Consider the following 55919-nt stretch of genomic DNA (forward strand, 5'->3'; position numbering starts at 1 on the left):
CTGCGCCCAGCCGAGCGCCGACATGACGAAGATGACGAAGGCGAGGAAGACGTGGGTCGGCGCCGTCACCGGGATCAGCGAGGTCAGCGCCAGATAGAGCGGCAATTGCGGGAAGGCGAGAACCAGCTCGACGAAACGCTGCATCCAGATATCGAAGCGGCCGCCGAAATAGCCCGAGACCATGCCGACCGTGGTGCCGACGACGGTGACGATGAACACCACCGTCAGCGCGATCATCAGCGAAACGCGGGAGCCGTAGAAGATGCGCGACAGGACATCGCGGCCGAACTTGTCGGTGCCGAGGAAATTGACCGGCGTGCCGTCTGTGGCGCCGAAGAAATGGCGGTCGGTCGGGATCAGGCCGAGCAGGCGGTAGCCAAAACCCTTGACGAAGAAACCGAGATTTTTCGGGTTGGCATAATCCGGACCGACGATCGGCTGGAAGGTGATCGGGTCAAGCTCGGTGCCTTCGCCGATCTGATAGGCGCGCGGCCAGACGAGGTTGCCCTCCTGGTCGGTGATCGAGATCGTCTGCGGCGGGGCGAAGGCGACGCCGGTGAGTTTTGGATCGACGGGAGAAAAGAACTCGGCAAAGATCGTCATCAGCATCAAGAGGCAGACGAGGACGAGGCCCGCCATGCCGGTCCAGGAGCGTTTCAGGCGGCGCCAGACCAGCGCCGAATAGGTCTCGTTGCCGTGGCTGGCCGGCGGCGCCGGGACGACGATGGTTGTTTGGACATCGGCTTTCATGCGTGCGCTCCTCCGCCCAGACGGACGCGCGGATCGAGCAGCGCCAAAAGCATGTCGGCGATGATGTTGCCGACGATCAGGGTTGCGGACAGAACCAGCATGAAGGTCGCGGTGACGTAGACGTCACCGACCCACATGGAGCCGACAATGGCCGGGCCGACGGTCGGCAGCGCGAAGATGATCGCGGTCTCGATCTCGCCGGTCAGCATGTAGGGCAGCACGACGCCCTGATACATGACCAGCGGATGCAGCGCGTTCGGTACCGCGTGGCGCATGATGACGGCGCGTTCGGAGAGACCCTTGGCACGCGCGGTCTCGACATATTGGGCGTTCAGCGTATCGAGCAGATTGCCGCGCATCACCCGCATATTGTAGGCGAGGCCGCCGAATGTGGCGATGGCGATGACCGGCCAGACATGTTTCAGGAGATCGACGAACTTGTCCCAGGACCAGGGGGCGCCGCCATATTTGGCGGAGTGGAAGCTGTTGATCTCGGTGACGTTGAAATGGAACACCATGATGTAGACGATGATCAGCGCCATCAGAAAGCGCGGCACCGTCATGCCGAGGAAGGATATGCCGGAGAGCAGGCTGTCGACCCAGGTATATTGCCGGGTGGCTGCAAGGATACCGAAGGTGATGCCGATGATGGAGGCGAGGATATGGCAGACCAGCGCCAAAGCCAGCGTGCGCGGCAGGCGCTCGCCGACGACCTCGGAAACGGGCTTGTTGTAGAACAGGCTATGGCCGAAATCGCCGCGGGTGACGATGCCGGTGATCCAGTTGACGTACTGGACGACCATCGGCTTATCCAGACCGTTGGCGATCTTGTAGGCCTGCGCCTGGGCGTCGGCTTCCTCGAAGGATGCGCCGCCCTGGTTGATCATCTGCGACCGGATATAGTCGCTATAGTCGCCCGGCGGTGCCTGGATGATCGCGAAGGTGACGATGCTGAGCACGAAAAGAACGGGTATGGCTGACGCGATGCGCACAAGCAGAAATCGGAACATGGCTGTTAGGTTCTCTTGTGTGTTTCGGGATTTCTCCAGGCCGGGCTTTTGGCGCGGCCTGGGAAGCGAGTTTGCAGATCAGTTCATCGGGCCTTTTTCGCCGGGTTTGCCGGGCAGCTGCTGCGGGAACAGTTCGTAGTCTCCCTGCTTGTTGGCGGCGACGAACACCCGCTCGCGGATGATCGTGTCTTCCGCCCAGTTGAACATGAAGATCGGCGCACCGACCGGAATGTTGGAGAAGCGCTTGTTGACGATCAGCGCGCCCGGATATTCGGTAAGCCCGACCGAGTTGACATTGGTGGTGGCGACCTTCTGGTACTGTTTCATCAGCTCCGTCCGCTCGTCATTGTCGTTTGAGGCAATGAACTTGTTGACGATATCGACAAGCTCCTGTTCGAACGGCATCAGATCAAGCTGTCCGCCTTCCGGCACCCGGTGGTTCCAGCTGGTGCGGGGACCGGTTGCGGCCAACTGCGGGGTGTTCTGCACCACGGATGACAGCTCGGCGCCGTTGCGCAGCACCATCCAGTCCCAACGGCCGCCGTAGTTGGCCGCATCGCGCTGCTTGCCGTCAAGCGCGTTGAGCACGACGCGGATGCCCAGCTGCTCCATCTGGCCGACGACGCCCTCGGCGAGGTTCTTGTCGGTATTATAGTCGGAGGTGACCAAAAGCACGACCTCGACGTCCTTGCCGCCCAGCTTGTCTGCCGGATAGTTGACGAAGCCGTTGCCGTCCGTGTCTTTCAGGCCGGCCTTTTCGAGCAGCGCCTTGGCGCCTTCCAGATCGAACGGATAATAGACCGTCGACTGGCGGTCGTAGAAGCTGGTGCCAGATGACAAGCCGCCCGGATAGATCGCGGTGAACGGGCCTTTGACCAGAGATTCGCCGATCTTCTTGCGATCGACCGCCATGGTGATGGCCTTGCGGAAGTCTTCATTGCGGTTGAGCTCGCGTACGGCCTGGCCGCGTTCGTCCGGCTCGCCCCAGCCATTGCCGGAGAAGTTCATATAAAGATTGTAGCCGATCAAGCGGGCGCCGAAGGCGAGGCGGGCCGGTGCCGTTTCCTGCGCCGCGCGTTTCAGGCTTTCGACGAAATTCTCGGGCTGTTCGAGATTGGAGAAGTCGCCAGAGCCGGCAATCGCCTGCACGTCACGGTCGGCCCAGGTCGAGAGCTTATAGTGCAGCTCGTTGAGATAGGGCAGCTGGTTGCCGGCTTCGTCGACTTTCCAATAATAGGGATTGCGGCGCATGACGATGATGTCGTCCGGGCGGTATTCGACGGGAACCCAGGCACCCATGATCGGAATATTCAGGTATTCCGGCGGGAAGCCATTCTTGTATTGGTCGTAGGTGAAGCCCTTGGCGTATTTCGGATGCTTGGTCTTGAGGATATGGGCCGGACCCGGGCAGAACGTGCCATAGGCCATGGAATAGAGATATTGGCGGGGAAAGGCGTCCTTGAAGGTCCATTCGACGGTGTTGGCATCGATGGCTTTCAGTGTCGTGCCTTCGCCGAAGGTTTCCGGCGTTGCGCCATTCAGCGGCGAGACGTTCGGGTCGACGACGTTGTCGTCCCAGTAGAACATCACGTCTTCGGAGGAAAAGGGAACGCCATCCGACCATTTGGCGCCTTCGATCAGGTGCATGGTCAGCTTGTGGCCGTCTTCCGACCATTCCCAGCTTTTTGCCAGGTTCGGAAGGGGTTCAACGTCCTTGGCCTCGACCTGATAGAGCGGTGCCGTGCGCGTCAGGCATTCGGACATCTCGATATCGATGCCGCCCCAGCCTTGCGTCTGTCCGGCGGAATAGTTCCAGCCTTCCGGACGTCCGCCGATGACATGGCGCATCGTGTCACCATAAACGCCGACTCCATCCGGCATATTGCCGGTCTTGAACACCAGCGGTTCCTTCGGCAGGCGCTCGGCGACCGGCGGCAGTTTTCCGGTCTTGACGAATTTCTCGGTGACCCAGTCGGGCTCGTGATATTCGGGCAGCGCCTTGTATTCGAGGATGGAATCGCGCGGCACATAGGTGATCTTGCCCTGCGCCGGGAAAGCCGGCTGTTCCGGCACCACGGTCGGCTCGGAAGCCGTGGCCGTGACCGTGAATGCCGACACGCCCAAAAGCAGCGCGCTGGTCGTTTTCAGATGGCGAAAGCTGTTCATTGTCGTTGTTTCTCCCTCATGCTTCAGGCCGGCCCGGTATGGGCGGCTCTCCTCCTAAAAGCACCCGGCGGAACAGCATCATGCCGTCTGCCGGAAGAGAGCGGGCGACGGATCGCCCACTCCCAGACCTGCCTCCTCCTCAGGAAAACGGGTCTTACGCGTTTGGCGCTGCAGCTCAGCTTGCAGCTTTAAGCTTCGTTGCTTCCTTCTCGGCGCGCAGCTCGTCGATCGAGCGGACCTCGCGGCGGGCAACGCCCTTCCAGTCGCGGGTCTTGACGGTTCCCTTGGCCAGGCGCTCCTTGGCGGCAGGGACAGCGTGGGCATATTGCGGCAGCCACTCGGCCTGGGCGATAACCATTTCATCGACCATCTGCCAGACCTCTTCCGGCGTGCAGATGGCGCCGACCAGCGGATCGTGCAGCACGGCCAGCTTCAAGAGATCGATGTCACCGGAGATGGCGGCGTGAACCGACATGCGCTGGACATTGATCGAGGACATGCAGGTGGCGGCGCAGGCTTCCGGCAGCGTGATGCCGGCGACCATGTTGATGCCGAAGCGATCAACGAAGCCAGGGCTCTCGATGATCGCGTCGGACGGCAGGTTGGTGATGACGCCATTGTTCTTGACGTTGAAATGGCCGCGGTAGACACGCCCGGTTTCCAACGCTTCGAGAATATGGCTGGCATGTTCGTTGGAACGGCGGGCCGGATCGATCGGTTTGCCTGCGTCTTCCAGGAACTGCGGATATTCTGTCTCGAACCAGTTGCGGGTTTCGGTCGAATGGCGCAGATAACCGCCGGTTTCGCCGTGGATCCAGTCGGACATATCGATCCAGCGGGTAATTTCCTCCGGCCGCTTGCGGTACCAGGGCAGGTATTCCGACAGATGGCCGTTGCTCTCGGTGGAATAGACGCCGAAGCGCTTCAAGACGTCGATACGCAGCTTTTCCTGCTGCGAGAAGACCGGGTGCGCCTCAAAGGCTGCAACCAGCTCATCCTTGCCGATCCTGCTGCCCTTGACGCGGACATCGGTAAACCAGGTCTGGTGGTTGATGCCGGAGCAGACGTAATCCAGTTCGCCATCCTTGGCGCCGAGGATTTCGGCGATCTGTTCGGCGCCGTGCTGGACGCCATGGCAGAGGCCGATCGTATCGACCTTGCCATATTCGATCGCCGCCCAAGTGTTCATCGCCATCGGGTTTGCATAGTTGAGGAATTTCGCGCCGGGCTCGGCCAGCTCGCGGATGTCCTTGCAGAAATCGAGGATGACCGGGATGTTGCGCTGGCCATAGAGAATGCCGCCGGCACAGATCGTGTCGCCGACGCATTGGTCGACGCCGTATTTCAAAGGAATGCGGATATCGTCGGCATAGGCAGCCAGTCCGCCGACACGCACGCAACTGATGATGTAGCGCGCACCGGCGATTGCCTCGCGGCGGTCGGTCGAGGCCGTCACCTTGGCCGGCAGGTTGTTGGATGACACGATCTTGTCGAGGATCGACTTGATCATGCCGAGATTGTGCTCGCTGATATCAGTGAGCGCGAACTCGACATCGCGGAATTCCGGCACGCAGAGAATGTCGGTGAAAAGTTTCTTGGTGAAGCCGACGCTGCCGGCGCCGATTATGGCTATCTTGAAGCTGCTCATGCTGTCCTCGTCGCTGGTCAATTGGTCCGGAAAAACGGAGTGGGTAAAATCCATGCACGGAAAACAAGGCGCCTCTGGCGCATGTTGCCTGCCAGGCCTCCCTGCCGATACCACTCTAACGGGTTCATTTCGCCTTGTTGAAGGGCATCTTGCTTTGTTGAGGGGCATTATGCGTATAATGAAAGGTGCCGCCAGAGAGGTATTGTGCTTTCATGGGTAATTCTATGCTGAAACGACTGATCGAGAATGGACCGGTGATGCGGACGGTTTCTTTGCCGCGCGGACGCCACAGCCTGCACGCGATGCCGACCAGCACGGGTTACGAAATTCGCACTGATTCAACCTATGACTGGGATGGGCGCAAGCGCGGCCAGACACCGTTTACCGTGCTGCAGCATACGATTGGCGGAGCCGGAAACCTGCGCTATGAGAACCGTACCTACCGCGTGCGCGGGGGCGAGACCCTGCTGGTGCTGGTGCCGCACAATCACCGCTACTGGCTGGAGCAGGACGGCCGCTGGGAGTTCTTCTGGATTTCAATGAATGGCGAGGAGGCGCTCCGCGTCAACAAGGCCATTCTGGCGACGACCGGGCCGATCCTCAACCTGAAACCGGAGACGATCGAGCGCCTTGCCGATTGCAGCTTGCGTTTGATTTCTGGCGGTGCCGATGCACCGGGCAGTGCCTCGGCCATCGCCTACGAATCGGCGATGGTGCTGTACGACGATGTTTTCGGCTCGCATCCGGTTTTCAGCCAGGAATACCGGACGATGCAGCATGTCATCGACCATATCATGGCCAATTTGCAGCATCCGCTGACAGTCGAGAAACTGGCCGATGTCTCCGGTCTCAGCCGGGCGCATTTTTCGCGGGTGTTTGCAGCCAGCGAAGGCATGCCGCCGGCGGAATTCGTGCTGCGCAAGCGACTGCAACGCGCCACCAAGCTTTTGACCAAGGCCGCGCATCTGTCGGTTAAGGAAGTGGCTGTGATGTCGGGTTTCGAGAATCCGAACTATTTTGCAAAGGTGTTCCGCCGCTATTTTGGCGCCAGCCCGACGGAATTCCGCACCACGGGCATGTATTCCAGCATTGCCACCAATGGCCGGGCTTCGGCGTCGGCGGACTAACTCGGGCGGATCAGCCGGTCAGTAGAACAGGTGCCAGGGTGTCAGAAACGCGCGGCTCAATTCCTGATCGCGCTCCTGTTCGAATTCGGTCTGCTCTTCACGGCTCTGGCGAACCGGCATTTCGACACGGATGGCTTTTTCCTTTTTCGCCGGAGGCGTCAGGTAGCCGAGGGTCATTCCGCCGTGATAAAACATTCCGTTCTCCGCTGTTTCCCTGGATCCGTTAACGGTCGTCAACACAATCCTGACACAATTGCACGCCCTGTCAATAGTCCATAAAATCACTGTCTTATTGTTCATTGCTGCGCTTCGGCATCATCCTACCGTCGCAGAAAACCCTGGTTCTCGACAAATAATATAATCTATAAATTTTATGATGATTGAAAAACCGATCCAGCTTCACCGGCGGTGGCGGGCATTCTTTGCTTGAGACAGGGTCGTCTTTCGTGCGTAAATCCATGACCATGAATGAGACGGCAAAAGAGTGGACCCGCATGAATGTCGCTTTGAGAAATTCGCTGGAGCGGATCGCCCCGCGCCAGGAGCAGGCCTTTTCCCATGTGGCGGATGAGGATGCCTTGAAATCGGCCATGCGGCGAATGTCGGGCGGTGTCTCCGTGATCACCGCCGGCGTCGGCGACGAGCGCACCGGCGCGACCGTGACCTCGGCCACTGCGCTGTCCGTCGATCCGCCGACAATGATCGTCAATATCAACCGCAGTTCATCGAGCTGGCCGATCATCCGCCGCTATGGGCATTTCTGCGTCAATATCCTCAGCGCCGAGCAGCAGGACATCGCCGACCGGTTTGCCGGCAAGGGCGGTTTAAAGGGGATCGAGCGCTATGACGGGGCCGAATGGTTTACGCTGGCGAGCGGGGCTTCGGTTCTGCGCGGCGCGTTGGCCGGGATCGATTGCGAAGTCGATGAGATCATCGAACGCCACAGCCACGCGATCATTCTGGGCCGGGTCGTTTCCATCGTCGCGGGTGACGGACACTCGCTGGTCTACAGCAATGGCCGTTATGGCCGGGTATCCCTCTAGACTAAAATGCCCCGCCCGAGGCGACCCGGGCGAGGCGCTTCATCCGCACGATTGAGGGTAAGTGCGGGCGAAGGTCAGTGCGGCAGAGAGATCTGCGTGTGATAGCCCAGCTCCGGCTCCTTGCCGGTCAGGTTGGCCTTGGCAATTTCCCAGCCGAATTTCAGGGTGCTGTTGGTCGAAGCCCAGATAGCAACATCGTCAAGCTTCAGCTGCAGCATGGTCAGCGACGGATCGTCCTTACCGCCTTCGAACCAGGCGGCCACCGGCGCCGACCAATATTTGTCGATATGGTCGCGGGATTTGACCTCGTCGATCGCACCGGCAAGGCACGCATGGTAATCGTGATCCTTGCTGATGACGCAGAAATGCGCGCGGTCTCCGGTCCGCGCAGCCTGGATCAGATCGCTGTCGGTGCGGGTGAAAAACCAGATCGAATTGCTTTCCTTCTCGACGAACGGCGCCATCGGTTGCATATGCTGACCGGATCCTTCGACGCCCAGCATGCCGGCATGGACATCGTCAAGCACATCCCACAGCTGCTGTAGCGGATCGGTTTTCGTCTTCGATATATCAGCCATTGTCTTTCCTTTATCGATTGGGGATCAGGCGGCGCGGCGCTCGTGGCGGCCTTCTTCAATTTCCTCGACGATCTTTTTGACAAACGCGTCGAGGTCGTCCGGATTGCGGGAGGTGACAATGCCCTTGTCAGTGACGACGGGCTCGTTCGACCAGATGGCACCGGCATTCGTCATGTCGGTCTTGATCGAGATGTAGGAAGTCATCTTGCGGCCGCGCACGGCGTCGGCCTCGATCAGCAACCAAGGGGCATGGCAGATGGCGGCAACGATCTTGCCGGATGCGACGAACTCCTTGACGACGCGCATGGCAGCCTCGTCATGGCGCAGAATGTCCGGGTTCATCTGGCCACCGGGCAGGACCAGCGCGTCGAAATCTTCGATCTTCACGTCCTTGGCGAGGAGATCGACATTGACCGTGTCGCCCCAGTCCTTCTCGTTCCAGCTCTTGATCGGGTCCGTGCCGATCGAAGCGATCTGGACGTCGGCGCCGCGCCTTTTCAGCTCGTCGAGCGGCACGCGCAGTTCCGAACGTTCGTAGCCATGGGTGGCGAGGATGAGGATTTTCGATTTGTCGATGAACGGCATTGCGCCATCTCCTTGTGCAAGCTTGGGGAGGGTTCGCGCTTACAACGGACGCCTTCGGCAATCGTTCCGATCTTTCGGTGTTTTCTCGCATTGACCAAGGGCGCATAAGAACGTATCATGAACAACCATGAAAAAATCGCTGAACGAACGATTGGCCATCCTGTCCGATGCTGCCAAATACGATGCTTCCTGCGCCTCAAGCGGAACAGTGAAGCGGGACTCGTCGAAGTCCGGCGGGCTGGGATCGACGGAAGGGTCCGGCATTTGCCACGCCTATGCGCCGGACGGACGCTGCATTTCGCTGCTCAAGATCCTGATGACGAATTTCTGCATCTACGACTGCGCCTATTGCATCAACCGCTCGTCCAGCAATGTCGAGCGGGCGCGGTTCAGCGTCGAGGAAGTCGTCTGGCTGACGCTGGAATTCTACCGGCGCAATTATATCGAAGGCCTGTTCCTTTCGTCCGGGATCATCCGCTCGTCGGATTACACGATGGAGGAAATGGTCCGCATCGCCCGGGAATTGCGCGTCACCCATAATTTCGGCGGTTATATCCATCTGAAATCCATTCCGGAGGCTTCGCCGCTGCTGATCGAACAGGCGGGGCTCTATGCCGATCGCCTGTCGATCAATATCGAGCTGCCGACCGACACGGGCCTGACCCGGCTTGCGCCGGAAAAGCGGCCGGCCAATATCCGCAAGTCGATGGGTGAACTGAGGCTGAAGATCGAGGCTGCAAATGATCCGACGCTGCAGACCAAGCGGCGCAAGCGCTTCGTACCCGCCGGCCAGAGCACGCAGATGATCGTCGGAGCCGATCAGGCCAATGACAAGGTCATACTCGGCACCAGCGCGCGGCTCTATGGCAGCTATGGCCTGCGCCGGGTATATTACTCCGCGTTCAGCCCGATTCCCGATGCGTCGAAAAACCTGCCCTTGATCAAGCCGCCTTTGATGCGCGAGCACCGGTTGTACCAAGCCGACTGGCTCTACCGGTTCTATGGGTTCGGCATCGAGGAAATCACCGAAAATCAGCCGGACGGCATGCTGGACCTGAAGCTCGACCCGAAACTCGCCTGGGCGCTGGTCAACCGGCATCGCTTTCCGGTGAATATCAACTCGGCCGAACGCGAGATGCTGCTGCGGGTGCCGGGTCTCGGAACGAAGGCCGTCAACGGCATCCTCTCCGCCCGGCGTCACCGCCGTTTACGGCTGGAGGACCTGGCACGTCTGCATGTCTCGATCAAGAAGGTGCAGTCCTTCGTGGTGACCGAGGGCTGGACGCCGCACCGGCTGATCGACCGCTCCGATCTGCGGGCGATGTTCGAGCCCAAACCCGAACAGCTGGCGCTTTTGTGATGGCAACGGTCCTCTTGGAGGGGCGGGGAGATTTGACCGAGTGGCGGGAGGCCGCGCGGTCGCTGCTTCTTGCCCGCACGCAGCCGCGCACGATCGATTGGCGGTGCAGGAGCGATGCGGCAGGCGACCTGTTTGGACCTGCTGCCGGGGTGCCGGAGGCGCCTTTTGCCCCTGCAGCGACCGTGCCGGCCGTGACTGTCCCAAAAGCCTTCCTGTCATTGGCGCAGGCCGTGATCTGCCACAGCGATCTCTTGCGCTTCCAGCTTCTCTACCGGGTTCTCTTCCGGCTGCAGGAAGAGCGCACGCTTTTGGAAGTGCTCTCGGATGCGGATGTGGCGCAGTTGCGTGCGATGGAAAAATCCGTGCGGCGCGATTGCCACAAGATGACGGCTTTCGTCCGGTTCAAGGAGTTCGATATCGCGCAGGGTCATGCGCGACGGCGCTTTCTGGCCTGGTTCGAGCCCGATCATCACATCGTCGCGCGGGTGGCGCCGTTCTTCCAGCGCCGGTTTACCGACATGGACTGGATCATCGCCACGCCCAAGGGCACGGCGGCCTGGGATGGCGAAGTCCTGTCGGTTTCAACCGAACCCGCGGAAAATCCGATGCTGTCAGACAGCACCGATTTGCTGTGGCGCACCTATTTTTCGCACATCTTCAATCCGGCCCGTCTGAAGGTGAAGATGATGATGACGGAGATGCCGAAGAAATACTGGAAAAACCTGCCGGAGGCGGAGCTCATACCGGGCCTGATTGCCGGTGCCGAGGCGAGCGTCATCGCCATGGCCGAGCGGGCTGCCAGCGAGGCGCCGTTGTTTCACCAGCGGCTGCAGGCCATTGCCCAGGCCGAGCCGGAGATTGTCCAGCCGCCGGCAGGAACGCTTGAGGAGCTTCGCGAGGAGGCACGGCATTGCACCCGTTGCGCCCTGCATTGCAGTGCGACGCAGACTGTCTTTGGCGAGGGGCCGCAGGATGCCAGGATCATGATCGTCGGCGAGCAGCCGGGCGATCAGGAAGATCTGGCCGGCAGGCCTTTCGTCGGCCCGGCGGGCGCGGTGTTTAACACAGTTGCTCAGGAAGCAGGGCTGGATCGCAAGGACACCTATGTCACCAATGCGGTCAAGCATTTCAAATATGAGCCGCGCGGCAAGCGCCGTATCCATCAGAAGCCGAATGCCGGCGAGGTGCAGCATTGCAAATGGTGGCTGACGCGGGAGCTGGCGCTGGTCAAGCCGAAGCTGGTGGTGGCGATGGGATCAACCGCGCTGATGGCCCTCACGGATAGCCGGCAACGGCTTTCGGATCTGCGCGGCGAGATGCTGCAACTCGGCGCGGGGCAGTCGCTGCTGGTCACCGTGCATCCCGCCTATCTCCTGCGTATTCCGGATGAGGGGCGCAAGCATGAGGAAATGGCGCGTTTCCGCTCGGACATTGCTCGTGCTGCCGCATTCGGGCGACGGACAATGGCTGATGTCCGGCCGCACAGCGCAACGGGAGATATCAGGCCGTCAATCTGAGCGGGCTGAATCGGGTTGGATCAAGCGCCTGTACGCTAAACCCTTCCGGATGGGGCTGGCGGGTCAACAGGCTTGCCGCCAAGGCGCCGAGGGCGGGTGAGGTGAGGATGCCGTAACCACCTTGGCCCGCCAGCCAGAAGAAATCCGGTTGATCGGGTGCGAAGCCGATGACGGGTAGTTTGTCCGGCGAGAAGCTGCGCATTCCGGCCCAGCTCTTGGCGACGCGGCGGACCGGGATGGTGGTTGCCTCCTCCACATAGTGTGCCGCCCAGGCGACATCGAGCTCCTCCGGCTGGACATCGCCGGGTTCGCAGGGTGTGGCATCGGCGGGGCTTGCGAACAGCCGGCCGGCGTCGGGCTTGATGTAGAAATCCTCGTCGATTTCGTTGATTTCCGGCATATCGGCGATATCGATTCCCTCCGGAACGTCAACCGTAATGGCCGTGCGGCGATGCGGGACGATGCCGAGCGGCTTGACGCCGAAGATTTCCGCAATTGGATCAGCCCATCCACCGGCGGCATTGACCACGGTCCTGGCACGGACGGGACCGGTTGATGTCTCGATAGTCCAGCCGTGGCCATCATGGCTGGCGGACAGAACGGCGTGGCGTTCGCGGATGTCTGCGCCGTTGCGGCGGGAGCCCTTCACATAACCCTGCATCAGGCTGTCGACTTCGATATCCCAGAAGTTGGGATCGTAGAACGCGGCTGCGGCGTAGCCCGGCTTCAGGATGGGCACGCGCGCCAGCATTTCCTCCTCGTCCAGCGGCTCGAGTTCTGGTGTGAAGGCAAGTTCGGCGCGGAAAACCTCTTCCAGCCGCGCGGCTTTTTCGGCGCTGGCGATCATCACGCCGCCGCGCTGCTTTAGAAGCGGAATAGCTGAAAATCCGTCCGGCGGGCTATCGAAGAAATCCTTGGCGATCGCGGCAAGCGCGCAGACCTCTGGCGCATTATACCGCAGGACGAATTCGGCGGCGGAGCGGCCGGTGCTGTGATAGCCGAGCGCTGTTTCCCGTTCGAGCACGACGACAGAGCGATGCGGACTAAGGAAATAGGCAAGCGACAGGCCGGCGATGCCGCCGCCAATAATCGCCACGTCGAATGTCTGCATATTACTCACTGCCCCTTACAGTATCTGCGATCTCCCTCGCGCCGCCGGACCGTAACGGTGGCGAACTCGATGTTCAAATTTATAGTGGCGAAGCTGACTATCAGGCAGATTGATGCCCCACGCTGTGATCAAGCGGCTCGGTCTCCGCGACATGGCGCAGGAAGGCAGCTTCGGCGGGATTGAGGATCGCATTGGGATTGGTGATGCGAAAAACATCCGTGGTTGGCAGCAGATCATAGGGCGGCAATTGCCAGAGGTCGCCGGCGGCAAGGCCCGGTGCGGCCAGATGATCCGGCACCATGCCGATGCCGATATTGGCTGATATCAGGCGCAGCACCTCCTCGACATTGCAGGAGACGGCCCGGACCTGCTGGCCGAAGGAGCCCATGGCACGCACGGCAGTGATGGCATTCATGTGCTGGCCGCCGAGAACATCGGCGATGAAGGCGATGTAGGGATCGCCGCGCAGGTCGTTCAAGGCCGCCGTCTTTGCGCCGAACAGCCGGTGGCCCCGGCCGCAATAGAGCCCGTATTGCTCGCGGATATGGAAGGCCTTGCTCAATGCTTCGGGGATATTGCCGTCGCACAGGCCGATGGTGGCGATGTTGCGCTCGACCGCGCTGATGACGCTGACGGTGGTTTCAACCGCGATGCTGAGCGTTACCTTCGGATAGAGCTGAAAGAAGCTTTCGAGCTTGCGATCCCAGGCCGGATTATGCGCGTGACTGACCGAATGAATGCTGACATGGCCGGTCACGTCGTCGCCTGCGGTTTCCAGCGCATTCGGCAGGCGCACGACCGCTGCGAAGATATCGCGGCATTGGCGGTGCAGCTTCTCGCCGGCTTCCGTCAGGTCGAAACGGCCCGGGCGGCGGTCGATCAGCTTCTGGCCGATGGTCTGTTCCAGCCGTTTCAGCGCCATGCTGACCGCCGGTTGCTGCAACAGAAGACGGTTGGCCGCCGCCGTGATGCTGCCCTGCTCGACCACCACCACGAAGGTTCGCAGCAGGTTCCAGTCGAGATTATGGGCAAAGCGTTCGAGGCGATTGTCAGGCATGGCGAGCCGCGATCAGAGGGAGACGAGACCGGAGGGTAGCCGGTTCATGATCTCGTGGCCATCCGCAGTGACGAGCAACTGGTTTTCGATGATCATGCCGCCGGCGCCATCGACATACCAGGGCGTCTCGAAGGCCAGCACCATGCCAGGCTCGATGATAACGTCGGATTTCCGCGACAGGAACGGCCATTCCTCGCTGCCAAGGCCAGCGCCCAGCCCATGGCCGAAATGACCGCGCGTGTAGCCGGGGAAACCCGCCTTGCCCATCGCCTCGGTCGTCACCCGGTGCACCTCGCTCATGGCGATGCCCGGCTGCAGCAGTGGTAGGCCCGCGTCATAGGCCGTTTGCAGGGCATCGAACAACCGGGCCTGAAGCGCAGACGGCGCGCCGCAGACGAAGGTGCGGCCGGTATCAGATGTATAGCCGGCAATCAAACAGCCGACATCAACCTTGATCAGGTCGCCACGTTCGACTACGCCACCCTTGGTCCACGGGTTCTGGCCGACGGAGACATATTCCCAGAGTCCGGTGAGATTCTGGACGCCGCGCCGCGCGGCTTCGGCCCGAGCGCCCTTTTCCCAGGCGCTTGCCAATTCATCGCGGCTGATGCCGATATCGATGGTTTCGCGCAGAGCGACGATCCCGGCCTCGGCCAGTTCGACGGCTGTACGCAGATAGCCGATCTCGGTTGGCGATTTTATCATCTTCAATCGCCGGACCAGATCGGAGGCATCGACAAGTTCGGCCTGCGGCAATGCGGCGGACAGAAGCCGGAAATCCGCGACGGAAAGGCCATCGAACTCGATGCCGATACGGCCTTCGCCAAGGCCCTTCTCCGCAAGAAGCGCTGCCACCAGCTGGAAACCCATGTTGGCGTCAAAAGTCTCGGGGCGCTGAAACCCTGCGGGACGGCGCTGTCTTTCCCAGGCTGCTTTGATCAACTCTTCCGGCGGCCGTGCGTCCATGCCCCGGATATCGCCGGTCTCGACCCAGATCGGATTGATGCGGATATCGGTAATCGCGCTGGAGGCGCGAAACGCTGCCTCGAACAGGTCGGTGACCACGGCGGCTTGCGGAAGGGCGGGGTCGGCAGGGATGATGGCCGCCACGGCACCGGCACGCCGCCACATCGTGGCAACCCCGGCGGGGGCGCCTGTCGCGTAGGTAAAACTCTCCGGCGAAAGCAGCAGCAGCGCGTCGAGACCGGCGGTTTCCATCAACTGCGATGCGCGTGTCCTGTCGAGGTGAGCCATGCCGTTTCCTTGTCCTGTGGCTGCAATGTGTTTCATGCCGCCATTCCCGCAGCGCATGAGGCAGTGCCGCATTTTCGTTTGTATCGCCCTGCCCGGCTTGCCATAACGGATACAAGAAGGAAAGTGACGGGAGGACGCCATGGCTTCAAGACAGGAATTCCAGTGGGACGACGCATTTCTGCTGGAGGATCAACTCTCTGAAGACGAGCGGATGATCCGCGACACGGCCCGCGCCTATGCGCAGGACAAGCTGCAGCCGCGCGTCATCGATGCCTACCGCAACGAGACGACCGATCCCTCGATTTTCCGCGAAATGGGCGAACTCGGCCTGCTCGGCGTAACCGTGCCGGATACCTATGGTGGCGTCGGCGCGTCCTATGTGGCCTATGGCCTGGTTGCCCGCGAGGTCGAGCGTGTCGACTCGGGTTACCGCTCGATGATGAGCGTCCAGTCTTCCCTCGTCATCTACCCGATTCATGCCTATGGTTCCGAAGAACAGCGCCAGAAATACCTGCCGAAGCTGATCAGTGGCGAATGGATCGGCTGTTTCGGCCTGACCGAGCCGGATGCCGGCTCCGATCCGGGCGGCATGAAGACGCGGGCGGTGAAGACCGATGGCGGCTACCGGTTGACGGGCTCGAAGATGTGGATTTCCAACGCACCGATCGCCGATGTCTTCGTCGTCTGGGCGAAATCCGAGGCGCATGGCAATGCCATTCGCGGCTTCGTGCTGGAAAAGGGCATGAAGGGTCTCTCTGCCCCGAAGATCGGCGGCAAGCTGTCACTGCGCGCCTCGATCACCGGTGAAATCGTGCTCGATAATGTCGAGGTCGGCGAAGATGCATTGCTGCCGAATGTCGAGGGCCTGAAGGGTCCGTTCGGCTGCCTCAACCGCGCCCGCTATGGCATTTCCTGGGGCGTGCTCGGTTCGGCTGAATTCTGCTGGCATGCGGCTCGCCAATACGGGCTCGACCGCAAGCAGTTCGGCAAGCCCTTAGCCCAGACGCAGCTATTCCAGAAGAAACTTGCCGACATGCAGACGGAAATCACCCTCGGGCTGCAGGCATCGCTGCGCGTCGGCCAGCTTATGGATGCGGGCCGGATGGCGCCGGAGATGATCTCGATCGTCAAGCGCAACAATTGCGGCAAGGCGCTGGATATTGCCCGCGCCGCCCGCGACATGCATGGCGGCAACGGCATTTCCGAGGATTATCAGGTGATGCGGCATATGGTGAATCTGGAAACGGTGAACACCTATGAAGGCACCCATGACGTGCACGCCCTGATCCTCGGCCGCGCCCAGACCGGGCTGCAGGCCTTCTTCTGAGCGCCGGCATGGAAACGCCGCTGAAGGGCCTGAAGGTTCTCGAGCTTGCCCGCATCCTGGCGGGACCATGGATCGGCCAAACCCTGGCCGATCTTGGCGCCGATGTCATCAAAGTGGAAAGCCCGGCGGGAGACGATACCCGCACCTGGGGACCCCCCTTTATCGAAAGCGACACCGGCGGCCATCTGGATGCCGCCTATTTTCACGCCTGCAACCGGGGAAAGCGCTCCGTTATTCTCGATTTCACGACGGAAGAGGGGCAGGAGGCCGTGCGCCGGCTGGCGGCCCAGTCGGACGTGCTGCTGGAGAATTTCAAGGTCGGCGGGCTGGCGAAATACGGGCTGGATTATGAAAGCCTGAAAAAGGTCAATCCGCGGCTGATCTATTGCTCGGTCACCGGCTTTGGCCAGGATGGGCCCTACGCCCATCGCGCCGGTTACGACTATATCATCCAGGGCATGAGCGGCATCATGGACTTGACGGGCGATCCCGAAGGCGAACCGCAGAAGATCGGTGTTGCCTTTGCCGATATCTTTACCGGCCTTTATGGTGTCATCGCCATCCAGGCAGCACTTCACATGCGCGAGCGGACCGGCGCCGGCCAGCAGGTCGACATGGCTTTGTTCGACAGCATGACCGGGGTGCTTGCCAATCAGGCGCTGAACTTCCTCGTTTCCGGTCAATCGCCGCGCCGTCTCGGCAATGCGCATCCCAATATTGCGCCCTACCAGGTCTTTCCGGTCTCCGACGGCCATCTGATCGTCGCCGTCGGCAATGACCGGCAGTTCGTCAAGTTCTGCACGCTGCTGGGGCTCGATAGCTTGGCGACAAATCCTCGTTACCTGACCAACGCCAGCCGGGTGAAAAACCGCGACACGCTGACGGCGGAACTGGCGGCGCGGACGGTGATCTATAGCCGGGATATGTTGCTTGCCATGCTGGAGGCAGCTGGCGTGCCCGGTGGACCGATCAACACGGTGGCAGATGTGTTCTCCGACCCGCAGATCATTCACCGCGAAATGCGGGTCGATACGCCCCATACTGGATCGGCATCGGGGACGGCGCCGGGCGTGCGCACGCCCATTCAGTTTTCAGATGCCGAACTTGCCCTTGAGCGCGGTGCGCCGAGGCTTGGGGAGCATACGCATGAGGTGCTGGCCGAGATCGGGATGAAGCCGGAAGCATTCAAACAGTGATCGTTTAGTGGTAAACGGCGCCCGTGGGATGATAACGATTCCGAATAGCCGCCGCCTCAAATATTCCCCATGCAGAGATATTTCATCTCTAGATAATCCTCGGCGCCGTGGCGGGAGCCTTCGCGGCCGATGCCGGACTGTTTGAGGCCGCCGAAGGGGGCGGCTTCGGAGGACATGCGGCCGGTATTGATGCCGATCATGCCGTATTCCAATGCTTCGGCGACGCGCCAGACCTTTTTCAGCTCCGTCGCGTAGAAGTAGGCGGCAAGGCCGTAGATGGTGTCGTTCGCCTGCAGGATGACGTCTTCCATCGTCTCGAACCGGATGATCGGGGCAACGGGGCCGAAGGTTTCGTCGCAGGCGACCAGCATGCCCTTGCCGACGTTTGAAAGCACGGTTGGTTCGAAGAAGGCGCCGGAAACCCGCTTTCCGCCGCAGAGAAGCTTTGCGCCCTTGCCGATGGCGTCGTTGACATGGGCTTCGACCTTCTCGATTGCCCGGCTATCGATCAGCGGGCCGATGGTGACGCCCTTGGAAAAGCCGTCGCCCACCTTCAATTTGGCGACTTCCGCCGCCAGCTTGGTGGTGAATTCGTCATGGACCCGGCTCTGGACATAAATGCGGTTGGCCGAGGTGCAGGTCTGCCCGGCATTGCGGAATTTGGCCTGGATGGCGCCATCGACGGCCGCGTCGATATCGGCATCGTCAAAGACGATGAACGGTGCGCTGCCGCCGAGTTCGAGGCTGACTTTCTTGATCTGGTCGGAGCATTGCCGCATCAGGATGCGGCCGACTTCGGTCGAGCCGGTGAAGCTGATTTTTCGCACCCTCGAATTGGTGCAGAGCTCGCGGCCGATCGCATCGCCTTCCGAGGCAAGCACGAGGTTGAAGACGCCCTTGGGAAAGCCCGCGCGGATAGCCAGCGCGTGCATGGCCAAAGCCACCAGCGGCGTCTGTTCGGCAGGCTTGAGGATGATCGTGCAGCCGACCGCCAGCGCCGGTGCGATTTTACGCGCGACCATCGATGCCGGGAAATTCCAGGGGGTGATCGTGCCGACCACGCCTACCGGCTGCTTGATCACCATCATGCGGCGGTCGGTCGAAGGCGCAGGGATGGTCTCGCCGTAGACGCGCTTGGCCTCCTCCGCATACCATTCGATATAGGCGGCGGCATGCTGCACTTCGGAGCGGGCTTCGTTGAGCGGCTTGCCCATCTCGGCAGTCAGGATCGCGGCGAGATCGTCTATATGGGCAATGACCAGATCGTGCCAGCGGCGCAGGATCGTGCTGCGATCGCCGGCCGGGCGCTCGGCCCATGGAAATTGCGCCGCATAGGCATCATCGATCGCCGTGCGGGTTTCCACCACACCCATATCGGGCAGGGTGGCGAGCAGGGCGCCGTTCGATGGGTTGTGGACGTCGAAGGTCTTTGCCGCAGGCGCCCAGGGCGCGTTCACCAGGCCGAGCAAATGCGGATCCCTGACATGGGCGATCAAGGTCTCGGTAAAGGTCATCGGAGATCCTTTCTGGCAGTCTGCGCAGCGACGCAGGGCGGCATGTTTCGTCGCGGGAACAATGCCGGTAGCCGATAACAGCAGCCGGGTCCATCGGGCAGCGTGGCGCTGCTGCCCGATAGGATATGCCGTGCCAGCATTGCCTGAAATCAGGCGCGGGCTTCCAGGATCGAGGCTTCCAGAATGTCCATCGCTTCGGCGAAGATATTGTCCTGAATGGTGATCGGCGCGAGGAAGCGGATGACGTTGCCGTGCACGCCGCAGGTGAGCAGGATCAGGCCCTTCTCAAGCGCCATCAGACGGACGCGGTTGGCGAAATCGGCGCTTGGCAGATTGGTCTTCACGTCGTTGAACTCGACTGCATTCATGAAGCCCGGACCACGGATATCGACGATTTCCGGGACCTGCTCGGCAATGGCAGCGAGGCGCTGTTTCAGGCGGCCGCCCAGTTGTTCGGCGCGCTCGCACAGCTTCTCGTCTTCGATGATGTCGAGAACGGCATGGGCAGCGGCAACGCCGATCGGGTTACCCGCATAGGTGCCGCCGAGGCCACCGGGGCCCGGAGCGTCCATGACCTCGGCGCGGCCGGTCACGGCGGCGATCGGGAAACCGCCGCCAAGACCCTTGGCCATCGTCACGAGGTCGGCCGCAACGCCGTGATGTTCCATGGCAAACAGCTTGCCGGTGCGGGCAAAGCCGGTCTGCACTTCGTCGGCGATCAGAAGGATACCGTGCTGGTCGCAGATGTCGCGGATCGCCTTGATGAAGGAGGTCGGCACCGGATAGAAGCCGCCTTCGCCCTGCACAGGCTCGATGATGATGGCGGCGACCCGGTTCGGATCGACGTCGGCGGCAAAAAGGCGCTTCAGGGCAGCCAGCGACTGGTCGGCGGATACGCCTTGCAGTTCGACCGGGAAGGGCACATGGAAGACGTCGGCCGGCATGGCGCCGAAGCCGACCTTGTAGGGCACGACCTTGCCGGTCAGCGCCATGCCCATGAAAGTGCGGCCGTGAAAGCCGCCACCGAAAGCGACGACAGCCTGGCGGCCGGTTGCGGCACGGGCGATCTTCACGGCGTTCTCGACGGCTTCCGCACCGGTGGTGACGAAAATCGTCTTCTTGGCGAAATCACCCGGCAGGATGGCATTCAACCGCTCGGCTAGCTCGACATAGTTTTCGTAAGGCACGACCTGGTGGCAGGTGTGGGTGAAGCGGTCGAGTTGCTTCTTGACGGCTTCGATGACGCGCGGATGGCGGTGGCCGGTGTTGACGACGGCGATACCGGCGGCGAAATCGATGTAACGATTGCCTTCCTTGTCCCAGATTTCGGAATTCTCGGCACGATCCGCATAGATCTGCGTGGTCATGCCGACACCGCGGGAAATGGCTGCGTTCTTGCGATCGGTCAAACTTGTCACGGGTATCATCCTGATGTTGCGTGGAGCGTTTTCGGTTGCAGATTTCGCGGAAATCCTATATTTTTTCTGTAGGTTTGCAAATCAAATTTTGTGATTTGAGCAGCAGCGCCCGGAATGGATTTCCTGCCCGCGAGACGGGATCGCGCGGTTTTGTGCCGCCAAAACAGGTGACGCTGCGCGCCAGGTATGTTTCAGAGTGGGAACGGTGCGCATGGATGGCTTGAAGATGTCACAGGACGGCTTATGAGTGATGCCATGAAGATACGCTACAAGGTCGCGGAAGCCGCACGGCTTGCCGGCGTCTCAGCATCGACCTTACGCCTTTGGGAGACGCAAGGACTGGTTGTGCCGGACCGGTCCGTTACCGGGCACCGGCAATATAGCGAGGGCGATGTTGCCCAGCTGAAGCGGATTTCGTGGTTTCGCGCCGAACGCGGTCTCAACCCTGCTGCGATCCGCGAGGCGCTGGAATTGGAGGCGAGTGAGCTCGACGATGCTGGCCAGCCCGCCAACGGCGATGCAGCCCCGCAATCACAGGTCGGCCGCAAGCTCAGGAGCCTGCGCCACGCCGCCGGCAAGACGCTGGAGCAGGTGGCTGGCGATGTCGGGATCGCAGCCTCGGTTCTTTCGACGCTGGAGCGGACCTCGCAGGGGGTTTCTGTCGCTGTCCTGCATAATCTTGCCGAATATTTTTCGACGACAGTTTCGAGCCTGTCCGGCGAAGACGAGCCGGACGTGCGGGCGCTGGTGCGCGCCGGTGAATGGCGGACATGGCCGCGCACGACGCCGGGTCTGACGGTGCAACTGCTGGCCGAGGGCCGCAACCAGATGGATTGCCATCGTTTCGTTCTCGAGCCGGGCGCTTCCAGCGAGGGTGCCTACAAGCACGAGGGCGAGGAATTCGTCTATGTGCTTTCCGGCCGGGTGGAATTCGTGCTGGATTCCGATCAGTTTCACGATCTGAACCCCGGCGATTCCCTCTATTTCAACAGCCGCCGTCACCACGCCTGGTCGAACCGCCATGACGGCGAGACGGTGCTTCTGTGGATCAACACGCCACCGACGTTCTAGCGCTTTTCCATCACGGTTTTCCAATTTGCCGATCAAGCGGATTTATACCGGCTATTGTCTCTATCTATTTCGTTTATGTACATTTCAGGCATAGAGTTTCCATCAAGCACCGGCAAACGGTGCGCAAAAAGGGAACTGAACACATGAAAAAACATATGATCGCACTGGCTTTTGCCTGTGCCGCTGCCTTTTCCATGACGCCTGCCAATGCTGCCGAGAAGCTCAGAATCGGTACGGAGGGCGCTTATCCTCCCTTCAATTTCGTCGATACCGCCGGCAAGATCGGTGGCTTTGATGTCGATATCGGTCTGGCGCTGTGCGCCAAGATGCAGGTCGAATGCGAAGTGGTGGCGCAGGACTGGGATGGCATCATTCCCGGACTGATCGCCAAGAAATACGACATGATCATCGCCTCGATGTTCATCACCGAAGAGCGCAAGAAGCAGGTCTCCTTCAGCGATCCCTATTACATGGCGGCCATGACCCATGTTGCGGCAAAGGGTGCCGGTATCACCGCATTCACCAATGAGGCGCTGAAGGGCAAGGTCATCGGCGCGCAGTCCGGCACCACACAGGCCGAATATATTGCGTCCGTCTATCCCGATGCGGAGATCAAGCTCTACCCGACGCAGGACGAAGCCAATCTCGACATGGCCAATAGCCGCCTCGACATGGAAGTCGGCGACATGCTGCCGATGCTGGACTGGGTCAGCAAGAACAATGACGGCAAATGCTGCGAGTTGATCGGCGAACCGATCACCGACCCGAAATTCGTCGGCGACGGCGTCGGGATCGCCCTTCGCCAGGACGACAACGATCTTCGCGAAAAGCTTAACAAGGCACTTGCCGACATTCGTGCCGACGGCACCTACAAGACGATCAACGACAAATACTTCACCATCGACGTCTACACGATGCGGTAAGGTCCGAACCCGGCATTCCGCTTTACGGGAAACCATCGCGTGATCGCCTGCCACGCAAGTGGCGGGCGTGGTCAGGCCGGCTGGATTTTCCGTTTCGCCTTCTGCCGATGATACGTCAGCGCTGCGCGCAGGCAGAGCGCCAGCGGTTCCCGGGGCAAAGGGCCTGTTGCCGGAACGAGGAGCGCGCGCTGGCCCTCGAAGGCAAAGTCATGGGCAAAATGCGCACGAAAAGTGGCGATCAGAGTGGTCTGGCAGCTGACGAACACAGCGCAGTGATCGGACGCCGACTTGGACACGCCCAGACGGAGGGTCGTGCCGCTTCTGCTGGCTTCGGTCAGATAGGCCGGTTCGCCCCATTTCAGCGTTTCGGTCAGCTGGCCGACACCTTGGGTTTCGGCTGCCACGGCAAGGATGAGGTCACGGATCTGCAGCAGCCGTAGTCTGATCGGCTCGGGATACCGCCCGAGCGCTTCGGCGACGGCTTCGGGTACGGGCTGGCTGGTCATGACACGCTCCCCGGCTGCGGTGGACTTATCCCCTGAGCGCTGGCCTATTTCGTGACGTCGATGACGACGCGGCCACGGATTTTTCCAGCGACGATGTCTTCTGCAAGCTGCGGCAGGCGCGACAGCGGCTCGACCGTCGTCATCGCCGCAAGCTGCCGGCGGTCGAGGCTTTCCGCCAGAATGGCCCAGGCCCTGTCGCGCTCGGTGTGTGGTGCCGTCACCGAATTGATCCCGAGCAACGCGACGCCGCGCAGGATGTGCGGCATGACGGTTGCAGGCAGATCGGCGCCGCCGGCGAGGCCACAGGCAGCAACAGCGCCACTCTGGACGGTCTGCGCCAGAACATTGGCCAGCGTCGTGGATCCGACGGAGTCGATGGCGCCTGCCCAGCGCTCCTTCTGAAGTGCTGCGCCCTTTGCGGCAAGTTCGGCCCGGTCGATGAAACCGGTCGCGCCGAGGGCCGACAGATAATCGCGGGTTTCCGGCCGGCCGGTGGATGCGGTGACCCTATAACCGCGCTTTGCCAGCAGCGTGATAGCGACAGAGCCTACGCCGCCGGCCGCACCAGTGACCAGGATTTCGCGCGCATCCGCTTTGATCTTGCCCCAGGCTTCCAGCGCTTCGATCGCAAGGGCGGCCGTGTAACCTGCGGTGCCGATCGCCATGCTCTCTTCAAGCGTGAACGCATCCGGCAGGCGCGTCAGCCATTCGGGTTTCAGGCGCTGGAACCGGCTGTAGCCACCCCATTCCGTTTCCGACATGCCCCAGCCATTGACGACAACCTTGTCACCGGTCTTCCAGTCCGGATTACGGGATTCGACGACGATGCCGGAAAGATCGACGCCTGCCACCATCGGCAGGCGGCGGGCGATGCGGCCCTTGCCGGAAATTGCGAGACCATCCTTGTAGTTGAGTGTCGAGAACAAGACCTCGACCAGCACGTCGTGATCGGGCAGATCCGCAAGCGCCAAGTCCCGAAAGCCGGCCACCGGTTTGCCATCTTGGTCGTCGATCACCAGTGCCCTGAAATGGTCCGTCATGATTTTCTCCCATCAATTTTGACGCAGCATGGCATGGGAAAAAACCAAAAGCCATTTCGACGACAGATGCGAAAGGGACGCCGCTATTCCACAGGAGACACGCGAAGCCGGCTCTTTCGAACCCTCAAAAGGCGCGAAGCAACCTGCCGACGGCGCTGTTTTGGGGTTCGTAAGCAAACCATTGATTCATCAGGCAATTATCGGCGAAGGCGCAATTATATATTGAGTGGATTTACTTGTAACATAATGTATTTCGCATGAATGAATTTCGAGATTATCTGCCATGCTTGCCGCGCAGGGCAGATTTGCTTTCCGCTCTCTGGCGAAATACATGGCGGAGTGCTATCTCACCCTCGCAACAAACCAATGGAGCATACCATGTTTTCGCAGCGCAAGCTGTCGAGCCCGTCTGATCGCGGTTTTGTCCAGATGATCTGGAACGCGATCCTTCTCGTTCAGACCCGTGAAACGACCTCTCTCATGACAGGTCGCAACCGCTAGGCAGATGTAGCGGCCGGGCCAGCTATCGCGGCCGGGAATGTCACCGAGGCTTTCAGCCCTTTGCCCTCCGGCCCTTCACCTAGCGCAAGATGTCCGCCGAACAGTCCGGCGATTTCTTCGACGATCGGAAGTCCCAACCCCATCCCCGGTGCTTGCCCGCGTCCGCCGCGGGCAAAACGCTGGCGCACGACCTGCCGGTTCTCCGGCGGGATGCCGGGGCCGTTGTCTTCTACGTCGAGCCGGACGCCGTCTTTTTCCGTTTCGACCCGGACCGTGACCTCCGCCCCCTTGCCGGCATAGGCGATGGCGTTTTCAATCAGGTTGCGCAGCAGTTCGCCGATCAGCAGCGGTTCCGCCCGGATCAGCGCCTTGCCCTCGCCCTCGAAACCGAGATCAATGCCGGCCTCACCCGCGCCGGGCACGCGGTCGCCGGTAATCTCCTGCGCCAGCGCCATCAGGTCGATGATCTCGAGCGGCTGCGGCTCCTTCGAGCCGGCAGCGTCGATCTTTGCCATCAGCAGCAATTGCGCCAGGATGCGTTCGGCATGGGCGACGGCCTCGTCGCCCTTGCGGGCGGCGGCCTGTGCCTCCTCCAGCGTCGTGGCGCGGGCGGAAAGCGCTAGCTGGGTGCGGATGATCGCCAGCGGCGTGCGCAACTGATGGCTGGCATTGCCGGAAAAATGGCGCAGTGCATCGAGCGCCGATTGCAGACGCACCATGAAGGAATTGACCGTTTCGACCAGTCCCTCGACTTCGCTCGGCACCGATTGATCGATCGGGTGCAGATCGTCGGGGCTGCGCTCGGCAATGGCATCGCCCAGCCTATAGAGCGGCCGCAGCGAAAAGGTCACCGCGATCCAGACGATGATCGCGGCGCCAAGGATCATCATCATCAGCCGGAATGCCGAGCGCAGAAGAATCGCCTGCGTCAGCTGCCGCCGGGCGATGGTCGTTTCCGCGACGGTGACGACGAAGGGCACGGAGTTGATGCCGGTTGACGCCGATCTCTCCAGGGCTGCCACCCGGATCGGTTCGCCGCGAAACTGCGCGTCTGTATAGACGGCGGACTGGCCGTTGAGATCGGCGACCGAGGGCAGGTTCTGGTAGCCGGTGATGAACTGGCCCGGCGGCCCATCGACCCGATAGAAGACGCGGTCCTGTGCTGCCGAGGTCAGCATTTCCAGCGCCACATAGGGGATATCGACTTCGAGGGACCCGTCTTCGGCGACCACGACCCTTTCGGCAATCGCCAGTGCCGAACCGGCAAGAACCCGGTCGGAGACGATGTTCGCCGTCTTCACCGCCTCGCGATAGGTGTCGATCAGGGCGATGGTGCCGATGACGACGGTGGAGATCAGCAGCCAAGCCAAAAGCCCCCGGCGCAGGGAATAGGCACGGCGTGCCATCAGGCGTCCGCCATCTTGTCGAGATAATAGCCGATGCCGCGCGCGGTGCGTACCGTCAGCCCGTGCGGCGCCAGGCGCTTGCGCAACCGGCTGACATATTGCTCGATGGCATTGGCACTGAGATCGTCATCAAACGCCGTCAACGACTGGATGATCGCCTCCTTGGCGACCACCTTGCCGGCGCGCATGAACAGGATTTCTAAAAGGCCGAGTTCCCTTGCCGGGATATCGACTGTGATGCCATCGGCCGAAAAGGTGCGCGAATTGAGGTCAAGCGAGATCTTGCCATAGCTGACAAGCGACGAGCGCAGGCCGGCCTGCCGGCGCAGGAGGACGCGGACGCGGGCCTCGAATTCGCTGATGTCGAACGGCTTGATCATGTAGTCGTCGGCGCCGAGATCGAGCCCCTTGATCTTTTCTTCCTGCGTGCCGCGCGCCGTCAGGATCAGCACCGCCGCCTTGTTTTGCCGTGCGCGCATCGAGCGCAGCACGTCCAGCCCGTCCATTTCCGGCAGGTTCAAATCGAGGATGACGAGATCAAAGGTTTCCGTAGCAGTCACGGCATTGGCCGATGCGCCGTCGTGAACGACGTCCACGGCATAGCCGCTGCCGCGCAGGATCGCGACAAGTCCTTCCGAAAGCGCCGTATTGTCCTCGACCAGTAGTATTCGCAAATCCGCTGTCTCCCTGACGTCACTCTATCGGGCGTGCTGGCGCTTGTGAACGGGCCGACGCTGCGGCAATATCGTTTTATGCGTTTCCTTCCCCTTCTCTGTCTTCTCTGTGGATTTTCAACGACGGCCGCCGCCCAGCTGACGCTGTTTCCGGCGCGCTCAGGCAATGCGGCGGCACCGACCGTCGTCGTTTATTCCTCGCTCGACGAACCCTTGGCGCGGCCGATGATCATCGGTTTCCAGGCGGCCAATCCAGATGTGGCCGTGCGCTACGAGGATATGCTGACCGGCGAGATCTACGACCGGATCGTCAAGGAGACCGATGCCGGCGAAAAGACCGCGGATTTCGCCTTTTCGTCGGCGATGGACCTGCAGGTGAAACTCAGCAATGACGGCTATGCCCAGCGCAGCGACATGCCGATGAGCGGCCGCTGGCCGGCCTGGGCCAATTGGCGCAACACGGCCTATGCGCTGACGTTCGAACCGGCGGTCTTCGTCTATCACAAGCCGAGTTTTACCAAGGAGAAACCGCCTTCGACCCGGGCGGAGTTCGTCGATTATCTGAAGCGTCAGGGCAGCGCGGTGTTCGGCAAGATCGGCACCTACGATATCGAGAGATCCGGCGTCGGTTTCCTGTTCATGGCGCGCGATCAGGAACAGTTCGGCGATATCTGGTCGGTGATCCAGGCGATGGGGGCCGCCGGGGTCAAACTCTATTCCACCAGTTCGGCCATCCTGGAGCGCGTCTCCGATGGCCGCTTCGTGCTCGGCTACAATATTCTCGGTTCCTACGCCGCCGATTGGGCCTCGCGCCATCCGGATGTCGGCATCGTGCTGCCCCGCGATTACACCGTCGTGATGTCGCGCATCGGGCTGGTGCCGCAGGCGGCAGCGACGCCGGATCTCGGCCGCCGCTATCTGGAATTCTTCATGTCCAAGGAAGGCCAGACGATCATGGCGCGCGAATTGCAGATCCCTGCGGTCAGCCCGGATGTGGCAGGCGCCAACACTGCCAACACGATGCGCGAGATGCTCGGCGGTCAATTGAAGCCGGTTCCGGTCAGCCCCGGACTGATGGTTTATCTCGATCAGGTGAAGCGGGCGCGGCTGATTGCCCGCTGGAACGAAGTTTTGCGGCGGCAGTAGACGAAAACCAAAAATTAAGGGACATTAATGCGGCAAGGTCCCACCCGATGTCAGGTAAATGTCAGCTTCATATGGTGCCTTGCAGTTCTTCATTATCCGTGGAGGCGGATGATCGAGGCGTATGGGAGGAGTTTCACCAGACCCGGCGTAACGGCGAGCCACAAAGGCTGCCGCAGCTGATTCGACCGTGAGCCATCCCCGTCCGCAAAGATGAACACTATGCGCGCCGCCTAACGAGCGCGCCTGACGGAGGACTACCCTTTGAAACAGTTTTTTCTGGCATCCATTCTCGCCGGCGCTCTCGCCCTGCCGGCCGTTGCCGCTGACTACACCATCATCGCACCGGCCAATCCGGGCGGCGGCTGGGACCAGACGGCCCGCTCGATCCAGTCGGTCATGCAAGCCGAAGGCATTTCCGGCAACGTTCAGGTTCAGAACGTACCGGGCGCCGGCGGCACGATCGGCCTCGCACAGTTCGCCAGCCAGTCGGCCGGCAACGCCAATGCCCTGATCGTCGGCGGTTACGTCATGGTCGGCGCCATCCTGACCAACAAGTCGCCGGTATCGCTCAACGACGTAACCCCGATTGCGCGCCTGACCGGCGAATATGAGGCCATCGTTGTTCCGGCCGATTCGCCGCTGAAGTCGATGGGTGACCTCGTCGAAGCGCTGAAGAAGGATCCGGGCGCTGTTTCCTGGGGTGGCGGCTCGGCCGGCGGTACGGACCATATCGCGGTCGGCCTGATTGCCAAGGCAGCCGGCGTTGACCCGACCAAGATCAACTACATCGCGTTTTCCGGCGGCGGCGAAGCCCTTGCGGCCATTCTCGGCAGCCAGGTCACGGCCGGCATTTCCGGTTACGGCGAGTTCGAATCGCAGATCAAGGCCGGCACGCTTCGCCTGCTTGCCATGTCGAGCCCAGAGCGCCTGCCCGGCATCGACGCCCCGACCATCAAGGAAGGTGGCCTCGATGTCGTGGTTCAGAACTGGCGCATGGTTGCTGCTGCTCCTGGCCTGACCGACGAGCAGAAGGCTGCTGTTTCGGCTGACGTCGAAAAGCTTGCCAAGTCCGCTGGCTGGCAGGAAACCCTGAAGACCAAGGGCTGGACGGATACCTACCTTGCTGGCGACGCCTTCAAGGAACAGTTGGCCAAGGACGTTTCGGCAACCGAAACCATCCTCAAGGACATTGGTCTGGTTAAATGAGCAAGGGCAACACCCCTTTGACGCAGACACGCCGCCCTGACAGGGCGGCGCTTGTCATTGCCGTCTTCCTCGCCGGTCTCGCCGGCCTGATCTTCTGGGATACGTCGCGGCTTGCCAAGATTACCAGCTATTCCGGTATCGGCCCGGCGACCATTCCCTTCGTGATCGCCAGCGTGCTTTTATTGTTGGCTGCGTGGACCGTATTCGAGGCCCTGCGGGGAGATTTTCCGGCGCGCGAGCGTCAGGAGTTCGGCCCGGTAATCTGGATCGTCGGCGGTCTGGCTGCGCAGATGCTGACGCTGAAGCCGCTGGGTTTCTCAATCGCCACCGGGCTTTTGTTCGCTGCAACTGCAGCCGCGTTCGGAAAGCGGAAGCTCTGGTTCACGATCCCGATCGGCATTGTGCTCTGTCTTGGCGTCTGGCTGGTCTTTGCCGGATTGCTGCAGCTTTCGTTGCCCGCCGGTCCGCTTGAACACCTGTTTTGGTAAGGCGCTGACATGACTACTTTCGATTTCCTGTTGCACGGCATGGTCGTCGCCGCCCAGCCGATGAATCTGTTCTACGCCTTGATCGGCGTGACGCTTGGAACCGCCGTCGGCGTCTTGCCGGGCATCGGCCCGGCGCTGACCGTGGCGCTGCTTTTGCCGGTGACCTACCGGCTGGATCCGGGCGGTTCGCTGATCATGTTCGCCGGCATCTATTACGGCGGCATGTACGGCGGCTCGACCACATCCATTCTTCTCAACACGCCCGGCGAAAGCGCCTCGATCGTCACGGCGCTCGAGGGCAACAAGATGGCCCGCAAGGGGCGTGGCGGACCGGCGCTGGCAACGGCCGCCATCGGCTCGTTCGTCGCCGGCCTGATCGCGACGCTCGGCCTCGCCTTCATCGCGCCGTTCGTCGTCAAGCTGGCGCTTGTCTTCGGTCCGCGCGAGTATTTTGCTCTGATGGTTCTCGCCTTCGTCACCGTGTCGTCCGCCTTTGGCGATTCGACGCTGCGCGGTCTGACTTCGCTGTTCATCGGCTTCGCGCTGGCTATTATCGGCATCGACCAGCTGACCGGCCAGGCCCGCATGAGCTTCGGCGTTCCCGACCTTCTGGACGGGATCGAAGTGACGACCTTGGCGGTCGCGATGTTTGCCATCGGGGAATCGCTTTACATCGCCGCACAGGGCGATCAGGGGCCGGACAAGATCGAGGCGGTCAAGGGATCCGTCTGGATGACCGGCCAGGACTGGGCGCGCTCCTGGAAGGCCTGGCTGCGCGGAACGGCCATCGGGTTCCCGATCGGCGCAATGCCGGCCGGAGGTGCCGAAATCGGCACGTTCCTCTCCTATGCCACAGAAAAACGGCTGTCGAAGCATCCGGAAGAGTTCGGCCATGGTGCCATCGAAGGCGTCGCCGGTCCGGAAGCGGCCAACAATGCCTCGGCTGCCGGTACGCTCGTGCCCCTGCTGACACTCGGCCTGCCGACTACCGCGACCGCAGCGATCATGCTGGCCGGCTTCCAGCAATATGGTCTGCAGCCCGGTCCGCTGTTGTTTGCGACCAATCCGGAGCTGGTCTGGGGTTTGATCGCGTCGCTGCTGATCGCCAACTTCATGCTTTTGGTGCTCAACCTGCCGCTGGTCGGCCTCTGGGTGAAGCTTCTGACGATCCCGAAGCCGTGGCTTTATGCCGGCATCCTGTTGTTTGCGACACTCGGCACCATCGGCGCCAATCCTTCGGTGTTCGAACTCGGCATGCTTCTGGCGTTCGGTGTTCTCGGTTACGGCATGCGCATCTTCGGCTATCCGATCGCGCCCGTCGTCGTCGGCCTGATCCTTGGACCGCTGGCCGAGCAGCAGCTCCGCCGGGCGCTGGCGATCAGCCAGGGCGATGTCACGGTGCTGTTCACTTCCCCGGTTGCAGCCGTGCTGCTTGCCGTGGCCGCCGCCGCCTTGATCGTGCCGCTGATCCTGCGGGCTCGCGGTCGGGGCCAGGTGCTCTCGCAGCTGGCCGCAAACGAAGACTGACGGTTCCTCCCAAGATCGTCGCACGCGAGGGCCCGGTTGGCTCAAGTGAACTGCTCTCCGAAAGTTGGACGCCAACAATTGGAGAGCAGTTCACGGGTTAACCGGGCCCTTGCTATTTGCATGGCTGGGATGAATTCCTGTGCATTGTAAACAAGGGTTGCAGACCGCATATTCATCTCGTCGAGCAAGACACAACAACTTAGGAAAGTGAGTCAAAGAGATGAGTGCCCGTAAATCTGCCCGAGGCTTTTTCGGTAATGCCATTGCCATCTTTGGCGCGGCCACGGCCGCTGCCGCAGCAGTAGAGGGCAACCGCCGTCCGCTGGACCGCGACCTCTATACGCTCGGTATCAACCCGGCGAACTTCCATTCCGTCAAGCGCGGCTGAACTCAGCCATCGCCATGAACTCCGCAAAGCCCACCACTCGCTGGTGGGCTTTTTGCGTTCCGGGGGCGCGATTGTCCCTCGCGGATAAGGTCCGGAGGTTGGCGGCCCCGGCGCCTTCGCGGGCAATACAACGGCCATGTGTAAGTGGATTTGGAGCCCTCACAACGGACGGCGTCAAGCGAAGGATATTTCCGTCTTCGAGATTCCGGCCATCCAGACATAAAAATGCCGCCCGCTTTTGACGGACGGCATCTCTGTTTGTGCGTGCTGTTTGGTTAGTGCGCGCCGCTCAGTTGTTCGCGGCGGTTGTGTTTGATCGACGACCAGAGCGAGATGCCGATCAGCGCTGCACCGCCAAGGCCGGTGATGACTTCCGGGATATGGAAGAGCGTCTGGACATACATGATCACCGACAGGATCAGGATCGCGTAGAACGCGCCGTGCTCCAGGTAGCGGTATTCGGCAAGCGTGCCCTTTTCCACCAGCATGATCGTCATCGAGCGCACATACATGGCGCCGATGCCAAGGCCGATGGCGATGACGAAGAGGTTCTGCGTCAGGGCGAAGGCGCCAATGACGCCATCGAAGGAGAAGCTGGCGTCCAGCACTTCGAGATAGATGAAGGCGCCGAGACCACCCTTTGCCGCTGCATTCATCGTTTGCTGCGACGCGTCGAGCAGGCCGCCGACGACTTCCACTGCAAGGAAGGTCAGAAGGCCGTAGATGGCGCAATAGACGAACGTGGTGGATTCTTCGCCTTCAAGCAGCGACGAGAAGATCAGGATCACAGCCAGAACGAAGGCGATTTCAACGCCCTTGATCGAGGCGAACCGGGACATGTTGCGTTCAAGCACCTGGATCCAGTGCACGTCCTTCTCATGGTCGAAGAAAAATTTCAGGCCGACCATCATCAGGAAGGTACCGCCGAACGCGGCGATCGGCAGATGTGCCTCGTTCATGATGCGGGCATATTCTTCCGGGCGTGCTGCGGCCAGAACCAGCGCTTCGATCGGTCCGATCTGGGCGGCGATGACGACGATGAGCAGCGGGAAGACGATCCGCATGCCGAAAACGGCAATGAGGATGCCCCAGGTCAGGAACCGCTGTTGCCAGACCGGCGTCATTTCCTTGAGCTTGTTGGCGTTGACGATGGCGTTGTCGAAGGACAGCGAGATTTCCAGCACGGCAAGCACCGTACAGATGAAGAAGACCGTGGCCATGCCGCCGATCGTTCCCGTGGTCGTCCAGCCGAGCCAGGCGCCGAGCGCAAGACCCACTGCGGTGACGATGAAGGACCATTTGAAATAGCTGAGGGTGGATGGCTGGGGAGCGGTTGTCATGGCCGCACCTCCGCCCCGTTGAGGCTGAGCGCCAAATAGCTGGAGACATCCCACATGCCTGGAACGGCATGCGAGGAACGCATGATATGGAGTGTCATTTGCTTACAATCCGCCGGCTTATTTGCGGGGTAATACCGACATCACGAGAGCGCCGTAAATTCTCGCCAGAGGGGCCCGGTATCAGGTTTGCTCAGCAGGCGTGTTGAAAATGCCCTGCACTGCGGAGTCGATCCTTACTTAGCAAGCCTTTGGCCAAGGTCAAGGGATGCGGCGGCAAAGTGCCTCACCTTTTACCGTAAGCTTGAGATATGTGCGCTGTGTGCGGGCATCCCGGCGGGTGATTTCGACTGGCGCGTCCGGGCCGGACAGCTGGTTGATCTCGCGTAGAACGAGGGCATGTTCGATGCCGAACAGCTTTGCGAAAGTGCGGCTGTCCGTGGCGATCCCCACGAACACAGCAGCCACGATCCCCGCCGTCAGCGGCGAAAGCACCGGGTCTTGCGCCCGCATCGCATCGACGCGGGCCAGGAATTCTGCCTCTGTAACGTGTTCCGTCATCAGGCGGCGTTCGCGGCCGCAGCCTGGGTGCGGAACGACACGAGGACCGATTTCGATGTCGGCGTATCGCTCTCATCACCGGCGCTTGACAGAGGCACCAGCACGTTGAGTTCCGGATAATAGCCGGCAACGCAACCGCGTGGGATATCGTAGGGCACCAGCCGGAAATCGCTGGCGATGCGGGAAATGCCGTCATGATGCTTGCCGATCACATCGACGCGGTCACCGGCTCTCGCACCCAGTTCGGCAAGGTCGGCCGGGTTGATGAAGATGACGCTGCGTTCGCCGTAAACCCCGCGATAACGGTCGTTCATGCCGTAGATCGTCGTGTTGTACTGGTCGTGCGAGCGAAAAGTCTGGAGCACAAAGACCGCATCCTGGCTACGGGCGACCTGATGCTCGACGGCGGTGGGTAGCGGGCCGGTCCAGAAGGCGGCGCGGCCTGCTGGTGTCTCCCATTCGCGATGGGAAGCGGCATTCCGCAGGTGAAAACCGCGCGGCTTGCGGACGCGCGCGTTGTAATCTTCGAAGCCGGGAATGACATTGGCGATATGATCGCGGATCAGATCGTAATCATCGGCAAGGGCTTCCCAATCGACCTTGGTCGACCCGACGGTCGCAGCCGCGATGCCGGCGATGATGGCGACTTCGGAGCGCAGTTCCGGCGAGGCCGGTTTGTTGATACCACCTGAGCCGTGCACCATGCTCATCGAATCCTCGACGGTGACGATCTGGCTGACGCCCTTCGAGTTGCGGTCGATCTCGGTGCGGCCAAGGCACGGCAGGATGAAGCTGACCTCGCCCGGCATCAGGTGCGAATGATTGAGCTTGGTGGCGATATTCACCGTCAGCTTCTGCGTGGAGAGTGCCTTGGCGATGATCGGGCTGTCCGGTGTGGCGCGGGCGAAATTGCCGCCAAGGCCGATAAACGCCTTTGCCGATCCATCCAGCATGGCGCCGATGGCGGCGAGCACGTTGTGGCCCTCCTTGCGCGGGGCCTTGAAATCGAATTCCTTTTCCAGCGCATCGAGAAAGGCTGCCGGCGCTTTTTCGTTGATGCCGACGGTGCGGTCGCCCTGGACATTGGAATGGCCGCGCACCGGGCAAAGACCAGCGCCGGGCTTGCCGATATTGCCGCGCAGCATCATGAAATTGGCGATCTCGCGGATGGTGATGACCGAATGCCGGTGCTGCGTCACGCCCATCGCCCAGGTGCAGATCACCCGCCCGGCGCCGAGATAGGTTTCGGCCGCACGCTCCAGCTCCAGGCGCGTCAGGCCGGACTGGTCCTCGATCTCGCCCCAGCCGGTCGTTTCGACGGCAGTACGATAGGCTTCGAAATCGGTTGTGTGCTGCGCCAGGAATTCGCGATCCAGAACCGGGGGCTCGCCGGCCGCAAGGGCTGTATCATCAGCCGCAAAAACGGCCTTGGCCATGCCGCGCACAGCCGCCATGTCGCCCCCCAGCTGCGGCTGGAAGTAGTCGCTGGCAATCTCGGTCGAGCCGCCGCGCAGCATTTCCAGCTTGTCCTGCGGATCGGCGAACCGTTCCAGCCCCCGTTCGCGCACGGGATTGAACACCACAATTTTTGCGCCGCGTTGAGCGGCCCGGCGCAGGTCGCCCAGCATGCGCGGATGGTTGGTGCCGGGGTTCTGGCCGATGACGAAGATGGCGTCGGCTTTTTCGAAGTCCTCCAAAAGCACCGTGCCCTTGCCGACCCCGATCGCCTGCTTCATGGCGATGCCGCTGGCCTCGTGGCACATGTTGGAGCAATCGGGAAAATTGTTGGTGCCGTAGAGCCGCACGAACAGCTGGTAAAGGAAGGCCGCTTCGTTGGAGGCGCGGCCGGACGTGTAGAATTCTGCCCGGTCCGGCGTGTCGAAGCTGTTGAGGATTTCGCCGATCTCGGCAAAGGCAGCGTCCCAGCTGACGCGCACATAGGTGTCGGTTGCGCGATCATAGCGCATCGGATGGGTGAGCCGGCCCTGCTGTTCCAGTTCGTAGTCGCTCCAGGACTGGAGCGCCGCGACGCTATGGGCAGCGAAGAAATCAGGCGGCGTGCGTTTGTCGGTGGCTTCCCAGGCCACCGCCTTGACGCCGTTTTCGCAGAATTCGAACGAGGAGCCGTGCGCGGGGTCACCCCAGGCGCAGCCGGGGCAGTCGAAACCGTCCGGCTGATTGGCCTTCAACAGGGCACGCGCACCCGAAATCGGCGAGCCGCTTTCCAAAAGCCGCTTGCCGCAACTCTTCAACGCGCCCCAGCCGCCGGCAGCATTGGAGGCTTTGCCGATGAAAACAGTCTTGCCCATGAACGCAGCGATCCCTGGCGCGCAGCCGATAGAAGAAACCTGATTAAAAATACGGTGTTTGGAGGCTTCTGAGCGAATTCTGCTTTTGGTTCAAGCGGGCGTGTCGCATCTAGCGATAGAGAATTTCTATTGAACTGGCTTGCCCGCAGGTACTCGAGAAGGCCGCACCTGACTGGCATTCCAATTGTTGATGGACATATGCCTTTTCGCGACTGGATCGTTCGGCCGGAATGTGCGACTGCGACGCATGTCTGCCGGAACCGATGTCATGACCGCCGAAACCACATCTATCGCCCACTCATCGAACGCCGCGCGCAACGGCGTGCTGATCATGCTGCTTGGCATGCTGATGTTTTCGCTCAACGACGTCATGGGCAAATGGCTGGTCTCGACCTATTCCGTTCCCCAGCTGATGACGATCCGCAGCATCGCGGCGCTGGTCGTGCTGACACCGTTTTTCATCAAGCGCGGCTGGCGCAGCCTGATTAAGGTCGATCGGCCGTGGCTGCATGCGCTGCGCTCGCTGCTGTTCGCCGTCGATGCGTCCGCGTTCTATTATGCCGTCGCCTATATGCCGCTTGCCGATGCGATGACCTATTGGCTGGCAGCGCCGATCTATGTGGCTGCGGCCTCGCCGTTTCTATTGGGCGAAAAAGTCGGCTGGCGGCGGTGGACGGCGATCCTGATCGGCTTTGCCGGCGTGATCGTTGCGCTGGAGCCCTCTGCCAAGAGCTTTTCCCTGCCGGCGCTGATTGCCCTGGTCGGCAGCGCTGCCTTTGCCTTCGCCCTGCTTCTCGGGCGGACCTTGCGCTCGACGCCGGATACGACGCTGATCTTCTGGCAGCTGAGCGGCGCGCTGATCTTTTCGCTAATTGGCGTCGGTGCCAATACCGCCGGCTGGGCACCGATGGATATGCAGGCGCTGTTTGCGCTGTGCCTGCTCGGCATCGTCGCGATGATGGCCCATCTGCTGGTCAGCCGTTCGCTGAAGCTCGCGGATGCGGCAACCGTCGTGCCGCTGCAATATACGCTGCTGTTCTGGGCGGTGGTGTTCGGCTGGATGTTCTTCGGCGATACGCCGCGCTGGACCGTGGTCGTCGGCGCAGGACTGATCATCGCCTCCGGCCTGTTCATCTTCTTCCGCGAACAGCAGCTGAAGCACCGGGGCGAGATCAAGGAATGACGGCCTTTACGGCCGTTGAGCGCCGGTTGCCGTCACGTAGATCGAATAGACCGACTGCGTCGCGGTGATGAAAAGCCGGTTGCGGCGGGGACCGCCAAAGGTGAGGTTGGAGACGCCCTGCGGGATGCGGATCTTGCCGAGCAGCGTCCCGTCCGGGGCAAAACAGTGCACCGCATGGCCACCACTGGTCCAGAGATTGCCGTTGGTATCGAGGCGAAATCCATCCGGGCGGCCTTCATCGAGATGGCAGAAGATGCCGGAATTGGTCAGACGCGTGCCTTCTACATCATAGACCCGGATATGGGCCGGTGCCGTATCGTCCGGATTGGTGCCGCTGTCGGCGACATAGAGCTTGGTTTCGCCCGGCGAGAACGCAAGGCCGTTCGGCTGGAGGAAATCGCTGGCCGCCGCCGTCAGTGCACCTGTCACCGGATCGAGCCGGTAGATGCTGCGCTTGTCCTGTTCCGGCGCCGACTTGTAGCCCTCGTAGTCCGACAGGATGCCGTAGGTCGGATCGCTGAACCAGATGCTGCCATCGGAGCGCACCACGACGTCATTGGGCGAATTCAGCCGCTTGCCTTCAAAACTGTCGGCCAGCACGGTGATCGAGCCATCCGCCTCGGTGCGGGTGACACGGCGGGTGCCGTGTTCGCAGGAGATCAGCCGCCCCTGCCGGTCGCGCGTGTGGCCATTGGCAAAATTCGAGGGATAACGATAGACCGAGACACCGCCGTCCGGCACCCAGCGCAGCATGCGCTGGTTGGGAATATCGCTCCACAATAGCTGCTGCGCGTCATCGAACCAGACCGGACCCTCGGCCCAGCGGCAGCCGGAATACAGTTCTTCGAGAACGGCGCTGCCGACGATCAGCGAACGGAAACGCGGGTCGTGGATTTCGTAAAGCGATGGGCTGGTCACGATCGTACTCCGGGTATGCCGTTGCCCGGCGCTTGCGCGTCCGGCTTTGGGGGGAGACTATCGTATAAATTTCGGAACCGAAATTGGTTGGTGGAGAAAATCGATGTAAGACGGGTAAGCTTGATGCGTGTGGTTTCCGCCCCCCTCTGTCGGCGATGCCGACATCTCCCCCTCAAGGGGGGAGATTATTCTTTTCCCCCGCTGGCGGCAGATATCCCGGAGGGACAGAGGGTATTCCAGAAACCGTCACGCCGTGAACGCGGCGCTCATCAGGGTCTGGGTGTAGTTTTCGCGCGGCGCCTCGAAGATCGCGTCGGTATCGCCTTCCTCGACGATCTTGCCGTTCTTCATAACGACCACATAATCCGACATCGCCTTGATCACCGAGAGATCGTGACTGATGAAGATGTAGGACAGCCCGTGCGCCTTCTGCAGATCGCGCAGGAGGTCGATGACCTGACCCTGGACCGAGCGGTCGAGCGCCGAGGTCGGTTCGTCGAGAATGACGACCTTGGGTTTCAGGATGATGGCACGGGCGATGGCGATGCGCTGGCGCTGGCCGCCGGAGAATTCGTGCGGATAGCGGTTGCGCGCCGCCGGATCGAGACGAACTTCCTTGAGCGCCTCGATGGCCCGCTTGTCGCGATCGGCCCGGCTCAGTTGCGGCTCGTGGACATAGAGGCCCTCGGTGATGATCTCACCGACCGTCTGGCGCGGTGACAGCGAACCGTAGGGGTCCTGGAAGACCAGTTGCAACTGCCGGCGCAGCGGCCGCATGGCGGAGCGGCCGAAGTCGGAAATATTGGTCGATCCGAACTGATAGCGGCCGGTACTCGGCACCAGGCGCAGCAAGGCGCGGCCGAGCGTCGATTTTCCGGAGCCGGATTCGCCGACAATGCCGATGGTCTGGCCTTCCCTCAACCGGATGCTGACGCCATCGACGGCACGGAAAACGCCTGCCGAGCTGCCGAACAGGCCGCCGCCGGTGGCATAATCGACCGCGACATTCGTGCCTTCGAGGATGATCGGTGCCTTGTCGCCGGGAGAAAGTTTGCGGCCATGCGGCTCGGCGGCCAGCAGCATCTTGGTGTACTCGGCCTGCGGACGCTCGAAGATATCCGCCGTCGTTCCGGTCTCGACCACTTCGCCCCGGCGCATGACCGCGACCCGGCTGGCGAAATGCTTGACGATGCCGAGATCGTGGGTGATCAGCACCACCGCCATGCCGAACTTGGCCTGCAGCGAATTCAACAAATCGAGGATCTGCGCCTGGATGGTGACATCGAGCGCCGTCGTCGGTTCGTCGGCGATCAGGATGTCGGGATCGTTGGCGAGCGCCATGGCGATCATCACGCGCTGGCGCTGGCCGCCGGACATTTCGTGCGGATAGCTGTCGATGCGACGCTTGGCATCGGGAATGCCGACCAGTTCAAGCAGTTCCAGCACGCGGGCGCGGGCCTGTTTGAAGTTGCCGCCCCGGTGATGGACGATCGGTTCGGCGATCTGCCGACCGATCGTATAGAGAGGATCGAGCGAGGTCATCGGTTCCTGGAAGATCATGGTGATCTTGGCGCCGCGCACCTTGTTGAGCGCCTTCAGCGGCAGCCCGACCAGTTCCTCGCCGCGATATTTTGCCGAGCCGGTGACCTGGCCGTTGCCGGCCAGCAGGCCCATGATGCCCATCATCGTCTGGCTCTTGCCGGAGCCGCTCTCGCCCACCACGGCCAGCGTTGCGCCGGCCTTGATGTCGAGATCGATGCCCTTGACCGCCTGCACGTCGCCATCCGGCGTCGTGAAGGTGACCTTGAGGTCGCGGACGGCGAGAATTGTTTCCTGTTTATCGTTCATGTCAGCGGTCCTTCGGGTCGAGCGCATCGCGCAGGCCGTCGCCGGCAAAATTGAGCGAGAACAGGGTGAGGACGAAGAAGATCGCCGGGAAGATCAGGAGCCAGGGTGCCGACTGGATATTGTTGGCACCTTCGGCAATGAGCGCGCCCCAGCTCGTCAGCGGCGCCTGGACGCCAAGGCCGAGGAAGGACAGGAAGCTTTCAAGCAGGATGACCTTCGGCACGACGACAGTGACGAAAACCACGACCGGACCGATGGTGTTCGGAATGATGTGGCGGCGGATGATCTGCCAGTCGGTCAGCCCGAGGGCCTGCGCGGCGCCGATGAATTCACGCCGTTTCAGGGCCAATGTCTGGCCGCGTACGATGCGGGCCATGTCCAGCCATTCCACCGCGCCGATGACGAGGAAGATCAGGATGAACGAGCGTCCGAAGAAGACGACGAGGACGACGACAAGGAACACGAAAGGCAGCGAATAGAGGATTTCGACAAACCGCATCATGACATTGTCGACGCGGCCGCCGATATAGCCCGAAGTCGCTCCGTAGAGAACGCCGATGCTCAGCGAAACGAGGCTGGCGAGCAGGCCGACGGCGATCGAGATCTGGCCGCCGAGCATGACGCGGGCCATCAGGTCGCGACCGTTCGAATCCGTGCCGAACAGGAAATATTCACGCGAGACGCTACCCGCGAGCTTCAGCGTCTTGCCATCGTTTTCGGTGGCGACGACTTGCGTGCTGTCGAATTCGTTGGCCCGGTCGAAATAGCGTGTGGTGCGCGGATCGATCGGCGCGTCGGAGGTCACGGTGGCGGTGAAGGTCTGGCCTTCGACGGCAAACTCCTTCAGATCGACACGCGCCCGTCCGGCAACGCCCTCCATTACCGCCTGCAGGCTGGACGCATCCGGCCGGGGCTCGAAGCTTGGCGGGATCGAGACGTAGGACGGAAACACCTGGTCATAGGTATGGCTGATGAAATAGGGGCCGAGGAAGGAAAACAGGGTGATTAGCAAAAGCGTCACGCAGCTAGCCATGGCGGCGCGGTTGCGGCGAAAACGCATGGTGGCGAGCTGGAACAGGCTTCTGCTGGCGGTTTCCGGCGGCAGTTCCGTGGTGACGATATCAGTCATGGCGAACCCTCGGATCGAGAAGGCCGTAGAGAATATCGACCAGGAGATTGAAAACGATGACGAAGATGGCGATCAGCACCACGGTGCCCATGACCAGCGTGTAATCGCGGTTGATTGCGCCGAGCACGAAATAGCGGCCGACGCCAGGAATGGTGAAGATCGTCTCGACGACGGCCGAGCCGGTGAGCAGGGCCGCAGCCGCCGGCGCCAGATAGGATACCACCGGCAGCATGGCGGCGCGCATTGCGTGCGTAATGACCACCGTGCGCGATGGCAGGCCATAGGCGCGCGCCGTGCGGATATGATCGGTGTGCAGCGCCTCGATCATCGAGCCACGCGTCAGCCGCGCAAAAACCGCAAGTTGCGGCAGCGCAAGCGCGATCATCGGCAGGATCAGGAAGCGCAGCGAGCCATCGCCCCAACTGCCGGCAGGAAGCCAAGCGAGCGTGATGGCGAAGATGAGCGTGAGGACCGGGCCGACGACGAAGTTCGGCACGGTGACGCCGACGGTCGAGACCGACATGATCAGGAAATCGAGGAAACTGTTTTGCCGCAGCGCCGCGATCGTGCCGGCAAGCACGCCGCCGACCAGGGCCAGAAGCAGCGCGTAGAACCCGAGCTCCATCGAATAGGGAAGACCCTTGCCGATCAGTTCGGCGACGGTGTTGTCCTTGTAGATGTAGCTGGGGCCGAAATCGCCGGTGACGGCATTGCCGATGTAGGTGAGGTACTGGTTCCAGAGCGGCTGATCGAGATGGTACGTCGCCATCAGGTTCGCCATCGTCTGTGGCGGCAGCGGACGCTCGAGATTGAAGGGACCGCCAGGAGCGAACCGCATCAGGAAGAAGGAAATCGTGACGACGATAAACAGCGTCGGCACGGCGCTCGCAAGGCGGCGCAGGACAAAGGAGATCATGGCTATACTCTCTGACCGTGACGCGCGGCGGCAACGGGCCGCCGCGCGTCAGAATCCGTTACTCGGAAACGCTCAGGAAGCGGCTCAGGTGCGCGTTGACCGCGTTATCCTGCCAACCCTTCACCCTGTCGGACACCAGCCAGAGATCGGCCTGGGTCAGGAACGGCGCGATCGGCTGTTCCTTCATCAGCAATGCTTCGGCTTCATGAAGCGACTTGGAGCGGACAGTCGGATCAATCTCTTCGTAGGATTTCTTCATCAGAGCGTCGAACTCGGGGTTCTCGAAATGCCCGTAGTTGAACGTCTTGTTCGAGGACAGGCTGAGCGCCAGGAAGTTTTCGGCGTCGGCATAGTCTGCCACCCAGCCAGCGCGGGCGACGTTGAACTTGCCGCCTTCCTGCAGGTAGGCGTAGTGCGAGGATACATCGAGATTGACCAGCGACACCTTGGCGCCGAACGTGTTCTTCCACATATCGGCAACGGCAGTTGCCACGCGTTCATGGTTCGGGTTGGTGTTGTAGCGGATCTCGATATCGAGCGGCTTGCCGCCCTCGCCGTAGCCGGCCTCCTTCATCAGCTTGAGCGCTTCGTCTTCGCGGTCGAGCTGTGATTTGTCGGCGAAATCCGCCTTGGACGGGTCGCCGTAGCTTGCCATGCCCGGAGGCACCATCGAATAGGACGGCAACTGCGAGCCCGAGTAGATCTCCTTGGCGAGGAAGTCGCGATCGACGGCCATGGAGAGCGCACGGCGAACGCGCACGTCGCTATAGGGCTCCTGGCGGGTGTCGAAAGCGTAGTAGTAGGTCGCAAGCGTCGGTGAAACACGGACCTGCTCGCCGTAGGATTTGCGCAGGCGTTCCAGCTGGTCGGCCGAGAAGTTGTAGGCGAGGTCCATTTCCTTGGCTTCGAAGCGGCGGACGGAGGCTGCCTGGTCGTCGATCGGGTAGAAGATCACCTTATCGATCTTGACGTTGGCCGCGTCCCAATAGGACGGGTTCTTTTCGGTCGTCAGGCTGTCGTTCGGCGTATGGGCGACAAGCTTGTAGGCTCCATTCGACACCATCACGCCCGGCTTGACGAAATCGGCGCCGTTCTTTTCGAAGCTGGCTTTGGAAACCGGCAGGGCGGTCTGGTGGGCGAGAAGCTCAAGGAAGAACGGGGTCGGGCGCTCAAGAGTGATTTCCAGCGTCTTGTCATCGATGGCCTTCAGGCCCAGCTGATCGACGGGCACTTCGCCCTTATTGACCTTTTCGGCGTTCTTGATCGGGAAAAGGATGTTGGCATAACCAGCCGCGGTCTTTGGATCTTCAACGCGCTGGAGCGAGAAAACGAAGTCCCCGGCTGTGACCGGAGAGCCATCCGACCACTTGGCGTCGGCGCGAAGCTTGAAGGTGTAGACGAGACCATCGTCTGACAGATCCCAGGTTTCGGCGGCGCCGGGAACGACCTTGCCGGCTGCATCATAGATCGTCAGGCCTTCATAGAGGTCCTTCAGAATAAATTCTTCGATGTTGATCGAGGTATGCGCCTGGTCGAGCGTCTGCGGTTCGCCGGCATTGCCGCGATGCAGAACGGTTTCTGCAAGCGCAGGGCTGGCGCCGATGAGAATTGAACCAAGCAACATCGCTGTGCGGAGGTTGATTTTTGCCAGTGTCATTTTGTTATCCGTCCCCTTTTTTTAGGTTGTGAGGCGGCGATAGAATGCCAAATCTTTTCCAGTGGCAAGGCTCTTTATGTCGCCCATGGTGGCGCCATGTCGCTCGCTGACAGGTAATACTAGCGCCGTGGTTGCATTTCAATCTCGCCATTTTCTAATTAAGTTGTGTTGTGTTTTGTTGTTTCCGAAGGTCTCCCGGCAGCGTCCGCGCAAGCTTCCCAATTATTTCCGGCGGTTTACGTAATATGCGTGCGTGAGAGGCCGTCTTGCGAAAGTGATTGTGCACAACGCCATCTTTAAGGGGGCGACCGCCGGTCGAGGGCCACGCACGCATGACCCGCGTGCGACAATTCTATTTCAATCTCAGATTGCTTTGTTCGGTTCAGCAAAAAAATACAGGATAAATTGTCCGCAGCACTCGACCTGTAACGTTTCCGGATGCTCAACAATCGCATTTCCGCCGCTACAGCGGTTGCCAAACCCGGATCATCAATTATGGTGCCCTGGAAAATCCACCCTCATTCGCCAGGAGGCCTGGTCGCGATACCAGTTGGCTTTTGTGGGGAGCACTTCTGCTCACGCGGAGAATAAGGTGCGCATATCGTCCTCAGGAACGATGCGCTGAGACAATGGGAGACTTCTGACTATGGCATTGATCACCTTGCGGCAGCTATTGGACCACGCCGCTGAAAACAATTACGCGCTGCCCGCGTTCAATGTGAACAATCTGGAATATATCCAGGCCGTGATGCGCGCGGCCGATGCCACGGATTCACCGGTCATCCTGCAGGCAAGCCGTGGCGCTCGCGCCTATGCCGGCGACGCTTTCCTGCGTCATCTGATCCTCGGGGCCACCGAAGAATATCCGCATATCCCGGTCTGCCTACATCTCGACCATGGCGACCAGCCCTCGACCTGCATCTCGGCAATCACCAACGGTTTTACCTCCGTCATGATGGACGGCTCGCTTCTGGCCGACGGCAAGTCGATCGCCTCCTATGAATACAATGTCGGCGTCACCGCCGAAGTCGTGAAGATCGCCCATGCCGCCGGCGTTTCCGTCGAAGGTGAACTCGGCTGTCTCGGCAACCTGGAAACGGGCGCCGGCGAAAAGGAAGACGGCCACGGCTTCGAAGGCAAGCTGTCGCGCGAGGAACTGTTGACCGATCCGGAACAGGCCTTCGACTTCGTCGAAAAGACCGGCGTCGATGCGCTCGCGGTCGCCATCGGCACCAGTCATGGCGCCTATAAGTTTACCCGTGCACCGGACGGTGAAATCCTGTCGATCGACACCATTGCCCGAATCCACAAGCGCCTGCCGAACACCCATATGGTCATGCACGGTTCGTCCACCGTTCCGCAGGATCTGCAGGACCTGTTCAACGAGTTCGGCGGCCAGATGAAGCAGACCTGGGGCGTCCCGCTCTCCGAAATCCAGAAGGCCATTCCGCTGGGGGTCCGCAAGGTCAATATCGACACCGACCTGCGCCTCGCCTTTACCGGTGAAATCCGCAAGCATCACCTGCAGAACCCGGACAATTTCGACCCGCGCAATTACCTCAAGCCGGCGACGGCCCGCATGGTCGATGTCTGCAAGGAGCGCTTCATTGCCTTCAACACAGCCGGCCAGGCATCGAAAATTCGCGTCAAGCGCCTGCCCGATATGGCAAAGGCCTATTCAAAGGTCGCCTGAAGACGCATTGTGGCGGAAGCTTCTTCCGCCACATCCCGCTTCGAGGGCAATCGCATGAGCTTTCCGCTGTTTGACCTGGCCGGCCGGCGCGCACTGATCACCGGCTCCAGCCAGGGTATCGGTTTTGCCCTGGCGGAGGGCCTTGCGGCCCACGGCGCCGAGATCGTCGTCAACGGCCGTGATATCGACAAGGTCGAAGCGGCAGTCTCCGCTCTCAGGGACAGCGGCCATGTCGCCAATGCCGCCGCCTTCGACGTGACCAGCAGGGACGCCGCTGCCGAGGCTGTTGCCATCGTCGAGAGCGAAATCGGCGCAATCGATATCCTGATCAACAATGCCGGCATGCAGTTCCGTTCGCCGCTGGAAGATTTTCCGGCGGACAAATGGGAGCAGTTGCTGGCAACGAATATCTCCAGCGTCTTCTATGTCAGCCAGGCCGTGGCCCGTTTCATGATCGGCCGGGGGCGGGGCAAGATCGTCAATATCGCCTCGGTCCAGAGCGAACTCGCCCGGCCCGGGATTGCGCCCTACACGGCGACCAAGGGCGCGGTCAGAAACCTGACGCGCGGCATGTGTGCCGACTGGGCCCGCCACGGATTGCAGATCAATGCGATCGCGCCCGGCTATTTCAGGACACCGCTCAATCAGGCGCTGGTCGATAATCCGGAGTTTTCAGACTGGCTGGAAAAGCGTACACCCGCAGCGCGCTGGGGAAATGTCGAAGAGCTGGTCGGCTCCGCGGTTTTCCTGGCCAGCAACGCTTCTTCTTTCGTGAACGGACACACGCTCTATGTCGATGGCGGCATCACAACCTCTCTCTGAAAATCCGGGCCTGCCGGTGATCGTCATGGGTGTCAGCGGCTGCGGCAAGACTTCGGTCGGCGAGCGGCTGGCACAAGCGCTGAACTGCCGGTTCATCGAGGGCGACAGCCTGCACCCGGCTGCCAATATCGGGAAAATGTCGGCCGGCATTCCGCTTGGAGACGACGACCGCTGGCCGTGGCTCGATATCATCGGCGGCCTGATCGGCGAGAGTGTCGCGCGGGGCGAGCGGGTCATCGTTTCGTGTTCGGCGCTGAAGAAAGCCTATCGCGACCGGTTGCGGACTGAAGCCGGTGGCCGTCTGGCTTTCGTTTTCCTGGAGGGATCGCGCGCCGTTTTCGACAAGCGCATGCAGGCCCGCGCCGGTCATTTCATGCCGGCATCGCTGCTGGACAGCCAGTTCGCGACGCTGGAGCCACCAACCGGCGAGCGCGATGTGGTGACCGTCGACGTTGACCTGACCGTCGATGAGATCGTCACGAAAGCCGTGGCCGGACTGCAAGATTTGCCCACGCGCTGAGGTCAGTCCAAGGGTAAAAGCGCTTTACATCGCCGCCCGCCTTTGATCTGTCAGACGGCAAGATTGTCTGGATTTCAAGGGAAGAGGAAAGATGAAACTTTTGCGCTACGGGCCGTTTGGCTCTGAAAAGCCGGGTGTTCTCGACAAGGACGGCCAGATTCGCGACTTGAGCGGCATCATCGCCGATATCGGCGGCGACGCGATCAGCGACATGGGCTGGGCAAAGGATCTCGATATCGACAGCCTGCCGGTGGTTGGCGGCAGTCCGCGTCTTGGCGCCTGCGTTACGGGCACCGGAAAATTCATCTGCATCGGCCTGAACTATGCCGACCACGCTGCCGAAACCGGCGCCACGGTGCCGCCGGAGCCGGTGATCTTCATGAAGGCGACCTCGGCGATCGTCGGCCCGAACGATGACGTCCTCATCCCGCGTGGTTCGGAAGCGACCGACTGGGAGGTCGAGCTGGGTGTGATCATCGGCAAAAAGGCCAAATATGTTTCCGAAGCGGATGCACTGGAGCATGTCGCCGGCTATTGCGTCATCAATGACGTTTCCGAACGCGATTTCCAGACCAAGCGCTCCGGCCAGTGGACCAAGGGAAAATCCTGCGACACGTTTGGCCCGATCGGCCCGTGGCTCGTGACCAAGGACGAGGTTGCGGATCCGCAGAACCTGAAGATGTGGCTGACGGTCAATGGCGTCAGCAAGCAAAATGGGTCATCCAAGACCATGGTCTATGGCGTCGCGCATGTGGTCAGCTATCTCAGCCAGTTCATGACGCTGCATCCCGGCGATATCATCTCGACGGGAACGCCGCCCGGCGTCGGCATGGGCTTCAAGCCGCCGCAATATCTGAAGGCCGGCGATGTCGTCGAGCTGGGCATCGAGGGCCTGGGCACGCAGAAGCAGACCTTCGTCGCCGACGTCTGATTGCTGCCATACATTAGGGGAGGGCGCGTGCTTCGGAACGCGCAATTTTTCGTACCGTCAGGTTTCGAGCTTCAGCTTGACGCGGTCGGCGGCAAAGCGGGTGCGGGAAAACTGCACAGGAACCCCGTCCGGATCGGCATTGATCGCCGTTGCGGCGATGACGATGGCGCCGGGCGAAAGCCGGAGCAGCGCCAACTCGTCGGCATCGGCGTGGCGGGCGACAAGCTCGGTCGAGACCCGCACGTAGTCGGCCAGGCCCTGCGCTGCGAAAGCCTTGGTGATCGAGCCGAGCCTTTCGAACTGTTCGGCCATCTGCCCGAACCGCTCCATCGGGAAATAGCTGGTCGAACAGGATACCGGGCGTCCATCGGCGCTGCTGACAAGGTCCAGTTGGACGCAAGCCGTTCCCGCCGCGATCTGCAATCCGGCCGCGACGTCTCCTGAAGCTGGCAAGGTGGCATGGGCGAGCAATTTGGCTTCGATGTCGCGCGCCTGATCGCCGAGACCTTGTGAAAACCGGGTGCGTCGCGAAATCGGAAAACTCAGCCGCTCCTTCCGCTGGATGATCGTGCCGCGGCCCTGGATGGCTTGAACCAGTCCCTCGTCGGCAAGAGCGGCAAGGGCGCTGCGCACCGTATGACGGTTGACGCCGAACTGCGCGGCGAGCACAGTCTCTGGCGGAACCATGCCTGTCTGGTCATGATCGCCATTGCTGATCGACAACCGTATCAGATCGGCGATCTGCCGCCAGAGGGCGACGCCGGTTTGGCGCTCAACCGCTTTTTTCGCATTCATGTCACAAGCCCGTCATGTGGGGGTTCTAAAAGCAAAACATCAGATGTATGGTTGTCTAGCATAATAGACATTTCGGACGGAAGCAATGGACGCGATCAAACAAAATACCGGCGCGGCGGTGAACGGGCGCAAACGGATCATGGGCCTTCTGGCCCGAGCCTCCGGCGAGGAGCTGCAGGCCGGCTGGCTGGCCATCGAGCCAAAGCCGGATGTGCATTCGGTGCGTGGTCCCGAAACCGGCCTCGTCATGGTGCGTGGACGCGTCGGGGGCGGCGGCGATCCGTTCAATCTCGGAGAGGCGACCGTCAGCCGCGCCACCGTGCGGCTTGCCTCCGGCGAAATCGGCCATGGCCAACTGCTCGGCAATGACCGCGAGAAGGCGCGTCTCGCCGCCATCTTCGATGCGCTTCACCAGCGGCCGGAACATCGGAGCGCTGTCGATCAACTGATCGATGCGGTGGAAAGCCGCATCGGAGCCGAAGACCGCAAACATGCCGAACAGACCGCAGCAACACGGGTCGATTTCTTCACCATGGTCCGGGGAGACAACTGATGGGCGCTCACACCGAAATCCACGCCAGCGCCTATGCCGGCGCGTTCACCGACCCGGTCTTCCAGTCACAGTCGGTTTTTCGCGCGCTGATGGATGCCATGGCCCGGCCGGGCACGATCATGCCCCTCGGCGCCTCTGCCACGCCGCCTGCACCGCTTGGGACCGGTTCTGGTGCGATTGCCCTCACGCTCTGCGATGACGGTACGCCCGTATGGCTGACGAGTGCGCTCGCTCAATCCTCCGTTCCCGCCTGGCTGTCGTTCCATACCAGCGCACCGGTGACGAGCGTCAAGCCGGAGGCCCGCTTCGTTTTCATCGAGGTTGGCGGCATTGTCCCCGGTTTCGATCAGTTCGCGCTCGGGACGCAGGAATATCCTGACCGCTCGGCGACGCTGGTGATCGAGATCGCTTCGCTGACCGGCGGACCTGAATTTGTCGCTGCTGGTCCAGGCATCAAGGACCAGATCATCGTTTCACCCAACGGCCTGCCGGAGATTTTCCTGACGCTCTGGGCGGAAAACCGGGGCCTGTTTCCCCGTGGCGTCGATCTGATCCTGGTTGCCGGCACGGACGTCCTGTGCCTGCCGCGCACCACAAAACTTCGCCGCCGGGAGATCTGATCCATGTATGTTGCTGTCAAAGGCGGCGAAGCCGCCATCGCCAATGCGCACAAGCTCCTCGCCGATCGCCGCCGTGGTGACCGGTCACTGCCGGCCATTTCGATCGACCAGATCGTCGCCCAGCTCGGCCTGGCGGTCGATCGGGTCATGGCGGAAGCCTCGCTCTACGATCGTGAACTCGCAGCGCTCGCCGTTCGCCAGGCGCGCGGCGACATGATCGAGGCAATCTTCATCCTGCGTGCCTATCGCACCACCCTGCCTCGTTTCGGCATGTCGGTTCCGGTCGATACTGTGAAGATGAAGATCGAACGCCGCATTTCGGCGACCTACAAGGACCTGCCGGGCGGCCAGTTGCTAGGCCCGACATTCGACTACACCCACCGCCTGCTGGATTCGTCGCTGCTGACCGACGAGCCGGTTGCCGAGCCGCTGCGCCGGACGGCGGATGAGAGCTCGATGATGCGGGTCTCCGACATCCTCGCCGGCGAAGGCCTGATCGAGGGTGACGGCCAGATGCCGGAGGATCATGTTCCGGGCGACCTGACCCGCGAGCCGTTGGAATATCCGCTGAACCGCGACCTGCGCCTTCAGGCACTTGCGCGTGGCGACGAAGGCTTCCTACTGGCGCTCGCCTACTCCACCCAGCGCGGCTATGCCCGCACCCATCCGTTCGTCGGCGAGGTGCGTATCGGCGAAGTCGAAGTGGAACTCGATATTCCCGAGCTTGGTTTTTCCGTGTCGCTCGGCCCCATCCAGGTGACCGAATGCCAGATGGTCAACCAGTTCCAGGGTTCGGCCAAGAACCCGCCGCAGTTTACCCGTGGTTATGGCCTTGTGTTCGGCCAGAGCGAGCGCAAGGCGATGGCGATGTCGCTGGTCGACCGGGCGTTGCGTGCCGAGGAATTCGGCGAGGATATCGTCGCACCGGCGCAGGACGAGGAATTCGTTATTTCGCATTCCGACAACGTCCAGGCGACCGGTTTCGTCGAGCACCTGAAGCTGCCGCATTATGTCGACTTCCAGGCCGAGCTCGATCTCGTCCGTCGCATGCGCGCCGAATATGATGCACGGAAAGGCGTGGAGAAAAACGACCCCATCCGGGATGCGGCCGAATGATCGAGGACCTCTCCCACATCACCTTCGTCGTCAGCGATCTCGAGCGCATGACCGACATTCTTCAGACCGTTTTCGGCGCGAAGCAGGTCTACGCCAGCGATGAGATGCAGTTTTCGCGTTCGGCGGAAAAGTTCTTCACGGTCGGCGATCTCTGGATCGCGATCATGCAGGGCGAGAGCCTGAGCGAGCGCACCTACAACCACGTCGCGTTCAAGATCCGTGACGAGGATATCGACATCTATCTGGAGCGCATCCAGTCGCTGGGCCTTGATCTGATGCCGCCGCGTCCGCGCGTCGAAGGCGAAGGCCGCTCGATCTATTTCCACGACGCCGACAACCACCTGTTCGAGCTTCATACCGGCACCCTTGCCGAGCGGCTCAAAACCTATTCCCGTTTGAAGGAGGCAGCCGAATGACGGACCTTGCCACATACAACTTCGCTTATCTCGACGAGCAGACCAAGCGGATGATCCGCCGGGCGATCCTCAAGGCGATTTCGATACCCGGCTATCAGGTTCCGTTCGCTTCGCGCGAAATGCCGATGCCTTACGGCTGGGGGACCGGTGGCGTGCAGGTCACGGCGGCGATCCTCGGACCCAAGGACGTGCTGAAGGTCATCGACCAGGGCGCCGACGACACGACCAACGCGGTTTCGATCCGTGCCTTCTTCCAGAAGGTTGCCAATGTCGCGGTGACCACCAAGACCCGCGAAGCGACGATCATCCAGACACGCCACCGCATTCCGGAGGAAGCGCTGACCGCCGGTCAGACGCTGGTCTATCAGGTGCCGATCCCCGAACCCCTGCGCTTCCTCGAGCCGCGCGAGACCGAAACGCGAAAAATGCATGCGCTGGAAGAATACGGCCTGATGCATGTGAAGCTTTACGAGGATATCGCCCGCAACGGCCATATCGCTACGACCTATGCCTATCCGGTCAAGGTCGAGGGCCGCTACGTCATGGACCCGTCGCCGACCCCAAAATTCGACAATCCGAAAATGCACATGTCGGAAGCGCTGCAGCTGTTCGGTGCCGGCCGCGAAAAGCGCATCTACGCGGTGCCGCCCTATACCGACGTCGTCAGCCTCGATTTCGAGGATCATCCGTTCGAGATCCAGCACTTCGACAAGCCCTGCGCGCTGTGCGGTGCCGAGCACGTTTATCTCGATGAAGTCGTTCTCGACGACAAGGGCGGACGCATGTTCGTCTGCTCGGATACCGACCATTGCGAAGATCGCCGCGAGCATGGGCATGCGGGTGAAATGCTGGCACGGCAGGAGGCGGCGGAATGAGCGGTCTGGCAGATAGCCTTACCCTCCCCTTGAGGGGGAGGGTCGGACCGCAGGTCCGGGGCGGGGTGATCCTTCGTCCGTCCCTGACCATCACCCCCACCCGCCGCTTTGCGGCGACCTCTCCCCTCAAGGGGGAGGTAGATGCCCGCCCGCAGCCATTTTTAAACATGGAAACCGCCCCATGACCCAGACACCGCTTCTCAAAGTCAACGACGTGTCGAAATTCTATGGCGGCCGTATCGGGTGCCGCAATGTATCCTTCGAGCTGTGGCCAGGCGAAGTGCTTGCCATCGTTGGCGAATCCGGCTCCGGCAAGACGACGTTGCTGTCCTGTCTCTCCACAAGGCTGATGCCTAGTTCGGGCATTGTCGAATACCACATGCGCGACGGCCAGTACCGCGATCTTGCCCGCATGGGCGAGGCTGAGCGGCGCTTCCTGATGCGCACCGACTGGGGTTTCGTGCACCAGAACCCGGCCGATGGCCTGCGCATGACGGTGTCGGCCGGCGCCAATGTCGGCGAACGGTTGATGGCCGTCGGTGACCGGCACTATGGCAATATCCGCGCCACGGCAGCCGATTGGTTGCGCCGTGTCGAGATCGAGGAAGACCGCATCGACGATCAGCCGCGCGCCTTTTCCGGCGGCATGCGCCAGCGCCTGCAGATCGCCCGCAATCTCGTCACCTCCCCGCGCCTCGTGTTCATGGACGAGCCGACCGGTGGTCTCGATGTGTCGGTTCAGGCCCGTCTGCTCGATCTGGTGCGCGGTCTTGTCCATGACCTCGGTCTCTCGGCGATCATCGTTACCCACGATCTGGCTGTCGCCCGGCTTCTGTCGCACCGGATGATGGTGATGAAGGACGGTCTGGTGATCGAGCAGGGTCTGACCGACAGGGTGCTCGACGATCCGCGCGAGCCCTACACCCAGCTCCTCGTTTCCTCGATCCTTCAGGTGTAACTATGGCCACTCCCCTCGTTGTTTCCGAAGTCGCCAAGAGCTTCACCATGCACTTGCGTGACGGTATCCGGTTGCCGGTCGTCAATGGCGTGTCGTTCTCCGTCAAGAAGGGTGAATGCGTCGTGCTCGGCGGTCCGTCCGGGGTCGGCAAGAGTTCGATCCTGAAGATGCTGTATGGCAATTACGGCGTCGATGCCGGCCAGATCCTGATCGAGCATCAGGGTCATCTCGTCGATCTCGCGAAGGCGGCACCCCGCGCCGTGCTGGAAGTCCGGCGCGATACGCTGGGTTATGTCAGCCAGTTCCTGCGGGTCGTTCCGCGCGTGTCGGCACTCGATGTCGTCGCCGAACCGCTTCTGGCGCGTGGTGTCGATCAGGCTGTCGCGCGTGAAAAGGCGGCTGAGCTGCTGGCGAAACTCAATCTGCCGCGCGAACTCTGGCAGTTGCCGCCAGCCACTTTCTCGGGTGGCGAGCAGCAGCGCGTCAACATCGCCCGCGGTTTCATTACCGACCATGCAATCCTTCTGCTCGACGAACCGACGGCGTCGCTGGATGCGACGAACCGCCGGGTGGTGGTCGAGATGATCGCCTCCAAGAAGGCTGAAGGGGTTGCCCTGCTCGGGATTTTCCACGACGAGGAAGTCCGCGATGCCGTCGCCGACCGTATCCTCGACGTTTCCGCCTTCTCGCCGCGAAAGGCTGCAGCATGAGCCAGAAACTGAGTGTGGAACCGACGATCCACCCGACCGCCACCGTCAATCAATCGGCCCTTGGGCGGTATACGGAAGTGGGCGATCGTTGCCGCCTCGACGAGGTCGAGTTCGGCGACTATTCCTATATCGAGCGCGACGGCATGATCTGGTGTGCGACGATAGGAAAATTCGCCAATCTGGCGGCATCCGTTCGCATCAACGCCACCAACCATCCGACCTGGCGGGCAACGCTTCACCATTTCACCTATCGCGCTTCGAACTACTGGCCGGATGCCGATGTGGAGCAGGATTTCTTTGCCTGGCGGCGTGAAAACCGGGTCGTCATTGGGCACGATGTCTGGATCGGCCACGGGGCGACGGTGCTGCCCGGTGTCACGATCGGCAACGGCGCGGTCGTCGGCTCCGGGGCGGTCGTCTCCAAGGATGTGGCGCCCTACACCATCGTCGGCGGCGTTCCGGCCAAGCTGATCCGCGAACGTTTCGGCAAGGAGATTGCCGGCCGTTTCGAGAAGCTGGCCTGGTGGGATTGGGATCACGCCAAGCTGCGCGAGGCCCTCGACGACTTCAGAATGCTCGATGCCGACGCATTCCTTGCCCGTCACAATGCCTGAGTTTAGGCACCCCAATCCCCGCCTTTGCGGGGATTGTGGACTGTAACAAAAACAACATCAAACTGACATTCCCCTTTCATCAACCGCCATTATGGCAAGGGCATACCGGTAACCGGTGCCATTGCCAGAGGACGACTGCTCATGTTTCAGCTGAAGAATGTAACCCGTCAGTTCGGCAAGAAGATTGCCGTCAACTCGGTTACTTTCAACATCCCACAGGGCCAGATGGTCGGCATCATCGGCCGGTCCGGTGCGGGCAAGTCGACGTTGCTCAGGATGATCAATCGTCTCAACGATGTTTCGTCGGGCTCCATCCATTTCGGTGATCTCGAAGTATCGTCGCTGCGCGGTGCAGCCCTTCGCAACTGGCAGCGCGATTGCGCCATGATTTTCCAGCAGTTCAATCTTGTGCCGCGTCTCGACGTTTTGACCAACGTGCTGCTCGGCCGCCTCAATCACCGCTCAACGGTTCTCAGCATCCTCAACATGTTCACCCGCGAAGAGCGGATCATGGCGATCGGGGCGCTGGAACGGCTCGGCATCGAACAGACGGCGCTGCAGCCGGCCGGCACGCTGTCCGGCGGCCAGCAGCAGCGTGTCGCGATTGCCCGCGCCCTGATGCAGCAGCCGAAGATGCTGCTCGCCGACGAGCCGATCGCGTCGCTCGATCCGCTGAATGCCAAGATCGTCATGGACGCTCTGCGCGATATCAACGAGCGCGACGGCATCACCGTCGTCACCAACCTGCACACGCTGGATACGGCGCGCAATTATTGCGAGCGCATCATCGGCATGGCGCATGGAAGCGTTGTTTTCGATGGGCCGCCTCAGGAATTGACCGCGGCTGCGGTTGCCGAAATCTACGGTTCGGGCGCCGAGCTTGATGAATCGATGACGTCGACCAGCATCAATATTCCGGCTGCGCAGGACAACACGAAATCCGCCGGCGTCAAGCCGCTGGCACTGGCCGGGCTCTAGAGAGCGAGCCGGGATCGAAAGCCCGCGTCAAGGGCAGACGCTTTGCAACCGAATGTGAACCGGCGCCGCCGGGATAACAGGAGAAGACCCTTATGTTGAAGAAAGCACTTTTGAGCGCTGTTGCGCTCTTTGCCCTCGTTGGCCACGTTCAGGCTGAAGACCTCAAGGAATTCCGCGTCGGCATTATCGGTGGCGAAAACGAAGCCGACCGCCTGCGCAACTACCAGTGCCTCGGCGATCACCTGAAGACGGCGCTGAATGTCGAGAAGGTCTCCTTCTTCCCGGCTGCCGACTATGACGGCGTTATCCAGGGCCTGCTCGGCGGCACGCTCGATTATGCCGAACTCGGCGCGTCCGGTTATGCCAAGATCTTCCTCGCCAAGGCTGATGCCGTCGAGCCGATCCTGACGACCGAACAGTCCGACGGCTCGACCGGCTACTACTCGATCATGGTTGCCCGCAAGGACAAGGGCTATGCTAGCGTCGCCGACCTGAAGGGCAAGAAGCTCGGCTTTGCCGATCCGGACTCGACATCGGGCTACCTGATCCCGAGCGTGACCCTGCCGGAAACGATCGGCATGCCGGTCAAGGAATTCTTCGCTGAAACCGGTTTCGGCGGCGGCCATGAAAACCTCGTTCTCGAAGTGCTCAAGGGCACTTTCGATGCCGGCACGACCTTCGGCTCGGGCATCGGCGAGTTCAAGGACGGCTACACGTCCGGCAACCTGCACAAGATGGTCGAAAAGGGCGTTCTCGACATGAACGACCTAGTCGAACTGTGGCGCTCGCCGCTGATCCCGAACGGCCCGATCGTCGTTCGCACCTCGATGAACAATGACATGAAGGCCAAGTTCAAGCAGTTCATGCTCGACCTGCCGAAGACCGATGCAGCCTGCTTTGCCGGCGTCATGGGCGGCGACTTC

General features: G+C 61.3%; 54 protein-coding genes (2 of these 54 cut by a window edge). 29 read left to right on the plus strand and 25 right to left on the minus strand.

The genetic code is table 11. The annotated features are described in order from the left end of the window. The 4 genes from ACP7BS_RS13530 to ACP7BS_RS13545 form a co-directional block, all read right to left on the minus strand. On the minus strand, positions 1-750 hold the 5' portion of the coding sequence (locus ACP7BS_RS13530; protein ID WP_426238512.1) for an ABC transporter permease. 372 nt of this gene lie to the left of the window's left edge; the window shows 750 of its 1122 coding nt (coding positions 1-750); it begins with the start codon at positions 748-750; the stop codon falls past the left edge of the window. After that, positions 747-1760 (minus strand): ABC transporter permease, encoded by a 1014-nt coding sequence (locus ACP7BS_RS13535; RefSeq protein WP_426238513.1) that lies wholly within the window; start codon positions 1758-1760, stop codon positions 747-749. Before ACP7BS_RS13535 ends, ACP7BS_RS13530 begins: the two co-directional genes overlap by 4 nt. Positions 1761-1838: 78 nt before the next feature. Further along, complete coding sequence (locus ACP7BS_RS13540) at positions 1839-3926, minus strand: ABC transporter substrate-binding protein (RefSeq protein ID WP_426238514.1); 2088 nt, start codon at positions 3924-3926, stop codon at positions 1839-1841. Between the two features lie 175 nt (positions 3927-4101). Continuing rightward, positions 4102-5574 carry an alpha-glucosidase/alpha-galactosidase gene (locus tag ACP7BS_RS13545; protein ID WP_426238515.1) on the minus strand — a complete coding sequence of 491 codons (1473 nt, stop codon included), beginning with the start codon at positions 5572-5574 and terminating at the stop codon, positions 4102-4104. A 212-nt stretch (positions 5575-5786) separates the two neighbouring features. Here ACP7BS_RS13545 and ACP7BS_RS13550 point away from each other — a divergent pair, with 212 nt between their 5' ends. After that, positions 5787-6701 carry a helix-turn-helix domain-containing protein gene (locus ACP7BS_RS13550; RefSeq protein WP_426238516.1) on the plus strand — a complete coding sequence of 305 codons (915 nt, stop codon included), beginning with the start codon at positions 5787-5789 and terminating at the stop codon, positions 6699-6701. A gap of 18 nt (positions 6702-6719) precedes the next feature. Here ACP7BS_RS13550 and ACP7BS_RS13555 read toward each other — a convergent pair whose 3' ends face one another. Continuing rightward, the gene (locus ACP7BS_RS13555) at positions 6720-6896 is read right to left on the minus strand and encodes a hypothetical protein (RefSeq protein ID WP_197065601.1); all 177 of its coding nucleotides are present in this window, start codon (positions 6894-6896) and stop codon (positions 6720-6722) included. 263 nt (positions 6897-7159) lie between these two features. Here ACP7BS_RS13555 and ACP7BS_RS13560 point away from each other — a divergent pair, with 263 nt between their 5' ends. After that, positions 7160-7744: a flavin reductase family protein gene (locus ACP7BS_RS13560; protein WP_426238517.1), complete on the plus strand. Its 585-nt coding sequence runs from the start codon at positions 7160-7162 to the stop codon at positions 7742-7744. Between the two features lie 74 nt (positions 7745-7818). Here ACP7BS_RS13560 and ACP7BS_RS13565 read toward each other — a convergent pair whose 3' ends face one another. Both ACP7BS_RS13565 and ACP7BS_RS13570 read right to left on the minus strand, forming a co-directional pair. Then, the gene (locus tag ACP7BS_RS13565) at positions 7819-8322 is read right to left on the minus strand and encodes a pyridoxamine 5'-phosphate oxidase family protein (protein ID WP_426125866.1); all 504 of its coding nucleotides are present in this window, start codon (positions 8320-8322) and stop codon (positions 7819-7821) included. A gap of 24 nt (positions 8323-8346) precedes the next feature. Further along, positions 8347-8907, minus strand: a complete 561-nt coding sequence (locus tag ACP7BS_RS13570) for a DJ-1/PfpI/YhbO family deglycase/protease (RefSeq protein WP_426238518.1) — start codon at positions 8905-8907, stop codon at positions 8347-8349. Between the two features lie 127 nt (positions 8908-9034). Between ACP7BS_RS13570 and ACP7BS_RS13575 the strand changes: the two genes are divergently transcribed. Continuing rightward, a complete protein-coding gene (locus ACP7BS_RS13575) occupies positions 9035-10267 on the plus strand; it encodes a putative DNA modification/repair radical SAM protein (protein ID WP_426231352.1) in 1233 nt (410 codons plus the stop codon). Next, positions 10267-11784, plus strand: a complete 1518-nt coding sequence (locus tag ACP7BS_RS13580) for a UdgX family uracil-DNA binding protein (protein ID WP_426238519.1) — start codon at positions 10267-10269, stop codon at positions 11782-11784. The genes ACP7BS_RS13575 and ACP7BS_RS13580 overlap by 1 nt, the downstream gene beginning before the upstream one ends. Here ACP7BS_RS13580 and ACP7BS_RS13585 read toward each other — a convergent pair. From ACP7BS_RS13585 to ACP7BS_RS13595, 3 genes are all read right to left on the minus strand, one after another. Next, the gene (locus ACP7BS_RS13585; RefSeq protein ID WP_426238520.1) at positions 11768-12895 is read right to left on the minus strand and encodes an NAD(P)/FAD-dependent oxidoreductase; all 1128 of its coding nucleotides are present in this window, start codon (positions 12893-12895) and stop codon (positions 11768-11770) included. The genes ACP7BS_RS13580 and ACP7BS_RS13585 overlap by 17 nt on opposite strands. 100 nt (positions 12896-12995) lie before the next feature. After that, positions 12996-13952 (minus strand): LysR family transcriptional regulator, encoded by a 957-nt coding sequence (locus tag ACP7BS_RS13590; protein ID WP_426238521.1) that lies wholly within the window; start codon positions 13950-13952, stop codon positions 12996-12998. A gap of 12 nt (positions 13953-13964) precedes the next feature. After that, positions 13965-15242 (minus strand): M24 family metallopeptidase, encoded by a 1278-nt coding sequence (locus ACP7BS_RS13595; RefSeq protein ID WP_426238522.1) that lies wholly within the window; start codon positions 15240-15242, stop codon positions 13965-13967. A gap of 103 nt (positions 15243-15345) precedes the next feature. Between ACP7BS_RS13595 and ACP7BS_RS13600 the strand changes: the two genes are divergently transcribed. After that, positions 15346-16533, plus strand: a complete 1188-nt coding sequence (locus tag ACP7BS_RS13600; protein WP_426238523.1) for an acyl-CoA dehydrogenase — start codon at positions 15346-15348, stop codon at positions 16531-16533. Positions 16534-16541: 8 nt separating this feature from the next. Then, positions 16542-17729 carry a CaiB/BaiF CoA transferase family protein gene (locus tag ACP7BS_RS13605; protein WP_426238524.1) on the plus strand — a complete coding sequence of 396 codons (1188 nt, stop codon included), beginning with the start codon at positions 16542-16544 and terminating at the stop codon, positions 17727-17729. A 56-nt stretch (positions 17730-17785) separates the two neighbouring features. On the opposite strand, the gene ACP7BS_RS13610 is transcribed toward ACP7BS_RS13605, so the two are convergent. After that, positions 17786-19243 (minus strand): NAD-dependent succinate-semialdehyde dehydrogenase, encoded by a 1458-nt coding sequence (locus ACP7BS_RS13610; RefSeq protein WP_426238525.1) that lies wholly within the window; start codon positions 19241-19243, stop codon positions 17786-17788. 149 nt (positions 19244-19392) lie between these two features. Then, a complete protein-coding gene (locus tag ACP7BS_RS13615) occupies positions 19393-20661 on the minus strand; it encodes a 4-aminobutyrate--2-oxoglutarate transaminase (protein ID WP_426238526.1) in 1269 nt (422 codons plus the stop codon). A 243-nt stretch (positions 20662-20904) separates the two neighbouring features. Here ACP7BS_RS13615 and ACP7BS_RS13620 point away from each other — a divergent pair, with 243 nt between their 5' ends. Both ACP7BS_RS13620 and ACP7BS_RS13625 read left to right on the plus strand, forming a co-directional pair. Continuing rightward, positions 20905-21732, plus strand: coding sequence for a cupin domain-containing protein (locus ACP7BS_RS13620; RefSeq protein ID WP_426238527.1), 828 nt, complete (start codon positions 20905-20907; stop codon positions 21730-21732). 143 nt (positions 21733-21875) lie between these two features. Further along, positions 21876-22655, plus strand: coding sequence for an ABC transporter substrate-binding protein (locus tag ACP7BS_RS13625; RefSeq protein ID WP_426238528.1), 780 nt, complete (start codon positions 21876-21878; stop codon positions 22653-22655). 71 nt (positions 22656-22726) lie between these two features. Here ACP7BS_RS13625 and ACP7BS_RS13630 read toward each other — a convergent pair whose 3' ends face one another. After that, on the minus strand, positions 22727-23161 hold the full coding sequence (locus ACP7BS_RS13630; RefSeq protein ID WP_426238529.1) for a DUF1801 domain-containing protein: 435 nt from the start codon (positions 23159-23161) through the stop codon (positions 22727-22729). A 44-nt stretch (positions 23162-23205) separates the two neighbouring features. Continuing rightward, the gene (locus ACP7BS_RS13635; protein ID WP_426238530.1) at positions 23206-24201 is read right to left on the minus strand and encodes an MDR family oxidoreductase; all 996 of its coding nucleotides are present in this window, start codon (positions 24199-24201) and stop codon (positions 23206-23208) included. A gap of 378 nt (positions 24202-24579) precedes the next feature. Here ACP7BS_RS13635 and ACP7BS_RS13640 point away from each other — a divergent pair, with 378 nt between their 5' ends. Further along, complete coding sequence (locus ACP7BS_RS13640; RefSeq protein WP_274534236.1) at positions 24580-24702, plus strand: hypothetical protein; 123 nt, start codon at positions 24580-24582, stop codon at positions 24700-24702. On the opposite strand, the gene ACP7BS_RS13645 is transcribed toward ACP7BS_RS13640, so the two are convergent. Both ACP7BS_RS13645 and ACP7BS_RS13650 read right to left on the minus strand, forming a co-directional pair. Continuing rightward, complete coding sequence (locus ACP7BS_RS13645) at positions 24699-26108, minus strand: sensor histidine kinase (RefSeq protein WP_426238531.1); 1410 nt, start codon at positions 26106-26108, stop codon at positions 24699-24701. The genes ACP7BS_RS13640 and ACP7BS_RS13645 overlap by 4 nt on opposite strands. Further along, the gene (locus tag ACP7BS_RS13650) at positions 26108-26782 is read right to left on the minus strand and encodes a response regulator (RefSeq protein WP_113313392.1); all 675 of its coding nucleotides are present in this window, start codon (positions 26780-26782) and stop codon (positions 26108-26110) included. Before ACP7BS_RS13650 ends, ACP7BS_RS13645 begins: the two co-directional genes overlap by 1 nt. A gap of 78 nt (positions 26783-26860) precedes the next feature. On the opposite strand from ACP7BS_RS13650, the gene ACP7BS_RS13655 reads away from it, so the two are divergent. The 5 genes from ACP7BS_RS13655 (at position 26861) to ACP7BS_RS13675 (ending at position 31537) form a co-directional block, all read left to right on the plus strand. Continuing rightward, a complete protein-coding gene (locus ACP7BS_RS13655) occupies positions 26861-27928 on the plus strand; it encodes an ABC transporter substrate-binding protein (RefSeq protein WP_426238532.1) in 1068 nt (355 codons plus the stop codon). Between the two features lie 261 nt (positions 27929-28189). Beyond that, positions 28190-29134, plus strand: coding sequence for a Bug family tripartite tricarboxylate transporter substrate binding protein (locus tag ACP7BS_RS13660; protein WP_426238533.1), 945 nt, complete (start codon positions 28190-28192; stop codon positions 29132-29134). After that, on the plus strand, positions 29131-29622 hold the full coding sequence (locus tag ACP7BS_RS13665) for a tripartite tricarboxylate transporter TctB family protein (RefSeq protein WP_426238534.1): 492 nt from the start codon (positions 29131-29133) through the stop codon (positions 29620-29622). Before ACP7BS_RS13660 ends, ACP7BS_RS13665 begins: the two co-directional genes overlap by 4 nt. A gap of 9 nt (positions 29623-29631) precedes the next feature. Beyond that, a complete protein-coding gene (locus ACP7BS_RS13670; protein ID WP_426231333.1) occupies positions 29632-31149 on the plus strand; it encodes a tripartite tricarboxylate transporter permease in 1518 nt (505 codons plus the stop codon). A 220-nt stretch (positions 31150-31369) separates the two neighbouring features. Beyond that, positions 31370-31537, plus strand: a complete 168-nt coding sequence (locus ACP7BS_RS13675; protein ID WP_318414815.1) for a hypothetical protein — start codon at positions 31370-31372, stop codon at positions 31535-31537. Positions 31538-31812: 275 nt separating this feature from the next. Here the strand turns inward: ACP7BS_RS13675 and ACP7BS_RS13680 are convergent, their stop codons facing one another. The 3 genes from ACP7BS_RS13680 to ACP7BS_RS13690 form a co-directional block, all read right to left on the minus strand. Next, a complete protein-coding gene (locus tag ACP7BS_RS13680; RefSeq protein ID WP_426231332.1) occupies positions 31813-32877 on the minus strand; it encodes a DUF475 domain-containing protein in 1065 nt (354 codons plus the stop codon). 258 nt (positions 32878-33135) lie between these two features. Further along, positions 33136-33435, minus strand: a complete 300-nt coding sequence (locus tag ACP7BS_RS13685; protein WP_426238535.1) for a hypothetical protein — start codon at positions 33433-33435, stop codon at positions 33136-33138. Continuing rightward, complete coding sequence (locus tag ACP7BS_RS13690) at positions 33435-35744, minus strand: FdhF/YdeP family oxidoreductase (protein ID WP_426238536.1); 2310 nt, start codon at positions 35742-35744, stop codon at positions 33435-33437. The genes ACP7BS_RS13685 and ACP7BS_RS13690 overlap by 1 nt, the downstream gene beginning before the upstream one ends. A gap of 268 nt (positions 35745-36012) precedes the next feature. On the opposite strand from ACP7BS_RS13690, the gene ACP7BS_RS13695 reads away from it, so the two are divergent. Beyond that, positions 36013-36927 (plus strand): DMT family transporter, encoded by a 915-nt coding sequence (locus ACP7BS_RS13695; protein WP_426238537.1) that lies wholly within the window; start codon positions 36013-36015, stop codon positions 36925-36927. A gap of 6 nt (positions 36928-36933) precedes the next feature. Here the strand turns inward: ACP7BS_RS13695 and ACP7BS_RS13700 are convergent, their stop codons facing one another. The 5 genes from ACP7BS_RS13700 to ACP7BS_RS13720 form a co-directional block, all read right to left on the minus strand. Next, a complete protein-coding gene (locus ACP7BS_RS13700) occupies positions 36934-37845 on the minus strand; it encodes an SMP-30/gluconolactonase/LRE family protein (protein ID WP_426238538.1) in 912 nt (303 codons plus the stop codon). 246 nt (positions 37846-38091) lie between these two features. Then, positions 38092-39693: an ABC transporter ATP-binding protein gene (locus ACP7BS_RS13705; RefSeq protein ID WP_426238539.1), complete on the minus strand. Its 1602-nt coding sequence runs from the start codon at positions 39691-39693 to the stop codon at positions 38092-38094. A 1-nt stretch (position 39694) separates the two neighbouring features. Beyond that, a complete protein-coding gene (locus ACP7BS_RS13710) occupies positions 39695-40822 on the minus strand; it encodes an ABC transporter permease (protein ID WP_426238540.1) in 1128 nt (375 codons plus the stop codon). Beyond that, positions 40815-41738: an oligopeptide ABC transporter permease OppB gene (gene oppB, locus ACP7BS_RS13715; RefSeq protein WP_426125794.1), complete on the minus strand. Its 924-nt coding sequence runs from the start codon at positions 41736-41738 to the stop codon at positions 40815-40817. Before oppB ends, ACP7BS_RS13710 begins: the two co-directional genes overlap by 8 nt. 58 nt (positions 41739-41796) lie before the next feature. Next, positions 41797-43395: a peptide ABC transporter substrate-binding protein gene (locus ACP7BS_RS13720; protein ID WP_426238541.1), complete on the minus strand. Its 1599-nt coding sequence runs from the start codon at positions 43393-43395 to the stop codon at positions 41797-41799. Positions 43396-44041: 646 nt separating this feature from the next. On the opposite strand from ACP7BS_RS13720, the gene fba reads away from it, so the two are divergent. The 4 genes from fba (at position 44042) to ACP7BS_RS13740 (ending at position 47361) form a co-directional block, all read left to right on the plus strand. Further along, the gene (gene fba, locus ACP7BS_RS13725; protein ID WP_426231324.1) at positions 44042-45088 is read left to right on the plus strand and encodes a class II fructose-bisphosphate aldolase; all 1047 of its coding nucleotides are present in this window, start codon (positions 44042-44044) and stop codon (positions 45086-45088) included. A gap of 54 nt (positions 45089-45142) precedes the next feature. Further along, on the plus strand, positions 45143-45910 hold the full coding sequence (locus ACP7BS_RS13730) for an SDR family oxidoreductase (RefSeq protein WP_426231323.1): 768 nt from the start codon (positions 45143-45145) through the stop codon (positions 45908-45910). Further along, positions 45879-46430, plus strand: coding sequence for a gluconokinase (locus tag ACP7BS_RS13735; RefSeq protein WP_426238542.1), 552 nt, complete (start codon positions 45879-45881; stop codon positions 46428-46430). The genes ACP7BS_RS13730 and ACP7BS_RS13735 overlap by 32 nt, the downstream gene beginning before the upstream one ends. Before the next feature lie 91 nt (positions 46431-46521). After that, the gene (locus ACP7BS_RS13740) at positions 46522-47361 is read left to right on the plus strand and encodes a fumarylacetoacetate hydrolase family protein (RefSeq protein WP_426238543.1); all 840 of its coding nucleotides are present in this window, start codon (positions 46522-46524) and stop codon (positions 47359-47361) included. 57 nt (positions 47362-47418) lie between these two features. On the opposite strand, the gene phnF is transcribed toward ACP7BS_RS13740, so the two are convergent. Then, positions 47419-48156, minus strand: a complete 738-nt coding sequence (gene phnF / locus ACP7BS_RS13745) for a phosphonate metabolism transcriptional regulator PhnF (protein ID WP_426238544.1) — start codon at positions 48154-48156, stop codon at positions 47419-47421. Between the two features lie 85 nt (positions 48157-48241). Between phnF and phnG the strand changes: the two genes are divergently transcribed. The 10 genes from phnG to phnD all read left to right on the plus strand — a co-directional run. After that, entirely contained in the window at positions 48242-48709 is a 468-nt protein-coding gene (gene phnG, locus ACP7BS_RS13750) for a phosphonate C-P lyase system protein PhnG (RefSeq protein ID WP_426238545.1), read from the plus strand. Then, a complete protein-coding gene (gene phnH / locus ACP7BS_RS13755) occupies positions 48709-49329 on the plus strand; it encodes a phosphonate C-P lyase system protein PhnH (RefSeq protein ID WP_426238546.1) in 621 nt (206 codons plus the stop codon). Before phnG ends, phnH begins: the two co-directional genes overlap by 1 nt. A 3-nt stretch (positions 49330-49332) precedes the next feature. Beyond that, positions 49333-50445, plus strand: coding sequence for a carbon-phosphorus lyase complex subunit PhnI (locus tag ACP7BS_RS13760; RefSeq protein WP_426238547.1), 1113 nt, complete (start codon positions 49333-49335; stop codon positions 50443-50445). Further along, on the plus strand, positions 50442-50861 hold the full coding sequence (fosX, locus tag ACP7BS_RS13765) for a FosX/FosE/FosI family fosfomycin resistance hydrolase (protein WP_426238548.1): 420 nt from the start codon (positions 50442-50444) through the stop codon (positions 50859-50861). The genes ACP7BS_RS13760 and fosX overlap by 4 nt, the downstream gene beginning before the upstream one ends. After that, positions 50858-51736, plus strand: coding sequence for an alpha-D-ribose 1-methylphosphonate 5-phosphate C-P-lyase PhnJ (locus tag ACP7BS_RS13770; RefSeq protein WP_426231315.1), 879 nt, complete (start codon positions 50858-50860; stop codon positions 51734-51736). Before fosX ends, ACP7BS_RS13770 begins: the two co-directional genes overlap by 4 nt. A gap of 181 nt (positions 51737-51917) precedes the next feature. Further along, positions 51918-52694, plus strand: coding sequence for a phosphonate C-P lyase system protein PhnK (gene phnK / locus ACP7BS_RS13775; protein ID WP_426238549.1), 777 nt, complete (start codon positions 51918-51920; stop codon positions 52692-52694). Positions 52695-52696: 2 nt separating this feature from the next. Beyond that, the gene (gene phnL, locus ACP7BS_RS13780) at positions 52697-53404 is read left to right on the plus strand and encodes a phosphonate C-P lyase system protein PhnL (protein ID WP_426231313.1); all 708 of its coding nucleotides are present in this window, start codon (positions 52697-52699) and stop codon (positions 53402-53404) included. Next, positions 53401-54018, plus strand: coding sequence for a DapH/DapD/GlmU-related protein (locus ACP7BS_RS13785; RefSeq protein WP_426238550.1), 618 nt, complete (start codon positions 53401-53403; stop codon positions 54016-54018). Before phnL ends, ACP7BS_RS13785 begins: the two co-directional genes overlap by 4 nt. Positions 54019-54159: 141 nt before the next feature. Next, positions 54160-54996 (plus strand): phosphonate ABC transporter ATP-binding protein, encoded by an 837-nt coding sequence (gene phnC / locus ACP7BS_RS13790; RefSeq protein WP_426231311.1) that lies wholly within the window; start codon positions 54160-54162, stop codon positions 54994-54996. Between the two features lie 92 nt (positions 54997-55088). Beyond that, positions 55089-55919, plus strand: partial view of a phosphonate ABC transporter substrate-binding protein gene (phnD, locus tag ACP7BS_RS13795; protein WP_426125779.1) — the 5' portion only. Its footprint extends 75 nt past the window's final position; the window shows 831 of its 906 coding nt (coding positions 1-831); the start codon lies at positions 55089-55091; its stop codon lies off the right edge, out of view.

This window comes from Pararhizobium sp. DWP1-1-3, from assembly GCF_049896125.1.
Lineage (GTDB): Bacteria > Pseudomonadota > Alphaproteobacteria > Rhizobiales > Rhizobiaceae > Pararhizobium.

Coding starts and splice junctions, on each gene's coding strand:
- ACP7BS_RS13535 (WP_426238513.1), bottom strand. CDS start 1,760: ATGTTCCGATTTCTGCTTGTGCGCATCGCGTCAGCCATACCCGTTCTT.
- ACP7BS_RS13540 (WP_426238514.1), bottom strand. CDS start 3,926: ATGAACAGCTTTCGCCATCTGAAAACGACCAGCGCGCTGCTTTTGGGC.
- ACP7BS_RS13545 (WP_426238515.1), bottom strand. CDS start 5,574: ATGAGCAGCTTCAAGATAGCCATAATCGGCGCCGGCAGCGTCGGCTTC.
- ACP7BS_RS13550 (WP_426238516.1), top strand. CDS start 5,787: ATGGGTAATTCTATGCTGAAACGACTGATCGAGAATGGACCGGTGATG.
- ACP7BS_RS13555 (WP_197065601.1), bottom strand. CDS start 6,896: ATGTTTTATCACGGCGGAATGACCCTCGGCTACCTGACGCCTCCGGCG.
- ACP7BS_RS13560 (WP_426238517.1), top strand. CDS start 7,160: ATGACCATGAATGAGACGGCAAAAGAGTGGACCCGCATGAATGTCGCT.
- ACP7BS_RS13565 (WP_426125866.1), bottom strand. CDS start 8,322: ATGGCTGATATATCGAAGACGAAAACCGATCCGCTACAGCAGCTGTGG.
- ACP7BS_RS13570 (WP_426238518.1), bottom strand. CDS start 8,907: ATGCCGTTCATCGACAAATCGAAAATCCTCATCCTCGCCACCCATGGC.
- ACP7BS_RS13575 (WP_426231352.1), top strand. CDS start 9,035: ATGAAAAAATCGCTGAACGAACGATTGGCCATCCTGTCCGATGCTGCC.
- ACP7BS_RS13580 (WP_426238519.1), top strand. CDS start 10,267: ATGGCAACGGTCCTCTTGGAGGGGCGGGGAGATTTGACCGAGTGGCGG.
- ACP7BS_RS13585 (WP_426238520.1), bottom strand. CDS start 12,895: ATGCAGACATTCGACGTGGCGATTATTGGCGGCGGCATCGCCGGCCTG.
- ACP7BS_RS13590 (WP_426238521.1), bottom strand. CDS start 13,952: ATGCCTGACAATCGCCTCGAACGCTTTGCCCATAATCTCGACTGGAAC.
- ACP7BS_RS13595 (WP_426238522.1), bottom strand. CDS start 15,242: ATGAAACACATTGCAGCCACAGGACAAGGAAACGGCATGGCTCACCTC.
- ACP7BS_RS13600 (WP_426238523.1), top strand. CDS start 15,346: ATGGCTTCAAGACAGGAATTCCAGTGGGACGACGCATTTCTGCTGGAG.
- ACP7BS_RS13605 (WP_426238524.1), top strand. CDS start 16,542: ATGGAAACGCCGCTGAAGGGCCTGAAGGTTCTCGAGCTTGCCCGCATC.
- ACP7BS_RS13610 (WP_426238525.1), bottom strand. CDS start 19,243: ATGACCTTTACCGAGACCTTGATCGCCCATGTCAGGGATCCGCATTTG.
- ACP7BS_RS13620 (WP_426238527.1), top strand. CDS start 20,905: ATGAGTGATGCCATGAAGATACGCTACAAGGTCGCGGAAGCCGCACGG.
- ACP7BS_RS13625 (WP_426238528.1), top strand. CDS start 21,876: ATGAAAAAACATATGATCGCACTGGCTTTTGCCTGTGCCGCTGCCTTT.
- ACP7BS_RS13630 (WP_426238529.1), bottom strand. CDS start 23,161: ATGACCAGCCAGCCCGTACCCGAAGCCGTCGCCGAAGCGCTCGGGCGG.
- ACP7BS_RS13635 (WP_426238530.1), bottom strand. CDS start 24,201: ATGACGGACCATTTCAGGGCACTGGTGATCGACGACCAAGATGGCAAA.
- ACP7BS_RS13640 (WP_274534236.1), top strand. CDS start 24,580: ATGTTTTCGCAGCGCAAGCTGTCGAGCCCGTCTGATCGCGGTTTTGTC.
- ACP7BS_RS13645 (WP_426238531.1), bottom strand. CDS start 26,108: ATGGCACGCCGTGCCTATTCCCTGCGCCGGGGGCTTTTGGCTTGGCTG.
- ACP7BS_RS13655 (WP_426238532.1), top strand. CDS start 26,861: ATGCGTTTCCTTCCCCTTCTCTGTCTTCTCTGTGGATTTTCAACGACG.
- ACP7BS_RS13665 (WP_426238534.1), top strand. CDS start 29,131: ATGAGCAAGGGCAACACCCCTTTGACGCAGACACGCCGCCCTGACAGG.
- ACP7BS_RS13670 (WP_426231333.1), top strand. CDS start 29,632: ATGACTACTTTCGATTTCCTGTTGCACGGCATGGTCGTCGCCGCCCAG.
- ACP7BS_RS13675 (WP_318414815.1), top strand. CDS start 31,370: ATGAGTGCCCGTAAATCTGCCCGAGGCTTTTTCGGTAATGCCATTGCC.
- ACP7BS_RS13680 (WP_426231332.1), bottom strand. CDS start 32,877: ATGACAACCGCTCCCCAGCCATCCACCCTCAGCTATTTCAAATGGTCC.
- ACP7BS_RS13685 (WP_426238535.1), bottom strand. CDS start 33,435: ATGACGGAACACGTTACAGAGGCAGAATTCCTGGCCCGCGTCGATGCG.
- ACP7BS_RS13690 (WP_426238536.1), bottom strand. CDS start 35,744: ATGGGCAAGACTGTTTTCATCGGCAAAGCCTCCAATGCTGCCGGCGGC.
- ACP7BS_RS13695 (WP_426238537.1), top strand. CDS start 36,013: ATGACCGCCGAAACCACATCTATCGCCCACTCATCGAACGCCGCGCGC.
- ACP7BS_RS13705 (WP_426238539.1), bottom strand. CDS start 39,693: ATGAACGATAAACAGGAAACAATTCTCGCCGTCCGCGACCTCAAGGTC.
- ACP7BS_RS13710 (WP_426238540.1), bottom strand. CDS start 40,822: ATGACTGATATCGTCACCACGGAACTGCCGCCGGAAACCGCCAGCAGA.
- oppB (WP_426125794.1), bottom strand. CDS start 41,738: ATGATCTCCTTTGTCCTGCGCCGCCTTGCGAGCGCCGTGCCGACGCTG.
- ACP7BS_RS13720 (WP_426238541.1), bottom strand. CDS start 43,395: ATGACACTGGCAAAAATCAACCTCCGCACAGCGATGTTGCTTGGTTCA.
- fba (WP_426231324.1), top strand. CDS start 44,042: ATGGCATTGATCACCTTGCGGCAGCTATTGGACCACGCCGCTGAAAAC.
- ACP7BS_RS13730 (WP_426231323.1), top strand. CDS start 45,143: ATGAGCTTTCCGCTGTTTGACCTGGCCGGCCGGCGCGCACTGATCACC.
- ACP7BS_RS13735 (WP_426238542.1), top strand. CDS start 45,879: ATGTCGATGGCGGCATCACAACCTCTCTCTGAAAATCCGGGCCTGCCG.
- ACP7BS_RS13740 (WP_426238543.1), top strand. CDS start 46,522: ATGAAACTTTTGCGCTACGGGCCGTTTGGCTCTGAAAAGCCGGGTGTT.
- phnF (WP_426238544.1), bottom strand. CDS start 48,156: ATGAATGCGAAAAAAGCGGTTGAGCGCCAAACCGGCGTCGCCCTCTGG.
- phnG (WP_426238545.1), top strand. CDS start 48,242: ATGGACGCGATCAAACAAAATACCGGCGCGGCGGTGAACGGGCGCAAA.
- phnH (WP_426238546.1), top strand. CDS start 48,709: ATGGGCGCTCACACCGAAATCCACGCCAGCGCCTATGCCGGCGCGTTC.
- ACP7BS_RS13760 (WP_426238547.1), top strand. CDS start 49,333: ATGTATGTTGCTGTCAAAGGCGGCGAAGCCGCCATCGCCAATGCGCAC.
- fosX (WP_426238548.1), top strand. CDS start 50,442: ATGATCGAGGACCTCTCCCACATCACCTTCGTCGTCAGCGATCTCGAG.
- ACP7BS_RS13770 (WP_426231315.1), top strand. CDS start 50,858: ATGACGGACCTTGCCACATACAACTTCGCTTATCTCGACGAGCAGACC.
- phnK (WP_426238549.1), top strand. CDS start 51,918: ATGACCCAGACACCGCTTCTCAAAGTCAACGACGTGTCGAAATTCTAT.
- phnL (WP_426231313.1), top strand. CDS start 52,697: ATGGCCACTCCCCTCGTTGTTTCCGAAGTCGCCAAGAGCTTCACCATG.
- ACP7BS_RS13785 (WP_426238550.1), top strand. CDS start 53,401: ATGAGCCAGAAACTGAGTGTGGAACCGACGATCCACCCGACCGCCACC.
- phnC (WP_426231311.1), top strand. CDS start 54,160: ATGTTTCAGCTGAAGAATGTAACCCGTCAGTTCGGCAAGAAGATTGCC.